At 67.6% G+C, this 57,079-nt stretch carries 47 protein-coding genes (2 of these 47 cut by a window edge); 21 read left to right on the forward strand and 26 right to left on the reverse strand.

The genetic code is table 11. The annotated features are described in order from the left end of the window. Positions 1-712, reverse strand: partial view of a multidrug efflux ABC transporter SmrA gene (smrA, locus tag AC5P60_RS02035; protein ID WP_088436638.1) — the 5' end (the start) only. It extends 1,121 nt beyond the left edge of the window; the window shows 712 of its 1,833 coding nt (coding positions 1-712); the start codon lies at positions 710-712; its stop codon lies off the left edge, out of view. Positions 713-917: 205 nt separating this feature from the next. Then, positions 918-2,477, reverse strand: a complete 1,560-nt coding sequence (locus AC5P60_RS02040) for a serine hydrolase (RefSeq protein WP_483692907.1) — start codon at positions 2,475-2,477, stop codon at positions 918-920. 110 nt (positions 2,478-2,587) lie between these two features. Between AC5P60_RS02040 and AC5P60_RS02045 the strand changes: the two genes are divergently transcribed. From AC5P60_RS02045 to AC5P60_RS02055, 3 genes are read left to right on the forward strand one after another with little or no spacing between them, the layout of a single operon-like run. Next, positions 2,588-3,031 carry a VOC family protein gene (locus AC5P60_RS02045; protein ID WP_005408713.1) on the forward strand — a complete coding sequence of 148 codons (444 nt, stop codon included), beginning with the start codon at positions 2,588-2,590 and terminating at the stop codon, positions 3,029-3,031. Continuing rightward, entirely contained in the window at positions 3,028-3,846 is an 819-nt protein-coding gene (locus AC5P60_RS02050; protein WP_049454693.1) for a DUF72 domain-containing protein, read from the forward strand. The genes AC5P60_RS02045 and AC5P60_RS02050 overlap by 4 nt, the downstream gene beginning before the upstream one ends. 34 nt (positions 3,847-3,880) lie before the next feature. Continuing rightward, positions 3,881-4,828 (forward strand): DMT family transporter, encoded by a 948-nt coding sequence (locus AC5P60_RS02055; protein ID WP_005408711.1) that lies wholly within the window; start codon positions 3,881-3,883, stop codon positions 4,826-4,828. A gap of 45 nt (positions 4,829-4,873) precedes the next feature. Here the strand turns inward: AC5P60_RS02055 and AC5P60_RS02060 are convergent, their stop codons facing one another. The 6 genes from AC5P60_RS02060 to AC5P60_RS02085 form a co-directional block, all read right to left on the reverse strand. Next, positions 4,874-6,034: an AAA family ATPase gene (locus AC5P60_RS02060; RefSeq protein WP_024956273.1), complete on the reverse strand. Its 1,161-nt coding sequence runs from the start codon at positions 6,032-6,034 to the stop codon at positions 4,874-4,876. 163 nt (positions 6,035-6,197) lie between these two features. Then, positions 6,198-7,268, reverse strand: a complete 1,071-nt coding sequence (locus AC5P60_RS02065; RefSeq protein WP_005412715.1) for a sensor domain-containing diguanylate cyclase — start codon at positions 7,266-7,268, stop codon at positions 6,198-6,200. Between the two features lie 144 nt (positions 7,269-7,412). Continuing rightward, positions 7,413-8,135, reverse strand: coding sequence for a pseudouridine synthase (locus tag AC5P60_RS02070; RefSeq protein WP_005408708.1), 723 nt, complete (start codon positions 8,133-8,135; stop codon positions 7,413-7,415). Positions 8,136-8,169: 34 nt separating this feature from the next. Further along, the gene (locus AC5P60_RS02075; RefSeq protein WP_033835113.1) at positions 8,170-9,834 is read right to left on the reverse strand and encodes a sensor domain-containing diguanylate cyclase; all 1,665 of its coding nucleotides are present in this window, start codon (positions 9,832-9,834) and stop codon (positions 8,170-8,172) included. A 109-nt stretch (positions 9,835-9,943) separates the two neighbouring features. Beyond that, positions 9,944-12,367 carry a putative bifunctional diguanylate cyclase/phosphodiesterase gene (locus AC5P60_RS02080; protein WP_049454699.1) on the reverse strand — a complete coding sequence of 808 codons (2,424 nt, stop codon included), beginning with the start codon at positions 12,365-12,367 and terminating at the stop codon, positions 9,944-9,946. Between the two features lie 218 nt (positions 12,368-12,585). Next, on the reverse strand, positions 12,586-14,532 hold the full coding sequence (locus AC5P60_RS02085; RefSeq protein ID WP_483692909.1) for a DEAD/DEAH box helicase: 1,947 nt from the start codon (positions 14,530-14,532) through the stop codon (positions 12,586-12,588). A 267-nt stretch (positions 14,533-14,799) separates the two neighbouring features. Between AC5P60_RS02085 and AC5P60_RS02090 the strand changes: the two genes are divergently transcribed. Then, entirely contained in the window at positions 14,800-15,021 is a 222-nt protein-coding gene (locus AC5P60_RS02090; protein ID WP_005408703.1) for an RNA-binding S4 domain-containing protein, read from the forward strand. A gap of 11 nt (positions 15,022-15,032) precedes the next feature. On the opposite strand, the gene ubiM is transcribed toward AC5P60_RS02090, so the two are convergent. The 4 genes from ubiM to AC5P60_RS02110 all read right to left on the reverse strand — a co-directional run bounded on the left by ubiM (position 15,033) and on the right by AC5P60_RS02110 (position 18,459). After that, a complete protein-coding gene (gene ubiM / locus AC5P60_RS02095; protein ID WP_049454701.1) occupies positions 15,033-16,211 on the reverse strand; it encodes a 5-demethoxyubiquinol-8 5-hydroxylase UbiM in 1,179 nt (392 codons plus the stop codon). Positions 16,212-16,290: 79 nt separating this feature from the next. Then, entirely contained in the window at positions 16,291-16,680 is a 390-nt protein-coding gene (locus tag AC5P60_RS02100) for an MAPEG family protein (RefSeq protein WP_049402234.1), read from the reverse strand. A gap of 11 nt (positions 16,681-16,691) precedes the next feature. Continuing rightward, positions 16,692-17,237, reverse strand: coding sequence for a DUF4019 domain-containing protein (locus AC5P60_RS02105; RefSeq protein WP_005408699.1), 546 nt, complete (start codon positions 17,235-17,237; stop codon positions 16,692-16,694). A gap of 58 nt (positions 17,238-17,295) precedes the next feature. Beyond that, the gene (locus tag AC5P60_RS02110; RefSeq protein WP_049454703.1) at positions 17,296-18,459 is read right to left on the reverse strand and encodes a COG3904 family protein; all 1,164 of its coding nucleotides are present in this window, start codon (positions 18,457-18,459) and stop codon (positions 17,296-17,298) included. A 583-nt stretch (positions 18,460-19,042) separates the two neighbouring features. On the opposite strand from AC5P60_RS02110, the gene AC5P60_RS02115 reads away from it, so the two are divergent. The 3 genes from AC5P60_RS02115 to AC5P60_RS02125 all read left to right on the forward strand — a co-directional run bounded on the left by AC5P60_RS02115 (position 19,043) and on the right by AC5P60_RS02125 (position 22,681). Next, positions 19,043-20,521 carry an AlkA N-terminal domain-containing protein gene (locus AC5P60_RS02115; protein ID WP_483692910.1) on the forward strand — a complete coding sequence of 493 codons (1,479 nt, stop codon included), beginning with the start codon at positions 19,043-19,045 and terminating at the stop codon, positions 20,519-20,521. After that, entirely contained in the window at positions 20,518-21,009 is a 492-nt protein-coding gene (locus AC5P60_RS02120; RefSeq protein WP_005408696.1) for a methylated-DNA--[protein]-cysteine S-methyltransferase, read from the forward strand. The genes AC5P60_RS02115 and AC5P60_RS02120 overlap by 4 nt, the downstream gene beginning before the upstream one ends. A 421-nt stretch (positions 21,010-21,430) precedes the next feature. Continuing rightward, on the forward strand, positions 21,431-22,681 hold the full coding sequence (locus AC5P60_RS02125; protein WP_483692911.1) for an alkaline phosphatase family protein: 1,251 nt from the start codon (positions 21,431-21,433) through the stop codon (positions 22,679-22,681). A 100-nt stretch (positions 22,682-22,781) separates the two neighbouring features. Here AC5P60_RS02125 and AC5P60_RS02130 read toward each other — a convergent pair whose 3' ends face one another. Next, the gene (locus AC5P60_RS02130; protein WP_004150462.1) at positions 22,782-22,961 is read right to left on the reverse strand and encodes a 30S ribosomal protein THX; all 180 of its coding nucleotides are present in this window, start codon (positions 22,959-22,961) and stop codon (positions 22,782-22,784) included. Between the two features lie 110 nt (positions 22,962-23,071). Continuing rightward, positions 23,072-23,485, reverse strand: a complete 414-nt coding sequence (locus AC5P60_RS02135) for a MerC domain-containing protein (RefSeq protein WP_008264835.1) — start codon at positions 23,483-23,485, stop codon at positions 23,072-23,074. A gap of 135 nt (positions 23,486-23,620) precedes the next feature. Between AC5P60_RS02135 and AC5P60_RS02140 the strand changes: the two genes are divergently transcribed. The 4 genes from AC5P60_RS02140 (at position 23,621) to AC5P60_RS02155 (ending at position 29,433) form a co-directional block, all read left to right on the forward strand. Beyond that, entirely contained in the window at positions 23,621-25,828 is a 2,208-nt protein-coding gene (locus AC5P60_RS02140; protein WP_049403566.1) for a TonB-dependent receptor, read from the forward strand. A 200-nt stretch (positions 25,829-26,028) separates the two neighbouring features. Continuing rightward, positions 26,029-26,595 carry a TetR/AcrR family transcriptional regulator gene (locus AC5P60_RS02145; RefSeq protein ID WP_049452251.1) on the forward strand — a complete coding sequence of 189 codons (567 nt, stop codon included), beginning with the start codon at positions 26,029-26,031 and terminating at the stop codon, positions 26,593-26,595. Continuing rightward, positions 26,595-28,268 (forward strand): MFS transporter, encoded by a 1,674-nt coding sequence (locus AC5P60_RS02150; RefSeq protein ID WP_483692912.1) that lies wholly within the window; start codon positions 26,595-26,597, stop codon positions 28,266-28,268. Before AC5P60_RS02145 ends, AC5P60_RS02150 begins: the two co-directional genes overlap by 1 nt. Before the next feature lie 10 nt (positions 28,269-28,278). Then, positions 28,279-29,433: an HlyD family secretion protein gene (locus AC5P60_RS02155; RefSeq protein WP_049403564.1), complete on the forward strand. Its 1,155-nt coding sequence runs from the start codon at positions 28,279-28,281 to the stop codon at positions 29,431-29,433. Positions 29,434-29,493: 60 nt separating this feature from the next. Here the strand turns inward: AC5P60_RS02155 and AC5P60_RS02160 are convergent, their stop codons facing one another. The 7 genes from AC5P60_RS02160 to creB form a co-directional block, all read right to left on the reverse strand. Further along, the gene (locus AC5P60_RS02160; protein WP_049403563.1) at positions 29,494-29,985 is read right to left on the reverse strand and encodes a Fur family transcriptional regulator; all 492 of its coding nucleotides are present in this window, start codon (positions 29,983-29,985) and stop codon (positions 29,494-29,496) included. A gap of 34 nt (positions 29,986-30,019) precedes the next feature. Beyond that, positions 30,020-31,423, reverse strand: a complete 1,404-nt coding sequence (gene gltX, locus AC5P60_RS02165) for a glutamate--tRNA ligase (RefSeq protein ID WP_049403562.1) — start codon at positions 31,421-31,423, stop codon at positions 30,020-30,022. Between the two features lie 153 nt (positions 31,424-31,576). Beyond that, positions 31,577-33,154 carry a M20/M25/M40 family metallo-hydrolase gene (locus tag AC5P60_RS02170; RefSeq protein WP_033835533.1) on the reverse strand — a complete coding sequence of 526 codons (1,578 nt, stop codon included), beginning with the start codon at positions 33,152-33,154 and terminating at the stop codon, positions 31,577-31,579. A gap of 169 nt (positions 33,155-33,323) precedes the next feature. Beyond that, complete coding sequence (locus tag AC5P60_RS02175; RefSeq protein ID WP_049452253.1) at positions 33,324-33,734, reverse strand: hypothetical protein; 411 nt, start codon at positions 33,732-33,734, stop codon at positions 33,324-33,326. A 10-nt stretch (positions 33,735-33,744) separates the two neighbouring features. After that, a complete protein-coding gene (gene creD / locus AC5P60_RS02180; RefSeq protein ID WP_049397509.1) occupies positions 33,745-35,064 on the reverse strand; it encodes a cell envelope integrity protein CreD in 1,320 nt (439 codons plus the stop codon). Between the two features lie 81 nt (positions 35,065-35,145). Beyond that, positions 35,146-36,606 (reverse strand): two-component system sensor histidine kinase CreC, encoded by a 1,461-nt coding sequence (gene creC / locus AC5P60_RS02185; protein WP_049433040.1) that lies wholly within the window; start codon positions 36,604-36,606, stop codon positions 35,146-35,148. 3 nt (positions 36,607-36,609) lie between these two features. Beyond that, a complete protein-coding gene (gene creB, locus AC5P60_RS02190) occupies positions 36,610-37,335 on the reverse strand; it encodes a two-component system response regulator CreB (RefSeq protein WP_080047689.1) in 726 nt (241 codons plus the stop codon). Positions 37,336-37,370: 35 nt separating this feature from the next. On the opposite strand from creB, the gene AC5P60_RS02195 reads away from it, so the two are divergent. The 4 genes from AC5P60_RS02195 to AC5P60_RS02210 all read left to right on the forward strand — a co-directional run bounded on the left by AC5P60_RS02195 (position 37,371) and on the right by AC5P60_RS02210 (position 43,145). Beyond that, positions 37,371-38,228 (forward strand): 23S rRNA (adenine(2030)-N(6))-methyltransferase RlmJ, encoded by an 858-nt coding sequence (locus AC5P60_RS02195; protein ID WP_005408683.1) that lies wholly within the window; start codon positions 37,371-37,373, stop codon positions 38,226-38,228. 95 nt (positions 38,229-38,323) lie between these two features. Then, positions 38,324-38,869, forward strand: a complete 546-nt coding sequence (locus AC5P60_RS02200) for a GNAT family N-acetyltransferase (RefSeq protein ID WP_004150340.1) — start codon at positions 38,324-38,326, stop codon at positions 38,867-38,869. Positions 38,870-39,018: 149 nt separating this feature from the next. Continuing rightward, positions 39,019-42,483, forward strand: coding sequence for a transcription-repair coupling factor (gene mfd, locus AC5P60_RS02205; RefSeq protein ID WP_483692913.1), 3,465 nt, complete (start codon positions 39,019-39,021; stop codon positions 42,481-42,483). Positions 42,484-42,527: 44 nt separating this feature from the next. Next, positions 42,528-43,145, forward strand: a complete 618-nt coding sequence (locus tag AC5P60_RS02210; RefSeq protein WP_033835529.1) for an HD-GYP domain-containing protein — start codon at positions 42,528-42,530, stop codon at positions 43,143-43,145. 199 nt (positions 43,146-43,344) lie between these two features. On the opposite strand, the gene AC5P60_RS02215 is transcribed toward AC5P60_RS02210, so the two are convergent. Together AC5P60_RS02215 and gpmA are read right to left on the reverse strand one after the other, a co-directional pair. After that, positions 43,345-45,438, reverse strand: a complete 2,094-nt coding sequence (locus AC5P60_RS02215; RefSeq protein ID WP_033834514.1) for a M13 family metallopeptidase — start codon at positions 45,436-45,438, stop codon at positions 43,345-43,347. 161 nt (positions 45,439-45,599) lie between these two features. Next, complete coding sequence (gene gpmA / locus AC5P60_RS02220) at positions 45,600-46,349, reverse strand: 2,3-diphosphoglycerate-dependent phosphoglycerate mutase (protein WP_033834513.1); 750 nt, start codon at positions 46,347-46,349, stop codon at positions 45,600-45,602. A 94-nt stretch (positions 46,350-46,443) separates the two neighbouring features. On the opposite strand from gpmA, the gene nfi reads away from it, so the two are divergent. Next, positions 46,444-47,118, forward strand: coding sequence for a deoxyribonuclease V (gene nfi, locus AC5P60_RS02225; RefSeq protein ID WP_483692915.1), 675 nt, complete (start codon positions 46,444-46,446; stop codon positions 47,116-47,118). 38 nt (positions 47,119-47,156) lie between these two features. Here the strand turns inward: nfi and AC5P60_RS02230 are convergent, their stop codons facing one another. Beyond that, positions 47,157-48,137 (reverse strand): cation diffusion facilitator family transporter, encoded by a 981-nt coding sequence (locus tag AC5P60_RS02230; RefSeq protein WP_049404787.1) that lies wholly within the window; start codon positions 48,135-48,137, stop codon positions 47,157-47,159. 221 nt (positions 48,138-48,358) lie between these two features. On the opposite strand from AC5P60_RS02230, the gene AC5P60_RS02235 reads away from it, so the two are divergent. Next, entirely contained in the window at positions 48,359-49,285 is a 927-nt protein-coding gene (locus tag AC5P60_RS02235) for a hypothetical protein (RefSeq protein ID WP_005408676.1), read from the forward strand. Positions 49,286-49,330: 45 nt separating this feature from the next. Here AC5P60_RS02235 and AC5P60_RS02240 read toward each other — a convergent pair whose 3' ends face one another. After that, entirely contained in the window at positions 49,331-51,580 is a 2,250-nt protein-coding gene (locus tag AC5P60_RS02240) for a TonB-dependent siderophore receptor (RefSeq protein ID WP_483692916.1), read from the reverse strand. Between the two features lie 287 nt (positions 51,581-51,867). Between AC5P60_RS02240 and AC5P60_RS02245 the strand changes: the two genes are divergently transcribed. Next, complete coding sequence (locus tag AC5P60_RS02245; protein WP_033834519.1) at positions 51,868-53,283, forward strand: GGDEF domain-containing protein; 1,416 nt, start codon at positions 51,868-51,870, stop codon at positions 53,281-53,283. A gap of 32 nt (positions 53,284-53,315) precedes the next feature. Here the strand turns inward: AC5P60_RS02245 and AC5P60_RS02250 are convergent, their stop codons facing one another. Next, positions 53,316-54,572, reverse strand: a complete 1,257-nt coding sequence (locus AC5P60_RS02250; RefSeq protein ID WP_483692917.1) for an MFS transporter — start codon at positions 54,570-54,572, stop codon at positions 53,316-53,318. A gap of 75 nt (positions 54,573-54,647) precedes the next feature. On the opposite strand from AC5P60_RS02250, the gene AC5P60_RS02255 reads away from it, so the two are divergent. The 3 genes from AC5P60_RS02255 to AC5P60_RS02265 all read left to right on the forward strand — a co-directional run. Then, the gene (locus AC5P60_RS02255) at positions 54,648-55,097 is read left to right on the forward strand and encodes a winged helix-turn-helix transcriptional regulator (protein WP_005408672.1); all 450 of its coding nucleotides are present in this window, start codon (positions 54,648-54,650) and stop codon (positions 55,095-55,097) included. Positions 55,098-55,170: 73 nt separating this feature from the next. Continuing rightward, positions 55,171-56,298 (forward strand): metallophosphoesterase, encoded by a 1,128-nt coding sequence (locus AC5P60_RS02260; RefSeq protein WP_483692918.1) that lies wholly within the window; start codon positions 55,171-55,173, stop codon positions 56,296-56,298. Between the two features lie 131 nt (positions 56,299-56,429). Beyond that, a protein-coding gene (locus AC5P60_RS02265; RefSeq protein WP_049404780.1) for a response regulator crosses the window boundary here: on the forward strand, positions 56,430-57,079 show its 5' portion. Its footprint extends 34 nt past the window's final position; 650 of the gene's 684 nt are visible here — the first part of the coding sequence; its start codon is at positions 56,430-56,432; its stop codon lies beyond the right edge, outside the window.

Genomic DNA, 57,079 nt, shown 5'->3' on the forward strand with positions numbered 1-57,079 from the left:
CGAACAGCTTCAGCGTGGGAATGTTGGTGTAGCCATCGACGATGCGGCCCATCGCCTTGGAACGCGCTTCGGACGCAATCCAGGCCCGTTCCTTCGCGCGCGGCACGAAGTAGACCATGATCAACGCATAGGCCAGCAGCCACAGGATCAGCGGCACCATCAGCCGCCAGTCGGCCTGCGCGAACAGGTACAGCGCGGTGCCGGTATAGACCACGATGTACCAGAGCGAATCGACCATCTGCACCGCCGACTCGCGCAGCGAGGTACCGGTCTGCATCACCCGGTTGGCGACGCTGCCGGCGAAGTCGTTCTGGAAGAAGCTCAGGCTCTGCCGCACCACATAGTTGTGCATCAACCAGCGCGAGCGGTTGCTCAGGCCGGGCACGATGGCCTGGTTGACCAGCAGGTTGTGCAGGCCGACCAGGATCGGACGCGCGATGACCGTGATGAACAGCATCCAGCCCAGGTCGTTGGCATGGCGCTTGAAGAAGTCGGCACCGGGCTGCTCGGCGACCATGTCGACGATGCGGCCCAGGTAATCGAACATCGCCACTTCCACCAGCGCCAGCAGCAGGCCGGCGATGAGCGTGGCCAGCAGCACCGGCCACACCGGGCGCAGGTAGTGCAGGTAGAACGGCAGCACCTTGCGCGGAGGCATCCGCCCGTCCACGGGCGGGAACACCGGAATCAGGGATTCAAACCAACGGAACATCGCATTCCCTCGCCATCTTTAGCTGGCGGAGTATCCCATGCCGCATGTGTACGCCGGCCGACGATCGCTGCGGCTGCGGCTGCGGTCGTGCCGGCCGCTGGCCGGCACCCTTGCGACGCATCCGGGGATCATGAGGTTGCCGGCCAGCGGCCGGCACTACCCATCGGATTCGTCAAACGTCAGCGCCGGGCCACGCTCCGCGGCGTCATTTCACTGGGGTGAACAGCAGGTCCTGGAAATCGAAACTGAAATCGGTCAGGTCGGAAATCGGCTGCATGCGCACCTCGCGCACCTTGCCATCCGGGTCCAGGCTGAAGTTCACGAACGCGTCGGCGTTGAGCGAACGGTCGTCCCAGCGCACGATGAAGGTGTCGTGCTGCCAGTGCTCCAGGCGTCCGCTCAGCTGCGCGGTCCTGGCAAAGCGCAGGCGCAGTCCCTTGCCCTCGGCACTGACCTGCATGTCGCCATACCAGCGGTCGCGGAACGTGCCTGTGTAGCCGGCCAGCGCCAGCGACGGCCTGCTGCCCTTGTCGCGCGCGCTCTGGTGCTTGGCCCATGCCTCGTCGGCCTTGTCCTGTCCCTTGGCCACGGCCTTGGCATAGGCGTCCACCCAGTCATGCTTTTCACCGCCCAGGTAAGCATCGAGCACACTCAGGGTGATCGCATTGAACGCCGCGCCCACTTCCTGATTGGTCAGCACCACCACGCCCAGTTTCTCGCCCGGTACCAGGGTCAGCCGCGAAACCATGCCCGGCCAGCCACCGGTGTGCCAGACCAGCTTCTGCCCGCGGTAGTCGCTCAGGCTCCAGCCTTCGCCATAGCCGGCGAAGTTGGCCCGCGCCGGTGCCAGCTCCGGCACGCTCGGCGCCGGGATCGACTGCGGCGTGATCATCCGCCACATCTGCTGCTGGCTCTTCTCGGTGAACAACGGCGTGCCATCGGCCAGTTTGCCTTCGGCCAGCTGCACCTGCATCCAGCGCGCCATGTCGTGCGCGCTGGAATAGATGCCGCCGGCGCCGGCATTGTTCGACCAGGTCAGCGGCGCGACGGTGCGCAGGTCCTTGAAATCGTACTTGGCGTGGCCGACCGCAGCCTTGTCGCCCGGCTTCAGGTGATCGGCGTTGTAGCGCGTGCCGGCCATGCCCACCTTGTCGAAGATGCGGGTCTGCAGGAACTGCTGGTAACTCATGCCGGAAACATGCTCGATCACCTGCTGGGCGACCGCGTACAGGATGTTGTCGTACGCATAGCCCTCGCGGAATCCACCCTTCAGCGGCACCTTGCCCAGCCGTTCCACCACTTCGGCGTTGCTGTAGGAGGTGGTCGGCCAGAACAACAGGTCACCGGCGCCCAGGCTCAGTCCGCTGCGGTGCGACAGCAGGTCGCGGATCGTCATCTGGCCGGTCACGAACGGATCGGACATGCGGAACGACGGCAGGTGGTCGATCACCTTGTCGTCCATCTTCAGCTTGCCGTCCTCGGCCAGCAGGTTCAGCGAGGTGGCGGTGAACGCCTTGGTGTTGGACGCAATGGCAAACAGCGTATCGGCCTGCACCGGTTCCGGCTTGCCCTGCTCGCGCACGCCCCAACCGCGTTCCAGCACCACCTCGCCATCCTTGACCACCGCCACGGCAATACCGGGCACGTCGAACTGCGCGCGCACGCGCTCGACGGTTGCATCCAGCTCCTGCAGCTGCGCCGGGGTGGCAGCGCTCGCCATGGTCGTGCACGCCAGCAGCACGGCTCCTCCAATCCAGGGTTTCATCCAGCACGATCTCCGAACAGGGGTGGCGGCCATGTGCAGGCCGTCACCGGGGTTTCGCGGGATGGTAACGTTCTGCGTTGCACCCTGCCCTGTGCCATAGGAGGGGTGTCATGGGCGAGAACGGCCAACCGAGCAGCGGCTCCACCATCATTCCGTGCCTGCGCTACCGCGATGCGCAGGCTGCCATCGACTGGCTGCAGCGCGCCTTCGGCTTCCATGCCCAGGCCGTCTACGCCGACGGCGATACGGTGTTCCATGCGCAGCTGACCTTCGGCACCGGCATGATCATGCTGGGCTCGGCCAGCAACCAGAGCGCGTGGAGCGAGCATGCGGCGATGCCTGATGAGGTCGGCGGCCGCCAGACGCAGAGTGCCTGCGTGATCGTCACCGATGCCGACGCGCACTACGCCCGGGCCAAGGCCGCCGGTGCCCGAATCGTCATCGACATCGCCGACCAGGACTACGGCGGCCGTGGCTATGCCTGCGCCGACCCGGAAGGCTACCTGTGGTGGTTCGGCAGCTACGACCCGTGGCGCGCGGACCACGGCCAGTGACCGCCGGAGCGATTCGCTGCGGCATCGGTGGCTGGGTGTTTCCCGAATGGCGCGGCGGCGTTTTCTACCCCGTAGGCCTGCCACAGCGTGAAGAACTGGCCCACGCCAGCCGTGCCCTGCGTTGCATCGAAATCAACGGCACCTTCTACCGCACGCCCACCGCCGCGCAGTGCGCGCAGTGGGCCGCACAAACGCCGGAAGGCTTCCGGTTTTCGATGAAGGCGCCACGCTACCTGGTGCAGCGCCGCGACCTGTCCAGCACGGTCGAGGCGGCCGCGCCCTTCCTGCAGGCGGCGACCGCGCTCGGTGACCGGCTGGGCCCGCTGCTGTGGCAGTTCGATCCACGGCATCCGGCCGACGCCGAAGCACTGGAACGGCTGATGGCACAGCTGCCGAAGCATCTGGACGGGGTGCCGCTGCAGCATGCGCTGGAGGTCCGCAACGCCGAGGCACATGGCCCGGCACTGGTCGACGCCGCCCGCCGCCACGGCGTGGCGCTGGTGATCGAGGATAGCGACGAGGCGCCATTGCACGGCGATGTCAGTGCCGGCTTCGTCTATGCGCGGATCAAGCGCAGCCAGGCCCGCTTGAACGAGGGCCTGCCGGCGCCCGTGCAGCAGCGCTGGGCCGAACGCGCACGCCGCTGGTCATGCGGTGAACCAGTGGATGACCTGCCCTGCCTGGCCGCGCCAGCTCCGGAAACCCCGCGCGAGGTCTACCTGCTGTGCATCGGCGCGGGCAAGGCACGCAACCCGGCGGCGGCGATGGCCCTGCAGCGGCGGGTTGGCCAGGGCAGCGATCCCGCACGCGGGTAGCGCTGCGACGTTCGCCTTGCCTCACAATAGGCGGATGAGCACACCCGACACCCGCAAAGCGCTGTGGCAGATCCACTTCTGTGTCCTGCTGTGGGGCGTCACCGCCATCCTCGGCAAGCTGATCACCCTGCCCGCATTGCCGCTGGTGTGGTGGCGCATGCTGCTGGTGACGGCGATGCTGGCCCTGCTGCCGCGGGTCTGGCGCGGGCTGCGCACCCTGCCCCTGCGGCTGGTGGCCGGTTACGCCGGTATCGGTGCGCTGGTCGCCCTGCACTGGCTGACCTTCTACGGCGCGGTGAAGCTGGCCAATGCCTCGGTGGCCGCCACCTGCATTGCACTGGCCCCGGTGTTCACCTCGATCATCGAACCCTGGGTCGCCAAGCGGCCGTTCCAGCTACGTGAACTGGCGTTCGGCCTGGCGGTGCTGCCGGGTGTTGCGCTGGTGGTCGGTGGCGTGCCCGATGGCATGCGCCTGGGTGTCTTGATCGGCGCGATATCGGCGCTGCTGGTGGCGGTGTTCGGCTCGCTCAACAAGCGCATGGTCAGCCACGCCGATCCGCTCACGGTCACCGCCCTGGAGCTGGGTGCCGGCACCCTCACCCTGACCCTGCTGGCACCGCTGATGCCCTACCTGCTGCCAGCACTGGCCAGCCCGCTGTGGGTGGTCCCGAATCTGCACGACAGCATCCTGCTGCTGGTGCTGGCCGGGTTCTGCACGCTGCTGCCGTTCGCCCTGGCCCTGGTCGCACTGCGCCACCTGAGCGCCTATACGGTGCAGTTGGTGACCAACCTGGAGCCGGTCTATGCGGTGGTGCTGGCGGTGGTGCTGCTGCGCGAGCAGCACGAGGTCACGCCGTGGTTCTACCTGGGCGTGGCCATCATTGTCGGCGCGGTGTTCCTGCATCCGCTGCTGAACCGCCGCAAGCCGGTGCAGCACCCGGAAATCCTTGGCACGGCCGAGGCACGCAACATCGCCGATTGAGTGCATCCGCGCATGGCGTGGATCTGCCGGATCCGGATCGATGTCTCAACGCTGCGGCCAATGCCAGGCCGGCGCATCCAGCAGGCCCTGCCCGCTCAGCAGCGTGCGGCCCTGTTCCTTGTGCAGATGCAGCGAGTGGCAGCCCGGCGCCTGCTCCAACGCCGCGATCAGCCGGCTGGCGTGTGACACCACCCACACCTGGCTGCGCGCACTGGCGGCGATGATCAGCCGCGCCAGCGCCGGCAGCAGGTCCGGATGCAGGCTGGTCTCCGGCTCGTTCAGCACCAGCAGCGGCGGTGGCCGCGGCGTGTGCAGTGCCGCGGCCAGCAGCAGGAATCGCAGGGTACCGTCAGACAATTCGGCCATCGACAACGGCCGCAGCAGCCCGGGCTGGTGGAATCGCAGGGCCAGTCGACCGTCCAGCTCTTCGAAGCCGACCGTGGCGCCGGGGAAGGCGTCATCGACACTGCGTGCCAACGCAACCGGATCTCCGATCTCGAGAATGGTCACCCAGGCCGCCGCCAGATCCCGGCCGTCGTGATGCAGCACCGGCGTGCGCGTTGCCATCGCCGGTTGTCGCGCCGGGGCATCGGCGTCGCTGCGGAAATGATCGTAGAAGCGCCAGCGACGGATGTACTCACGCAGGGCGATGGTTTCCGGCATGCGCTGCGGATCGCCGACCTGGGTGAACAGGCTGTCGAACAGTGACAAGCGGTCATCCACGAGATCCCAGCCGTGCGCATGGCGTTGCCGCACCATTGCCCCACGGCGATCGACCAGCAGGTTGGCGCTGCGCAGGAACGGCCCGGCCCAGATCGCCTCCGCCTTGATCTGCGGATCCAGCGCAAACGCGGAACGGCTGGGTGGCGGGTAGCCCAGGTCGATGGCATAGCCGAACTCGTCGGTGGTGAATCCCAGCTTCAGCCCCACTGACGCCTGCCGGGGCCCGCCCTGCAGCGGGATCTCGCCGGCCGCGACCCGGCGATCGATGGATTCGGGGCCGGCCCACAGCGCCGAACCAAGTCCCCCTTCGCGGGCCAGCACCGCCGCGACGCCGCCCTGGGCGGTTTCCGCCAGCAGGCGCAGCGCGCGGTACAGGCTGGATTTGCCACTGCCGTTGTCACCGGTGACCACGTTCAACGGCTGCAGCGGCAGTACCAGCCCGTGCAGCGAGCGATAGTGGGCGATGGCCAGGGTCTGCAGCATGGCTGGTGTCCGTGGAAACAGGGACGTCATGCTGGCCGGTTCTGATCGCAGGAGCTGCGACGCCAAGTAAAACGGGAAGAGCATCCACGCATGGCGTGGATCTACTGGAGCGGCATCGAATCATCCACGCGTCGCATGCGTTCAGCGCGCGAACCGCCGTGTTTCAGCCCGCCAGCTCCACCCTGTTGCGACCGTTGCCCTTGGCCCGGTACAGCGCCTTGTCGGCGCGCGCCAGCATCTCATCCACGCTTTCACCGGGCTGGTGCTGGGCCACACCAATGCTGATCGTGACCGGGAATCCCAGCGGCAGATCCGCCACGGCCAGGCGCAGGAACTCGCATTGCAGTTCGGCCGTGCGCAGATCAGCGCCCGGCATCACCGCCACGAACTCCTCGCCACCATAGCGCGCGGCCATGCCACGGCCGGCAAAATGCGAACGCAGCAGCACGCCCAGCTCGGCCAGTACCCGGTCGCCGGTGGCGTGGCCCTGGAAGTCATTGATGTGCTTGAAATGATCGATGTCCAGCAGGGCCACGCAGGCTACTCCCGGTTGCCCATCGATCTCCGCAACCGCCTCTTCCAGTGCCGCTGCCATCGCGCGGCGGTTGGGCAGGCCGGTCAGCGCATCGGTGCGGCTCTGTTCGGCCAGGTCGGCATTCTGCGCCAGCAGCACGTCCTGGTACTCCGACAGCAGGCGCTCGTAGTCATCGCGTTCCAGCATGTGCTTCTGGATGTCGAGCGCGAAACGACGCAGCTCCATCACCAGCATCACCTGCCGTGACAGCGCGGCCAGCGCCTCGGCCTTGTCGCTGGGCAGGTGCTGCGGCTGTGCATCGAACACGCACAGCGTACCCAGCGGCAGGCCATCGGAACTGATCAGCGGCGCACCGGCGTAGAAGCGGATGTGCGGGTCGCCGGTCACCACCGGGTTGTCGTGGAAGCGGATGTCCTGCAACGCATCCTCAACCACCATGATTTGGTGCGGCTGCAGGATGGCGTGGCCACACATCGATTCGCTGCGCAGGTTTTCCGCCGCGTCGATGCCCTGGATCGACTTGAACCATTGCCGTTCGACGTCAATCAGGGTCACCGCCGCCATCGAGGTACCGCAGACCGCCTTGGCGATCGCCACCAGGTCGTCGAATGACTTCTCGCGCTGCGAATCAAGGATCCGGTAGCGGTACAGCGCCTCGAGCCGAAGGGCTTCGTTGGCAGGCTTGTCGGGCTTGATCATGCAGCGTCACGTTCCGGCAGGTCACTGCAAAGTCTAGCTGATGCCGGCGCGTAATCCGCACAACGGGTAGTGCCGGCCGCTGGCCGGCATCCCGCGCGCATTCGATGCTTGGAGCAGCCGGCCAGCGGCCGGCACTACCGCGCGTTACCAGTCCAGCTGCTTCGGCAGGAGGCCCTGCAGTTCCTGCTCGGTCAGGTTGCGCCACTGGCCCGGCTTCAGCGCGCCGATCTTGATGTTGTCGATGCGCACGCGGCGCAGCTGGGTCACGCGATAGCCGAATTCGGCGGCCATCAGGCGGATCTGCCGGTTCAGGCCCTGCTGCAGGGTGATACGGAAGCCGAACTTGGCGATGCGCGAGGTCTTGCACGGCAGCGTCATCTGGTCGTGGATGCGCACGCCGCGCGCCATGCCGCGCAGGAACTCATCGGTGACCGGCTTGTTCACCGCCACCAGGTATTCCTTCTGGTGGCCATTTTCGGCGCGCAGGATCTGGTTGACGATGTCGCCGTTGCTGGTCATCAGGATCAACCCCTCGGATTCCTTGTCCAGGCGGCCGATCGGGAAGATGCGCTGTTCGTGGCCGACGAAGTCGACGATGTTGCCCTTGACCGAAGTTTCGGTCGTGCAGGTGACGCCTACCGGCTTGTTCAATGCGATGTAGACGTGGCGGCGGGCGCCGGGCTTGCGTGCCACGCGGGCGCGCAGCGGCTGGCCGTCGACCAGCACCTGGTCTTCCTCGCCCACCACCGCGCCGGTACCGGCCGGATGGCCGTTGACGGTAACGCGGCGCGCGGCGATCAGGCGATCGGCCTCGCGGCGGGAGCAGAAGCCGGTGTCGGCGATATGTTTGTTGAGTCGGGTGGTCATCGGCCCATTATCCGGCATCGCCGCCCGCTGCGCTTCACGCCAGGGCGGGCGGATCGAGCTCCTCACCGTCGAAGACCCGGTTGCGGCCCGCCCGCTTTGCCACGTACATGGCATGGTCGGCGCGCCGCAGCAGCCCGGCCAGATCGTCCTCGCCCGGTCGCCACTGCGCCAGGCCGATGCTGGCGGTCACCTCCAGCCCCGGCACCTGCAGGGCCTGGCCAGCCTCGGTGATGCGCTGGCGCAGGCGGTCCAGCCGCGCCGACGCCGCCTCGCGCGGCATGCCGGGCATCAGCAGCAGGAACTCTTCGCCGCCCATCCGCACCACTTCGTCCTGGCTGCGTACCGCCGCGCGCAGGGCACGCGCCACCGCCACCAGCACCTGGTCGCCCACTGCGTGGCCGTGGCGGTCGTTGATGTCCTTGAACAGGTCGATGTCGAGGAAGCCGATCACCAACGGGCCGCGCTCACGGTCCACCCGTTCCAGATGGCGGGCCAGCTGCTGCAGTCCGGCGCGACGGTTGGGAAGCCCGGTCAGGCCATCGGTCTCGGCCAGCTGGCGAAGTTCATCACGCTGCTGGCGCAGCCGGCCCAGCCGCTGGTTCAACGCATACGCGGCCATCATCAACAGCCAGGTCACCGCCAGCTGCAGCGCCTCCACCCGGTATTCCAGCAGCCACGCCGCACCACAGGCATCGGCGATGATCAGTACCAGCATCGGTGCCAGCGCGGCCAGACCCGCCTGTGCCCAACGGTCGCCGCGCCAGCGTGCCCAGACGCCGACCATCAGTGCCAGGCCACATCCGGACAGATAGGACACCTGCAAGCCCTTCGCGACCCAGGCCAGATGCTCCCAGCGCAGCCACGGCACCAGCACGGCCAGCGCCATCAGGGTCCACAACACCGCCAGTTGGGCCGGGCGCGATCGAGGCAGCACGCGGTCGCCTCCGTTCAGCCGCCACAGCGCCGGCAGCACCAGTGCCTGGGTCGCAGCGGTCAGCGCCAGCAGCCACCAGGCGCCGTGCTCGCCCACCGGCAGCCAGGGTTCCGGATAGCCGCTCAGCCCGCCGAGGATGGCCTGCCACAGCACCATCACGGTGGTGCCGGCGATGTAGACCAGGAAACTGCGGTCCCGGGTGGTCAGGAAGGCCATCAACGCCGACAGCGCCAGCGCAATCGCCACCGCGATGCAGGCCGCACGCACCAGCAGGCGGGCGGTGTCGTTCTGCTGCACCGGGCTGGGCGCGCCCAGCCGCAGGGTCGGTACCCAACGTGCCTTCAGCGGTGTCTGCCAGGAGACCAGGAACGGCTCATGGCTGCCGGCCGGCGGTACCGCCACCAGGCCGATGCCAGCCCGGAAACGTGAATCGCGGGTGCGCGCGTCGTGCATGTTGCCGCAGATCTCGCGGTCGCCATGCTGGACGCGCACTTCACCGGCAAAGACGTTGAACACGTCCAGCGCCTGCGGTTGGCCTGACCAGCCCTGCGGCGGAGCCGGTACCAGCACCTGCTGGCGGGCGCCGGACAGCATCTCCGGCGTGCATGCGCGGTGCGGCGTCGGCTCGTCGGTAGCGCCGCCGACCAGGAGATAATCATGGCCCGGCACGGCCTCTGCAGCCTGAAGCGGCCACGGCAACGCCAACCACACCATCAGGACGGCCAGCACCGCTCCTGTTCCATACCGCCACTGCCTGCCGCCCACGCCACGTCCTGTTCCTGCTTACGTCCGCGCCCACTGCGCGCCGCCCCTGGCGCGCATTATCGCAGCCGGGCACGCCACGCATGTGTAGACCAAAGTCGGCGCCCGCGGTTCAGCCAGCCGCCGGCGGCCCCTTCACCGCGACCAGCCGTACCGGGCGCAGATCGACCAGGGTCAGCCGCTCCAGCGGCTGCGGCCGTTCGATGGCATAGCCCTGCAGCCCCTGCACGCCAAGCCGGGTCAGCGCACCGGCAACCTCGGCGGTCTCCACCCACTCGGCCACCACTTCCATCTGCAACTCGCGCCCGAGCTCGCTGATCGCGCGCACCGTGGCGTGGCTGACCGGGTCGGTATCCATGTCGCGCACGAAGGCGCCGTCGATCTTCAGGATGTCCGCCGGCAACTGGCGCAGGTAGCCGAAGGAAGACAGGCCGGAGCCGAAGTCATCCAGCGCCATCCGGCACCCCCGTGCCTTCACCGCATCGATGAAGGCGCGGGCCTGGCTGAGGTTGCTGATCGCCGCGGTCTCGGTGATCTCGAAGCACAATTTGGAGGCCAGCGCGCGGTTGCGCTCGAGCAGGTCGCAGACGAAGGCGAGGAATCCCGGCTCGGCGATCGACTGCGCGGACACGTTGACGTTGCACAGGCCCAGCTGGCGCACGTGCGCCGGGCACACCTGCAGGTGGCGGAACAGCAGCCCGAGCACGTGCCGGTCCAGCGCCACCGCCATGCCATAGCGCTCCACCGCCGGCATGAACTGGCCGGGCAGATGCAGGCTGCCATCGGTGCCACGCATGCGCACCAGCACCTCGTAGTGCAGGTAGGACGGATCGCCAACGCGGGCGATGCGCTGTGCATACAGCAGCATGCGATTCTCGGCCATCGCCAGGCTGACGCCCTGCAGGCGCTCGGCCTCCTGCCGCCGCTCCTCCAGCGCCATGCGGTTCTCATTGAAGCAGTGCACGCGGTTGCGCCCGGCCTGCTTGGCGGCATAGCAGGCGCTGTCGGCAGCACTCATCAACCAGTTCACGTCCGGCGCATCTGCACTGACCTCGACCACGCCGATGCTGCAGCTCAGCTGCGGGCTGCCCTCGCTGATCGGGAACGTGGCCTGGCCCAGGTTGCGGATCACCCGCTGCAGCACCCGCTTGGCTTCGTCCTGCCCGGCATGGGCGAGGAACACGGCGAACTCGTCGGCGCCCAGGCGGCCGACCCAGTCACCGTCACGCACGGCCGCCACCAGATAGTCGGCGAAACTGCGCAGCATCTGGTCACCGGCGGCATGGCCGAAGCTGTCGTTGACCAGCTTGAAGTGGTCCAGGTTGATGTAGCACAGCGCATGCGTACCGCCATCACTGCGTACCTGCAGCAGCGCACGCTCCAGCAGCCGCTCGATCTCGCGGCGGTTGATCAGGCCGGTCAGCGGATCGTGGCTGGCGTGATGCTCGATCTCACGTGCCAATGCATGGTTCTGGCTGACATCCTCGATGATCGCAAACACCGACAGGCCGCCTCCCGCGCTGCGCACGCCGGTGCCACTCCAGCGCCCCCACACCAGGCTGCCATCGCGGCGGCAGAAGCGCAGTTCACTCGGCCGCAGCTGCCGGTCCCAGTCGATGCGGCCGACGCCATCGATGACCAGTTCGCCTTCCATCAACAGATCGCCGAGCGACATCTGCAGCAGCACGTCGCGTCGGTAGTCGAGGATGTCGGCCATCGCCTGGTTGGCTTCGATCACCTTGCCGTCGGTGTCGAGCTTGAGCATGCCGACATTGGCCTGGTAGAAGGCCGCACGGAAGCGGCTTTCATGCTCGGTCAGGTCCTTGCCGACGCGGCGCGCGAGGGCCACCGCCATCAGGCTGATCGCCAGCACCGACAACCCGCCGACCACAAGCGTGGCGATCCGTACCATCGTGGCCATGCGCAGCAAGGCTTGCGAAAATGCCTGCGCCTGCACCTGCAGCCGCCGGTCCAGATCACGCAGTTGTTGCAGGTAGCGATCGCGGTCCGCCGCTGGCAGCACGCCCTGGGCGTGCCCCGACTGCAGCTCGGCAACCAGCCGCTGCATGGCCAACAGATCATCGTCGGTCTGTCGCCACAGCGTGGTTGCTTCCCGGAATGCACCGATGTCGCGTGCATAGCGGAACGAGAACACCAGGCGTGGGATATCGGCGCGCGCGTTGCCACCCTGCAGGAAGCCCTGCCTGGCCTTTTCCTCGTCCGGTACCGCCTGTTCCAGCGCCAGCCGGGCCTGCAGATCGCCCAATGGAATCCGCAGCGCCTGGCGCGCGTCATCCAGGTCCTGGGCATGGCCACGCGCCAGGTAGCGGCTCAGCGCAGCGGTTGCATCCTGCTGTCCTCGTGACCAGTACCCCTGGCCGGCAATCCAGGCCGTCGAGGCTGCCTGCAGTTCCTGGATCAACGCGGACAACGCGACCAACCCGATCGCCATGCCCGTCAACAACGCAAAGCGCAATCCCAGCCCACGGGTCATCGGCACCCGCCGGCTCTGCTGGTCCGTGCCACTTCTACCCATCCCGGATCCCCCCGAATGTGCTGCGGTGACAACCTGCCTTGGAACCGGCCCAGCCTATGACCGGCAATGTGTGGGCCATGCGAAAAAGGGGACGGAGGGGATTAAGTCGTTTTCGGCATAAGCGCATGGCCTGCCATTTACGACTTAATCCCCTCCGTCCCCTTTTCCTGTACGCCAGCCCGGGGGCGGGCGTTGTCATGGACGGATGCGGGTGCGGCTTAGAAGCTGCGCGGGCCGCGCGGCTTGAAGCCGTCACGACGCGGCGGGCGGCTGTCGCGGTCACCGCCGCGGTCGCCACCATGGCCACCCGGACCACCCGGGCCACCACGACGCGGACCACCCGGGCCGCCCGGGCCACGCTTGTCGAAGCGCGGCTTGAACGGACGCGGGGCCGGGTTGGTGTCTTCACCCGGAGCCAGCGCACGCATCTGCAGCTGCTGGCCGGACACCCACACCTTCTGCAGGTGCGACAGCACGTCCGGCGGCATCTGTGCCGGCAGGTCCAGCAGCGAGAAGTCGTCGTGGATGTCGATGCGGCCGATGAAGCGGCTTTCCAGGCCCGCTTCGTTGGCGATGGCGCCGACGATGTTGGCCGGCTTCACGCCATGTTGGTGGCCCACCGAAATGCGGTAGGTCTCCATGCCCTGCTCCGGTGCACCACGCGGCGGAACCTCACGGCGCGGACGCTGCTCGAAACCACCTTCGGCGTCGTCGCGACGCGGGCCACGCTCGAAGCGTGGACCACGCTCGTTGCGGTCGAAGCGATCGCCACGCTCCGGACGGTCGCTACGGTCGAAACGCTCGCGCGGGGCGCGCTCTTCACGCGGGGCACGCACCGGCGGCTGCAGCAGGAACGGGGTGTCACCCTGCAGCATCTTGGCCAGCGCGGCGGCGATCTCGATGGCCGGCACGTTCTGCTCGTTCTCGAAGCGCTCCAGCAGCTGGCGGTAGAAGTCCAGGCCGCCGGCACCGAGGGTTTCGGTGATGCGCGTGGTGAATTTGTTGATGCGGGTGTCGTTGACCGCTTCCACGCTCGGCAGCTGCATCTCTTCGATCGGCTGGCGGGTGGCGCGCTCGATCTGGCGCAGCATGCCCTTCTCGCGCGGGGTGGCGAACAGGATCGCCTCGCCGCTGCGGCCGGCACGACCGGTACGGCCGATACGGTGCACGTAGCTTTCGGTGTCGTACGGAATGTCGTAGTTCAGCACGTGGCTGATGCGCTCCACGTCCAGGCCGCGCGCAGCCACGTCGGTGGCGACCAGGATGTCCAGCTTGCCTTCCTTCAGCATGGCGATGGTGCGCTCACGCTGGGCCTGCTGCATGTCGCCGTTGATGGCGGCAGCGGCCAGGCCACGGGCCTGCAGCTTGCTGGCCAGTTCTTCGGTGCCGGCCTTGGTGCGCGCGAAGATGATCATCGCGTCGAACGGCTCGACTTCCAGGATGCGGGTCAGCGCATCCAGCTTGTGCATGCCGCTCACCCACCAGTAACGCTGGCGGATGTTGGCCGAGGTGGTGGTCTTGGCCGCGATGGTCACTTCCACCGGGTCCTGCAGGTAGGTCTGCGCGATGCGGCGGATCTGCGGCGGCATGGTGGCCGAGAACAGGGCCACCTGGCGCTGCTCCGGCAGCTTCTTCAGCACCGCTTCGACGTCGTCGATGAAGCCCATGCGCAGCATTTCATCGGCTTCGTCCAGCACCAGGGTCTTCAGCTCGGACAGGTCCAGGGTGCTGCGGTCGAGGTGGTCGATCACGCGACCGGGGGTACCGACCACGATATGCACGCCACGGCGCAGCGCCGACAGCTGCTGCCCGTAAGGCTGGCCGCCGTACACCGGCAGCACGCGGAAGCCCGGGATCTTCGACGAGTAGGACTGGAACGCCTCGGCGACCTGGATGGCCAGTTCGCGGGTCGGCGCCAGGATCAGGGCCTGCGGCTTGATCTGCTGCAGGTCGATGTTGGACAGTACCGGCAGCGCGAACGCGGCGGTCTTGCCGGTACCGGTCTGGGCCTGGCCCAGCACGTCGCGGCCTTCCAGCATCGCCGGGATGGTGGCGGCCTGGATCGGCGACGGGGTTTCGTAGCCGATGGCGGTGACCGCCTGCATCACGGGCTCGGACAGGCCGAGCTGCGCGAACTGCAGCGGCGCTTGGGAATCTTGGGACATGGGGAACTCCGAAGGCACTGCCGTCTTCCTGGCAGTGCGATAAAAAAGGGATGGTCCGCGCTTTGGGCGCCCTTCTTATCGCGTGCCCTGGCGCTGCTCGGTCGGAGGAGATTTCACTCGCTCAGAGCGGGATGATACCGCATTGATCCTGAACGAGGCGTACAGCTTTCCGTGCGCGTGCCGTCATGCCCCGTGCTGGCGCACAATACGCGCCCTCTTCCCGGCCCGGCCGCTGGCCTGCGCCCCTCTTCCCAGGAACCCCGCTCCATGCAGATTCTCGAATTCGACCTCGACGGCGACTACGTCGAACTCAAGCAGCTGCTCAAGCTGGCCGACCTGGTCACCAGCGGCGGCGAAGCCAAGATGGTCATCAGCGAAGGCCTGGTGCGGGTCGACGGCGAAGTCGAACTGCGCAAGGCCTGCAAGATCCGCGCAGGCCAGGTGGTCGAGTTCGCCGACAGCCAGATCCGGGTGCTGGCCGCCGGCTGATGTGAGGCTGTTCAGGCTACGCGCTGGGTCAGGTGCAAGGCAATCAGCTGCCTGAACGGTGCCACGCCCTGCGCCAGGCGCAGGCCGGCCGCCCGCAGCAGCCGCGCCGGGCGGCGATCGTCGGTGTACAGGCTGGCGATCGCATTGGTCGCCTCGTACAGCGGCCGCGACGCCAGCCGGTGACCCCGTTGGTAGCTGGCCAGCATGCCGGCGGCGGCAATGTCGGCACCGCGACGCTGCTGCGCGACGATGCCCTGCGCCAGCCGCTGTGCGCTGGCCAGGCCCAGGTTGAAGCCATGCGCGGTGACCGGGTGCATGCCGACTGCGGCATCGCCGATCAGCGCCGAACGCTCGCCAACAAAACGGTGCGCGTACACACCTACCAGCGGATACGCCTGCGGCGTGGCCACCGGCTGCATCCGGCCCAGCCGATGTTCGAAGCAAGCACTGATGGCCTCGCCGAAGGCCACCTCGTCCATCGCCAGCAGCGCCTCGATCTGCCTCGGCGGCAGCGTGATCACCGCCGAGGCCTGGCCCTCGTTGAGCGGCAGCAGCGCCATCGTGCGGCCGTAGCCGAACCATTCCCAGGCAGTGTGGCGATGGTCGCGCTCGACCTGCATGCGGCACACCAGCATCGACTTGCCGAAGTCGCGCATCTGCGCACCGATGCCGAGCATGCGGCGGGTGGCGGAGAAGCGGCTGTCAGCGGCCACCAGCAGCCGCGCATGCAGTTGGCTGCCGTCATCGAGTTTGACCACATGGCCCTGTGCATCGGCTTGCACGCCCTGCACCTTGCGCCCGTCGAACAGTTCCACGCCGTCCTGGCCCTGTACCGCATCCCATGCGGCACGGCGGATCAGATGGTTGGGTACCAGCCAGCCCAGCGGCTGGCCGTCGACCTGGCTGCTGGCGAAGGTCAGCGCGAACGGCGAGCCGCCGTTCATCACCCTGGCGTCGCGCAGCTCAGCGACTTCGGCCTGCGGCAGGCGCTGCCACAGACCCAGTTGCTCCATGCTCTGCCGCGAGGCATGGGTCAACGCGATCTCCCTGCCATCGAAGGCGGCCTCGGCCAGGGCCTGGCGCGGCTGCACTTCGACCAGCCCGACCTGCAGCCCGCTGCCGGCCAGCGCGCGCGCGAAGCACAGACCTGCCGGTCCGGCGCCAACCACCACCACGTCCATCCTGCGCATGCGCGCCTCCTGCCGATGATTCAGTCCGCGCCAGCATAGCGCCGCGCACCTGAGCGGCCTTGATCTGGATCAGGCCGACTTACAGAAGTGCGAACACCAGCGCCAGGATCGACATCAGCGACACCAGCCACACCAGGCTGCGCACGTAGGGCACGCCTGCGGCGTACAGGGGAAGATAGACCACACGCGCCCAGAAGTAGGCCTGCGCCGCCAGTGCAGTGGTGTCATTGCCGCGACCGGCCACGACCACCGCGATGGCGGCGGCGGCGAAGAACGGGAACGTCTCCAGGAAATTGGCCTGCGCACGCTGCAGGCGCCCGGCCAGAGGGCTGACCGGCTTTGCGTCGCCATCGCGTGCCGAGGCATTCCACTTCATCCCGCGCTCGCGGGTGACCACGGTGGAGGTGGCGAAGATGTAAACGAAGCCGAGCAGGACCGACCAGGCCAGCATCGTCAATTCAGTTGCCATCATTCATCTCCTCAGGGTGCCGACGCACGCAGGCTGTAACCGGCCAGACGCCACACCTGGTCCTCGTCGAAACGGAACGAGACCAGCTCGCGCACCGGCTGCGCGCTGTTGGCGAAACGGGTCGGGAAACTGACGTTGATGTACAGCCCTTCCGGCACCGCGGCACCTGCGCTGTACTTGACCCGGGTGATGGTGGGCTGGCCACGCCCGGCCAGCGCACCCAGGCGCGTGCGCTCGGTGGTCAGCTGGCTGACGAATGCGGCCTTCGGCACCGCACGACGCGCGACGGCGGAGGCGCCATCCCACAGTTCACCGGCGCGGTTGGCATCGACCAGCTGTGCGGCTTTCAATGCAGCAGCGCCCATCTCGGCATCCTGTTTCTGCACCTGGGCCTGCTGTGCAGCGGTCAACGCCGGGGCGCCGGCGGTGGCTGGCTTCGCAGCCGCTGGCGAGGCCGGGGCCGGGCGTGCCGGAGCCGGTGCCGGCGTGGCCGGCGCAGGTGCCTGCGCCAATGCGGTCAGGGGCAGCAGGGACAGCAGCAGGAGCACGCGCTTCATGGACACCGCCGGTTTTCTGGAGAGAACCGCAGTCTACGCCAGCGCGGTGACTATGCCGTCAGCGTGCCGGGGCGTTGCCCTCCACCGCTGCCGCATCAGCCTGCGCGGCGGGCGCGGCGGTGTTCACTGGCGCCTGTTCGGCCACCGGCGGCGGCTCCGACGGTGCCGGTGGCAGCGTTGCCACGTCGATCTCCGACAGTGGGCTTTCTTCCGGGCACACCGCGTCCGGGAAACCGAAGCGCTGCTTCAGCGCCTGGCCGCAGCTGTTGATCGATTCCATGTCAGCGCCTTCCCGCTTGCACTGCTGGTCGAAGGCAATCAGGAACGCGTCCTTGCGTTGCACGAAGTCATCACCACAGGCCCGCATCTGCTTGATCCGTTCCAGATCGTCCTGCACCGCGTTGGTGCCGTCCAGGCCGTACTGGCGCAGCTCATCCTGCGTCAGCAGGCGCAGGCTGCGGTTGGGCACGGTCATCATCAGATCGGCCACACCCACCGCCACGCCGTTGCGCTGCAGGTAGTCCTTCACGTTGTCGTAGACCTCGTGCAGCTCGCGGTTGAGTTCCGCGCGCGAGGTGGCCTTGGAGCTGATCCGCATCATGCGGTGGATGCCGACCTTGCCCGACAGCAGGCGGTTGTCACCGGCAGCCAGCACGAACACGCAGGCACTGTGGCAGATCGAGCCTTCGCGCACCCAGATGGTCCAGCCCGATTCACCGATGCTGTCGCCGGCGACGATCGCCGATTCCACCTGGCCGCCGCTGGAATCCAGGTCGAGGATGCGCTTGTGGATCTTCTGCTCGTCAGCGACCACGGCCAACCGCCACATCATCTCGGCAAAGCCCGGATTGATCTTGCCGGCGTAACGCACGCGCATCAGGCCACGTTCGGCGCACGGCGTCAGCGCCTGGGTGATCTGCTCGCGCTGCAGGCCCTCCAGCTCGACGCCATCGCCCGCCTCACCGGCGTACTCGGTACTGCAGCTGACCCAGGCGCGGCCATTCTCCAACTGCGCCTGCGGCCACGGCCGATCCGCCCGGCTGCGCGGCGGCGCCGGCGGTGGCGGTGCATCGGCGGCATTGATCGACACCATGTTCTCACCATCGCTGGCCGGCGCCCGCGCGGCCTTGTCGGCGGCGGTCACATTGCCCGGATTCTCCAGCTGGCTGCAGCCCGCCAGGGCCAGGCACAACAGGGGCAACCAGCGGAGTTTGGCGGACATCGGGCAACCAGTCTTCACGTGAGCAAGAGCCACAGTCTACCCGTCCGGGGCACGCATTCAGCGCGTGGCACTGAACCCCTTCTGACCCTTGGGAAAAGCGTGTCGACCAGGGTCGACACCTACCAACAGCCGCGCAGAACGCCGTCCCGACAGGTCGCAGGAACCTGTCGAAGGCGGGGTGGGTCCGGTTGCAGGGGCGTGAGCGCCATGGGCCCGAGGCATGCCTCGGGCGGGTTGGGCAGGACGCCCAACCCCGGTCTTGCCGTGTGCGCAGGACAGCGCACACGAGCAAGCGGCGATCGAGCTTACATGGGTGAGGGCGCTTTGCTTGCGAAGCACTGCTTCGCAAGCGCCCGAACGCACAGCCGCCAGCGGCTGGGCCGGGCCCCGGAGGGGTACTTGCAGCGTCCCCTGCAACCGGACCCACCCCGCCCTGCTGCAGGAAACCAGCTTCTGCTGTTGCCGTTGCCGGCCAGCGGCCGGCACTACCACGGGTGCAGGGCGCGGCCCTGCCAGAACCCCCTTCAGCATCCATGTCCGAATGTGGCGAGTATCGCCGTCGCCAGAGGCCTAGACTGGCGCCATGGACACCGCCCTCGCCCTCGACACCGCCGCCTGCGACCGCGCCCGCCTGGCCCGTGACGCACGCTTCGACGGCGTTTTCTTCACCGCCGTGCGCAGCACAGGCATCTATTGCCGCCCCGTCTGCCCGGCGCCGGCGCCGAAGCCACGCAACATCACCTACTACCCGACCGCCGCTGCAGCCGCCGCCGCCGGCTACCGGCCGTGCCTGCGCTGCCGCCCCGAACTGGCACCGCAGGCCCAGCAGGCACTGGCCGGGCAAACCGTGCAGCGCGCCCTCGCCATCATCCACGGCAGCTTCCTGCAGGAGCAGCGCGTTGCAGACCTCGCGCAGAAGATCGGCCTCAGCGCGCGCCAGCTGCAGCGCCTGTTCGTCGAACATCTCGGCGCAACACCCGGGCAGATCCATGCCACCCACCGCCTGCTGCTGGCCAAGCAACTGCTGACCGAAACCACGCTGCCGGTGACCGATGTTGCGCTGGCCGCCGGCTACAACAGTCTGCGCCGCTTCAATACCGCCTTCCTGCAGGGCTGCGGCATGGCACCGACGGCGCTGCGTCGCCAGCACCAGCCGCTGGCCGCCGATGGCGGCGGCCTGGTACTGCGGCTCGTGTACCGCCCACCGTTGGACTTCCCGCGCATGCTGGCCTTCCTGCGCAAGCGCAGCCTGCCTGGCATCGAAATGATCGGCGAAGACAGCTACCAGCGCGTGCTCGGCACACCCGAGCGCCCCACCCTGCTGCGCGTCACCGCCGACCCGAAGCGCCCGGAGCTGCGTCTGCAGCTGGGTGCGGTCGACCCGCGCCTGATCCCCGACATCGTGCGCCGTGTGCGTCGTGTGTTCGATCTGGACGCCGACCTGCAGCAGGTCCATGCCGCCCTGGGCGAGGAACCGCTGCTGGCACGCGGCATCGCCGAACGTCCGGGGCTGCGCGTTCCGGGCGGCTGGGATGGCTTCGAGGTCGGCGTACGCGCCGTGCTCGGCCAGCAGGTCAGCGTCGCCGCCGCCACTACCTTTGCGCGGCGTCTGGTGGATGCGTATGGGGCGCATCTGCCGGGCATGCCGTCCGAGTTCGATCGCCAGTTCCCAGCGCCCGAGGTGCTGGCCGAGGCGCCGCTGGAATCGATCGGCCTGCCGCGCAGCCGCGCAGCCACGGTGCGTGCGCTGGCCGCTGCATGTGCCAGCGGCCAGCTCGAATTCGGACCCGGGCAGGCCCTGGAAGACTTTGTTGCGCGCTGCGTGGCATTGCCCGGCATCGGCCCGTGGACCGCGCAGTACATCGCCCTGCGCGGGCTCGGCCAGCCCGATGCCTTCCCCGCCGGCGACCTGGTGCTGCAGCAGGTGCTCGGCCGCGCACAGGGCCAGCGCCTGAGCGAACGTGCAACTGAAGCGCGCTCGCAACCGTGGCGCCCGTGGCGCGCCTACGCCGTGCTGCACCTGTGGCACCTGTCCGGCACGTTCGTTGGAGAACCGACATGACCCTGTTGTTTGATCGCTTCGACAGCCCCATCGGCGTGCTGACCATCGCCGGTGATGAGCGTGGCCTTTCACATGTGCTGTTCCCGGAAAACCGCCATCCGGCACGCGGACGCGACGACTGGCACTACGCACCGGATGCCCTGCCGGAAGCACGCGAACAGCTGCTGCAGTTCCTGCACGGCGAGCGCAACAGCTTCGACCTTGTGCTGGCGCCACGTGGCACGCCGTTCCAGCTGCGCGTATGGCAGGCGCTGGCACTGATTCCGTTCGGCCAGACCTGGAGTTACCTGCAGCTGGCGCAGCACCTCGGCCAGCCCAGTGCGACCCGCGCGGTCGGCGCGGCCAACGGGCGCAATCCGCTGCCGATCATCCTGCCCTGCCATCGCGTGATCGGCAGCAACGGCGCATTGACCGGTTTCGGCGGCGGGCTGGAAACCAAGGCCGCGCTGCTGCGGCTGGAACAACGCCAGGCCCCGCTGTTCGCCTGAGAGGGCTGGCCGGGCTGCGCCCGGCACCCGCAGAGGCTAGAGCAACAGCAACAGCGGGCTTCCTGCGAGGAGGCAGGGTGGGTCCAGTTGCAGGGGACGCTGCAAGTACGTCCCTGTAAGCTCGGTCGCGCCATCCATGGCGCTCACGCCCCTGCAACCGGACCCACCCAGCCTTCGACAGGTTCCGGCGATCTGTCCGAACGTCGTTCTGCGCAACTGTTGGTAGGTGTCGACCTTGGTCGACACGGTAGATCCACGCCATGCGTGGATGGAAGCATCAGGAATTGTGCCTGGAGAAAAGCCCCCTTCCTGTTGAAGGGGGCGCGCCGACAGGCGCGGGGATAAGGAAAAATGCGCGGACACGGCGCGCGATAGCGCGCCGTGTCTTGGGCGCGTCATTGCGCGGGCTTATCATGCGTGGATGACTTCCGTACGCCTGACCTGCGCGCTGGCGCTGCTGCTGCCATTGGCCGCCTGCACCACCGCGCCCGCCCCTTCCGCCTCCGTTCCCGGTTCCGCCGCTGCGGCTTCGCCTCCGAAGCTGCTGCTGATCTCCATCGACGGCCTGCGCGCCGATGCGCTGGACCGTGGGCTCACTCCGAACCTGCAGCGAATGATCGACGGCGGCGTGCGTGCACGCTGGATGACGCCGTCCTATCCGTCACTGACCTTCCCCAACCACTACACCATCGTCACCGGCCTGCGTCCGGACCACCACGGCATCGTCAACAACAGCATGGACGATGCAACCCTGGGCCGTTTCGAACTGAGCAACCGCGACGCGGTCACCACCAGCGGTTGGTGGGGTGGCGAACCGATCTGGGTCAGTGCCGAGAACGCTGGCGTACGTTCGGCCGCCACGGCGTGGCCGGGCAGTGAGTCTGAAATCCGCGGCGTGCGCCCCAGCAAGTGGCGCGTGTACGACGGCAAGGAACCGCTGGAGCAGCGGGCCGGCATCGTGCTCGACTGGCTGGCGCAGACCGATGCCGATGCACCGCGCCTCACCACGCTGTACATGGAACACGTGGACAAGGCTGGGCACAACTACGGCCCCGGGTCGAAGCAGTACGCCGACGCCATCGTGCGCGCCGACCAGATCGTCGGCCAAGTGCTCGACGGGCTGCAGCAGCGCGATCTGGCCAAGACCACCAACGTGATCGTCGTCTCCGACCACGGCATGGCCAGCGTCGCCGACGGCAACGTGATCGCCACCGAGTCGATGGCCGACCCGGCCATTGCACGCAATATCAGCCAGGGCCAGTCGGTGGGCTTTGCGCCGGTCGCCGGCCGCGAAGCGGAAGCCGAACGCGCCCTGCTCGGACGCCACGCGCACTACGAATGCTGGAAGAAGGAGAACCTGCCGGCACGCTGGCACTACGGCACGCATCCGCGGGTTCCGGCCATCGTCTGTGTCATGGATGAAGGCTGGGATGCCCTGCACCAGGAGAAGATCGCCAAGCGTGCTAAGCAGGATCGAGGTTCGCATGGCTACGACAACGCACTGCCTTCCATGCGCGCAGTGTTCGTGGCCGGCGGCCCGTCGTTCCGCCAGGGCCTGGTGATCGATGGCTTCGACAACGTCGATGTCTATCCGCTGCTGGCCCACCTGCTGCAGGTGCCGGCCGCGCCGAACGATGGCAATCCGGAAACGCTGAAGAAGACACTGCGCTGATGCGGTTGTAGAGCCGAACCCACGCTCGGCTCACCGGACAGGCATAAAAAAACGCGGCGCCAGGCGCCGCGTTTTTCATTGAACCGGTCGCTCGACCGGATCAGGCCTTGGCGACGGCCTTCTTCGCCACAGCCTTCTTCGCCGGAGCCTTGGCCACGGTCTTCTTGGCAACCGGAGCGGCGGCGCCTACGGCGACCTTGCTGGCGGTGTGCGAACGGGCGTTGCCATAGCTGGCGTTGTAGCGCTTGCCCTTGGCGGTCTTGCGGTCACCCTTACCCATGTCTTCAACTCCTCAAATGTGAAATCTGGTTACCCCGTACTGACACGGGTTCGGCGGGCCCGCCTTGCTGGGCGCCCCCGCGCACGATCGAAAATCCTATCACGGAGCGCCTAGTGCGCGCAGCTGGCGTCGTGCACGTGACCGTGGTTGAGGCGCAGGTTGACCAGATGGGCCACACCCACCAGCAGGCCACCGATGGTCATCACCACCGCGTGCGGCACCGCATTGTGGTGCAGCGGGTCATACAGCACGCCGGCCCACAATGCGACCAGGCCGGGAATCAGGAAGCCCAGCGCACGCAGCGCACCGTGCCGGCGGTAGCCCCAGACCAGGCTGAACAACCCCAGCAGGGTCACGAACACCACCAGCGCCTGTTCCACGCCGTCGCTCAGCCAGAACGACAGCCCCAATGAAGGCGCTGCGGCCAGCAGCACCGGGATCACCGCGCAGTGCACCGCGCACAGCATCGAACCAGTGGCGCCGAAACGGTCGAGCAGGTGGCGCAGGCGTGAGGACAGGGACATGACTTCCAGCAGGGTCGGCGAATCGTTATGGAATAATATAACATCCCTCTCCGACCCGCACGGTTTCCCTCCCCCTGTCCCATCGACGGGATTCGTGCGCCCCGCGATTGATACATTGTAACAAAGGACCCGTCCATGCCCGCCCATACCCCACGGCTCAAGCCGCATTCCCTGGCCCTGGCCCTCGCCGCCCTGCTGCCGTCCGTCGCCTTTGCAGCCGGCCAGGACACCGCCCATCGTGACCGCCACCTGACCGAGCTGTCGTCGGTGCAGGTCACCGCGTCGCCGCTGCAGGGTGACGCCGAATCCCTGGCACGCCCGGTGGAGGTTCTGGCCGGTGAACGCCTGGACGAGCAGAAGGCCGGCACCCTCGGCGATACCGTGGCCAAGCTGCCCGGCGTGCAGAGCACCTTCTTCGGCCCCGGCGTCGGCCGCCCGATCATCCGTGGCCAGGAAGGCCCGCGCGTGGCCGTGCTGTCCAACGGCATGGGCAACATGGATGCGTCCACGGTCAGCGCCGACCACGCCACCAGCATCGAACCGTTCCTGGCCGACCAGATCGAAGTACTGAAGGGCCCGGCCACGCTGCTGTTCGGTAGCGGCGCCATTGGTGGTGCGGTCAATGTGGTCGACGGGCGCATCGCGCGCGAGCTGCCTGAGCGGCCGCTCAGCGGTCGTGCCGAACTGCGCGGCAATTCGGTGAACAACGAGCGCAGCGGCATGTTCCGCCTCGATGGCGTCAGCGGAAACGTCGTGCTCCATGTGGATGGCCTGGTGCGCAATGGCGACGACTACCGCATTCCCGGTTACGCGGTGATCGACAGCCTTGAAGACCACCACGACGACCACGACCATGACCACGCGGGCGAGGAAGGCGAAGAACCGCGCCGCGGCCGCCTCGACAACAGTTCGATCCGCACACGCGCAGGTGGCGTCGGCGCAACGTGGCTGGGCGACGGTGGCTACTTCGGCGTGTCGGCCAGCACCTACCGCACCAACTATGGCATTCCCAATGGCGCGCACGTGCACGCCGATGGTGACGATCATGGCCATGACCACGGTCACGACCATGGCGACGAAGAGGAAGGCGGCGACGAGCACGACGTGCGCATCGACATGGTGCAGAACCGCTTCGAGACCAAGGCCGGCATCTACAACCCGGTCTCGTTCCTGAAGAACATCAACGCACGCGTGGCCTACACCGACTACGAACACGTGGAGCTGGAAGCCGGTACGCCGTCGACCCGCTTCACCAACCGCGGCATCGAAGCGCGCCTGGAAGCGGTGCAGCAGCAGATCGGCGGCTGGGACGGCGCCTTCGGCCTGCAGTTCGGCAACAGTGATTTCGGTGCCAAGGGCGAAGAGGCGTTCGTTCCGGATACCGGCACGAAGAACATCGGCCTGTTCGTGCTGCAGGAAAAGCAGTTCGGCCCGTTCAAGCTGGAACTGGGCGGCCGCCACGATCAGGTCAAGCTGGACCCGAGCGGTGACTACCGCCGCCGCACCTTCGGTGCCACCAACCTGTCTGCCGCAGGCATCTGGAAGCTCAACGATGCCGTTGACCTGCGCATCGGCGTGGACAGCTCCGAGCGAGCACCGACCAACGAAGAGCTGTATGCCGCCGGCGCGCACATCGCCACCCGTTCGCTGGAAATCGGCGACGCCAACCTGAAGACCGAGCGCGGCCAGCGCGTGGAACTGGGTATCCACACCCACAGCGAGCGCCTGGACTTCTCCGCGTCGGTCTACCAGACCAGGTTCAAGGACTTCATCTACCTGGCCGACACCGGCATCACCGAGGGCCTGCCGGTGCGCATCTGGACGCAGCAGGACGCGGTGTTCCGCGGTGCCGAGGCCGAAGCGCTGGTGCACCTGTTCGAGGGCGGCGCCGGTGACTGGGATCTGCGCCTGTTCGGCGACTACGTGAAGGCCAAGCTGGATGGCAGCGGCAGCCGCAACCTGGACATCGCCGTGCCGCATGGCGACCACAACCACAACTACACGGTGGAACTGGCCAACACTGGCTATCTGCCGCGTATCGCACCGGCCCGCGTCGGCGCCGACCTGCGCTGGTCGAAGGACGGCTGGCGCGCTTCGGTCGGTGCGGTGCGCTACAGCCGCCAGAAGGACGTCGCCCAGAACGAAGCCCCGAGCGACGGCTACACCCTGGTCGACGCGCACCTGGCCTACCGCTGGGATCGCAACGCCACCAACAGCTACGAGGTGTTCCTGGATGGCAGCAACCTGACCGACCGCGAAGTGCGCCCGCATACCTCGCTGCTGCGCGACTACTCGCCGCTGCCAGGCCGTGGTGTCGCATTCGGCATCCGCGCGTTCTTCTGATCGCGCACGGCGGGGTCAGAGCCCTTTTCGAAGGAAGGGGCTCTGACCCCCACGCCATTCCACGGGGGCCTTCGGGCCCCCGTTTTCATTTCGACCCACGCCATCACACATCCGTCACAAAGATGTGCGTACCACAACAAGCGGACAATCCCGTCACCCAATGTCTCGCCAATCGGACACTTTTGTCCGAAAATAATTCCATGACTGCCCAACGTGCCGATGCCGCCGCCCGCCGTGCCCTCATCCTCGACGCCGCCGATCATGTGTTCGGCCAACACGGTGTCACCGCCCCGCTGGACCTGGTGGTCGAACGCGCCCAGGTAGGCCGCGCCACCCTGTACCGCAACTTCCCGGACCGCACCGCGCTGATCCAGGCGCTGCTGCAGCGCACGGTCGACCGCATCCGGCGCCAGGTCGAGCAGCTCGGCGACCGCGACGACGCCCTGTTCGAGGTGTTCGAGGGCATGGCCCAGCGCATCATTGATTCGCCGGCATTGGCCGATTACTGGCGTGCGGTCGATTCGGACGTGCCGTCCATGCGCACCGCGCGCGAGACCGTGCGCGACCTGCTGGAGGAACCGATCGCGCGCGCCAAGGCCGCCGGGCTGTGCCGTGCCGACCTGGAAAAGACGGATATTTCACTGATCTCGGGCATGCTGGGTGCGGCCCTGCGCGGCAAGACCCGCGACGAGCGCGCTCAGTTGGCCGGGCGCGCCCTGCAGCTGCTGCGTGGGGGTCTCCAGGGAGCTGCCAGCGAGGCCCGTTGATGGTCCAGCCGTATCTGAAGCCGGTTCCGGATTGGGAGGAGCACGAAAAGCCGACCATGCCCGGTTCGGCATCGATGCCCTGGCACCCGCCGTATCGGCGCGCGGCCTATGCGCTGGTATCACTGCTGGTGGCGATCACCGGCGGCCTCGGCAATGCGCTGGTCACCGCCAACCTGCCGTTCCTGCAGGGCCAGCTGGCACTGACCCCGACCCAGGGCAGCTGGCTGGTGGCGGCCTATGCCATGGTGAATGTCACCGCCAACCTGTTGGCCTTCAAGTTCCGCCAGCAGTACGGCATCCGCCTGTTCGCCGAGATCGGGCTGGGCCTGTACGCGGCCCTGGCGGTGCTGCACCTGTTCGTCGGCAGCTTCGAGACCACGATGCTGACCCGCGCCGCCAGCGGCTTCGCGGGTGCGGCCTGTTCGACACTGGGCACGCTGTACATGCTGCAGGCGCTGCCGCGCCGCTTTACCGGCAATCTGCTGGTGGTCGGCGTCGGCCTTTCGCAGCTGGCGGTGCCGATCGCCTGGATCGTTTCACCAGGCCTGGTCGATACCGGCCAATGGCATCAGCTCTACTCATTCGAAGCCGGGCTGGCACTGTGCGCGTTCGCGGCAGTGGTGGTGCTGAAGCTGCCGCCCGGCATCCAGGTGAAAGCCTTCGAACCGCTGGACTTCCTCACCTTTGCCCTGCTCGCACCGGCCGTCGCGCTGCTGGTGATCGTGCTGGCGCAGGGCTACACCCGCTGGTGGCTCAACACGCCGTGGCTGGGCTGGGCCCTGGTCGCCTCGATCGTGCTGTCCACCACCGCCTTCATCATCGAGCACTACCGGCGCAATCCGCTGCTGCAGACACGCTGGCTGGCCAGCCTGCCCGTACTGCATTTCATCGTCGGCGCCTTCCTGATCCGCTTCCTGACCACCGAGCAGTCCTACGGCGTGGTCAACCTGATGCGCACGCTCGGCATGGGCCCTGATCAGTTGCGGCCGCTGTTCGTGGTGATTCTTGCCGGCGTGATCACCGGTATCGCCGGCACTGCACTGACTTTCGGGCCCAAACGGCTGATCCCGCAGCTGCTGATGGCGATCCTGCTGCTGGGCGCCGCCGCGTTCTTCGACCAGCACCGCACCAGCATGGATCGGCCGCACGACTTCTACGCCAGCCAGTTCCTGGCCTCGGTCGGTGCCGGCATGTTCATGGGCCCGTTGATCATGCTCGGCATTTCCGCCGCGCTGAAACAGGGCGTGGACCACATGATCACCTTCCTGGTCACGCTGTCGATCACGCAGACGCTGGGCGGCCTGGCCGGCTCGGCGGTGCTGGGGACCTTCCAGCTGCATCGCGAGCAGCTGTATTCCAGCGCGCTGACCAGCCAGCTCGACCCAGCCGACCCGGTGGTGGCACAGCGCCTGCGCATCCAACAGCAGCTGTACGTCGCCCAGATCACCGATCCGGTGCTGCGCAGCGCGCAGGGCAGCGCGCAGTTGGCGCAGACGACGCGCCGCGAAGCCAACGTACGCGGCTTCAATGATGTGTTCACGCTGAGCGGTTGGTTGGCCATCGGCTTCCTGTGCTGGTTGCTGCTGCTGTCGCTGCGCACCGCCGTGCTCAAGCAATGGCGCAAGCGCCACCCCATTCCCCCCGCTGTGGCCACGCCGGCCGCGCCCCGCTGAGTTCTCGACCATGCCTCCCGTCCCGCCCCGACCCGACGACGCCGACAACGTGACCCCACCGCCGCCGACCGACGCGGCGCCTGCCCCTACGCCGGTAGAACCCGCGGTCGCGCCGAAGTACCTCAAGCCCAGCGCGCGCAGCGTGGTGGTGATGGTGGTGGTGGCCTTGCTGGGCATTGCGCTGATCCTGCGCGCCTGGCACCTGTGGCCGTTCACCAGCAGCGTGATGGTGACCGACAACGCCTACGTGCGCGGCCAGATCACGGTGATGGCGCCGCAGGTGAACGGCTACGTGACCGAAGTGCTGGTGAAGGACTTCCAGCACGTGAAGGAAGGCGAGCCGCTGCTGCGCATCGATGACCGCATCTATGCGCAGCGGGTCGCCCAGGCGCAGGCGACGCTGGACAGCGCACGCGCGGCCCTGGCCAACTCGGACCAGTCCCAGGCGCAGAACCGTGCGCAGATTGCCTCCGCCCGCGCCACGTTGTCGGCCGGGCAGGCGGAGCTGCAACGCTCACGCAACGAGACCAAGCGCTACGAGGAACTGGCCGCGCAGCAGCTGGTGTCGATCAACGATCGCGACAAGTTCCGCACCGCGCAGGCCTCGGCGCAGGCCAGCGTCCAGCAGTCGCAGGCGCAGATCCGCATCGCCGAGGAGACCCTGGTATCGACCCAGGTAGCGCGCAAGAGCCTGGAGGCCCAGGTGGAGAGCGCGCAGGCGCAGCTGGAACTGGCGCGCATCGATCTGGCCAACACGGTGATCCACGCGCCGCGCGACGGCCAGATCAGCGAAGCCAGCGTACGCGTGGGCCAGTACGTCGCCGCCGGTTCGCAGCTGCTGTTCCTGGTACCTGACACGCTGTGGGTGGTGGCCAACTACAAGGAAGGCCAGACCTGGGGGATGGCGATCGGCCAGCCGGCCACGTTCTCGGTGGACGCGTTCCAGGGCCAGGTGCTGCGGGGCCGCGTGCAGGAGATCGCGCCCGCCACCGGGTCGGAATTCAGCGTGCTGCGCCCGGACAACGCCAGCGGCAATTTCACCAAGGTGGTGCAGCGGCTGCCGGTGCGGATATCGATCAACAGGGATCAGAAGCTGGCAAAGCAGCTGCGGCCCGGCATGTCGGTGATCGTGCGGGTGGATACCCGTTCCAAGGCGATGGACTAGGACGCAGGCCCTGTCGCACCGTTTCCAAAATGCCGGCCAGCGGCCGGCACTACCGTTGCGTTAGCCGGCGCAGCGCGCGCAGAGGCCATGCACTTCCAGGGTCTGCGCCTGCGGCTGGAAACCCAGCTCCTTGGCGCGCTTCTCCAGCTGGGTGACGATCTCGCGGTCCTCCAGCTCCACTGCGCTGTGGCAGCTGTTGCAGATCAGGAACGGCACCGAATGCGCGGCACTGCTGGGGTGATGGCAGGCCACGAAGGCATTGACCGATTCCAGCTTGTGCACGAACCCGTTGGCCATCAGGAAGTCCAGCGCGCGGTACACGGTGGGCGGGGCATCCGCGCCCACGCCCTTGCCGTTGCGCACCCATTCCAGCAGCTCGTAGGCCTTGACCGGCTTGCCGGCCTCGGCGATCAGCTTCAGCACATTGGCGCGGATCGGGGTCAGGCGCAGCCCGCGTTCGCGCGAGACGCGCTCGACCACCGCCACGAAATCCGATGCGTCGTGGACGTGGTGGTGCGGGGCGGTACAGGCAATGGCGGTCTTGGCGGGCATGCGTGTTCTCCGGTTCGGGCCTGGCAAGGATGCCTCAGGCCGTTGCTACCTTGGTGATGGCCACATCAATGCGTTTCAAGGCCTGCTCGCGGCCGGCCAGGTACACGGTATGGGAAATGTCAGGGCTGACCTGGGTGCCGGTGATGGCCACGCGCAGCGGCTGGGCGACCTTGCCCATGCCGATCTCCAGCGCTGCGGCCGCGTCATGCAGGGCCACCCCCACCGACTCGGCGGTCCATTCCGGCAGCGCGGCCAGCAGCTCGCGGGCCTTGCCCAGCGCCACCTCGGCACCGGCCTTGAAGTGCTTGGCCACCGCTGCTTCGTCGTACTCGGTCAGCGGCTGGTACCAGACCACGGCCTTCTCGGCCATTTCCTTCAGGGTCTGCACGCGTTCACGCAGGGCGATCACCACATCCTCCGGAGCCGGGCCGGCGGCCACGTCCAGCCCCAGCTTCTGCAGCTGGTAGACCAGGTGCGGCACGATCGCGGCTACGTCCTCGGTCTTCAGGAAGTGCTGGTTGACCCAGCCCAGCTTGGCCATGTCCAGGCGCGAGGCCTTGGAATTGCAGTCCTTCACGTCGAACAGGTCGATTAGTTCCTGGCGGCTGAACAGCTCCTGGTCACCATGCGACCAGCCCAGGCGGGCCAGGTAGCTCAGCAGCGCATCGGGCAGGTAGCCGGCGTCCTTGTACTGCATCACGTCAGCCGCACCGGTGCGCTTGGACAGCTTGGCGCCCTGCTCGTCCAGGATCATCGGCATGTGGCCGAACCTGGGCACCGGCGCGCCGATGCCTTCATACAGGTTGATCTGGCGCGGGGTGTTGTTGATGTGGTCGTCGCCGCGGATGACCTCGGTGATGCCCATGTCCCAGTCGTCCACCACCACCGCGAAGTTGTAGGTGGGGTAGCCGTCCGGGCGGAAGATGACCATGTCATCCAGCTCGCTGTTGGCGATCTCGATACGGCCCTTGATCAGGTCGTCGAACACCACCGTACCTTCCAGCGGGTTCTTGAAGCGGATGACGCGGTTCGGGTCATCCCTGCGCGGCAGGCCCAGCTCGCGCGCAGCACCGTTGTAGCGCGGCTTTTCCTGCCTGGCCATGGCGGCCTCGCGCATCGCGTCCAGCTCTTCGCGGGTCTCGTATGCGTAATACGCCTTGCCGTCGGCCACCAGCTGTTCGGCCACTTCCAGGTAACGGGCGACGCGGTCGGTCTGGTAGATCGGGCCTTCGTCATAGTCCAGACCCAGCCACTCCATCGCCTCCAGGATCGCGTCGATCGCGCCCTGGGTGCTGCGTTCACGGTCGGTGTCCTCGATGCGCAGCACGAACTCGCCGCCACGGTGGCGGGCCTCCAGCCAGCAGTACAGCGCAGTGCGGGCACCACCGATGTGCAGGTAGCCGGTGGGACTGGGGGCGAAGCGGGTGCGGCAGGTCATGGACGGCTCGAGGAACGGGAATCCCCCGATTTTACCAGCCCTCCGCCCCCGACGGAAAAAGCGGACGGAGGGGATTAAGTCGCGATTGCTCAGCCTGGGGCGCTGCAACCGGGAAACGGAGGGGAGAAACGACTTAATCCCCTCCGTCCCCTTTTACGGTTCCACCTTGCGCGGGAACGGCTGCTCGCGCATCGCGGCGTTGTAGGCGAACGAGGCGACGATGGCTGCGGCCTGCTTCAGGTCCTCCGGTTCGGCGTGGTCCCAGGTGTCCAGGTGGCTGTGGTGGACGTTGGTGAAGTAGTCCAGCCGGTCCTGGATGAACTGGAAGCCCGGCAGGCCGATGCGGTCGAAGCTGATGTGGTCGGTGCTGCCGGTGTTGCGGGTGGCCACGGTGGTGGCACCCACGTCATGGAACGGCGCCAGCCAGGCTTCGAAGATCGGCATCGCCGCCAGGTTTTCCTGCGCATAGATGCCGCGGAAGCGGCCCGAGCCGTTGTCCATGTTGAAGTAGACCTGGAACTTGCCGTAATCACGGGTCTTCTGCAGCGCGCCGGTGGGCTCGCGCAGCGAGGCCGGCAGCGCCTTCTGCGCCGGGTCGGTGGGTTCCGGGAAACGACCGAAGTGCTTGGCCACATAGGCCTGCGAGCCGATCAGGCCCTGTTCCTCGCCGCTCCACAGCGCCACGCGGATGGTGCGCCTGGGCTTGGCGCCGGTCGCCTTGAGGATGCGCATCGCCTCCATCATCACCGCCACGCCAGCCGCGTTGTCGGCCGCACCGGTACCGCTGTGCCAGGAATCCAGGTGCGCGCCGATCATCACCACTTCATCGGGCTTGCTGCTGCCACGGATCTCGGCCAGCGTGTTGTAACCGGGCTGGTCGGCCTCATCGGTGAAGCGTGCTGCCACATCCACGCGCAGGCGCACCGTCTGCTTGGCCTCCAGCGCGCGCACCAGCGGATTGAAGTGCTCGCTGATCATCGCCAGCTCGGGGATGCCCACCGACTCGCCGGCCTTGCGCGAACCGCCACCGGCAACGCGGATGATGCCGTTGTCCCAGCTGCTGATGCTGATCGAGGCCAGCGCGCCCTCTTCCACGAAGAACGCATTGACCTTGGTCGCCAGCTGCTGGCGTTCCTGGTACTCCTTGACCCGCTTGGCACGCTCGGCGGTGGCGTCCTTGTCCTTGGGCAGGGTGAACTCCTGCAGGCCTTCCAGCGAGGTGGCGTCGTGGCGATGCGAATCCGCCTCGGTGCCGCGCTTGTACTCGCGCGCCTCGCCCAGCAGCAGGATCTTGCCGCGCAGCTTGCCGCGGTACTTCTCGATGTCTTCGGGCTTCTTGATCTCGACCTGGACCAGCTCGCCCTCAACCGGCCCCTTGGTGCCCGGCGTCCAGGCCTTGGGTAGTGCATGCAGCGGCTGCACGCGGTCGCCCAGCATCTCCACGCTCGCCGAAGTGAACTCCCAGCCGCGCCCGAAGTCGTCGAAGGCCTCGTCGTGGACGTTGTCCAGCTTCCATTCGCTGAACTTGCCGCGGGTCCAGGCGTTGGCGCGGCCCATCGCCGGCGAGTTGGTCAGGCGCGGGCCGATGCGCTCGGTGAGATAGCTGAAGGTGTCCATCACCTGCGAACGGTGGAAGGCCTCCTGGCGGATGCGGCTGACCATGTCCAGGTCCACCGTCTCGCGCTGCTGCGCTCCTGCGTTACCACCCATCGCCAGCGCTGCGGCCAGCATGCCCCACTTCAACACATCGCACCCCTGCCCTTCGGCTCGATCATCAACTCGTCGAGTCTAGCCAGCGGGGGCGCGGGGATACCGTCCCATCGGTCATGGGCGGGAGCGTGCGAACCAAGGTTCGCACCCACAACAGTAGATCCACGCCATGTGTGGATGAACAGCCCAATCACCCGCTCCATCCCAACCACAACTGTGCCCGTTCCGGCAGCAGCAGCAACCAGTGCCGCCGGTCGATGCTGCTGCAGCCGTACACCGCCGCGTGTGCCGGCCAGTCATCCGGAAGGCGACCGATACCGATCTCGGCCAGCGCCTCCGCCCCGGCCTTCCATGGCCGATAGCGCGGCACCCGGCCAGCCACCGCGCCGCGTCCCTGCCGCGCGCCCTGCAGCCAGCGCAATCCCTGCCCCTGCAATCCTTCGCAGGTCACCGCCGCCAGCTGGAAGCGGACCAGGCCGGGGGCGATCCGCGCCCCCGGCAGGGCCGCCAGCACGCCATGTGCCTGCAGCAGTGCATCCACTTCCAGCAGGGCCGGAATGCCCTGCCGTGCCCGTTGCCGCAATCCCTGGCGCCAGCCCATGGCCTGCTCCTTACTTCAGTTCCGCGCCGAGCGCGTACCAGTCGACCCGGCGGGTCACCCACATCGCCAGCGCCAGGATCACGAACAGCAGCAGCGAACCCATCAGCAGCGCGTTGTTCTCCGACACCAGCAGGCCATACAGCGCGCCGTACAGCACGGTCAGCAGCGCAGCGAAGCCGAGACCGCGCTTCCAGTGGCCCAGCACATTGGCCAGGTACACCGCCTGCAGGCCGATACAGGCCACGGCCGATACCAGGTAGGCCTTCCAGAACGCGATGTGCTCGGACAGGCTGATCAGCAGCAGGAAGAAGATCGCCAGCGCCAGGCCCACCATCAGGTACTGCAACGGGTGGATGCGCAGCGACTTGATCAGCTCGAACAGGATGAAGCCGACGAAGGTGAGCAGCACGAACAGCACGCCGTATTTCGAGGCACGGTCGGCCTGGGTGTAGGTATCGACCGGATCGACCAGCGACACCGTCACCGCCTGCGATTCGACCGCACCATCATTGCGCAGCTGGCGCTGGGCATCGGAGGCCAGCGAGGACACCGCCCAGCGTGCATCGAAGCCCTGCGCATCGACGCGTCGCTCATTGGGCAGGAACGCACCGCTGAACGACGGATGCGGCCAGCTCGAACGTAGCGCGATGTGGGTGTCATCGCCCACCGGCACCACCGACAGCATGCGGCTGCCATCCAGGCGCAGCTCCAGTTCAACCGTGCTGGCAGCCAGCGTGCCGCCCTGATCCGCAGCGAAACCGGCCACCGGTGCGTGCAGGCCTCGCCCCACCTCGCTGGCCGCGCCAACGCCCGGCAGCAACCGCAGCTGCTTGCCATCCACGCGCAGGTTCGGCGTACCCACCAGGCCCCGCACATCGGATACACCAACCGCGACATACGGCTGGCCGTAACTGCGGCCGGCCTTCACCGGATAGTCGTCTGCGGCGAAGGTCGCCTTCATCTGGCCGTTCCAGCTGTACACCGGTACCTTGAACAGGCCGACTTCGCGCTGGCTCGGTAGCATCTCGCCGCCCACCTCCAGCGACGCCGGCATCTGCAGCCAGTGCCCCTCGGTGACCTGTATCTCGGTCTTCTTGACGCCCAGCGGGTCGACCAGTTCAACCTGCTTGCGTTCCACCCATGGCACCACCCGCACCGGGCCCACCAGCTGCTGTGCACCGGCGCGGCTGTCGGCCACCCGCGAGAACGCCTCGTCGCGGTACGCGCTGCGTTCGTTGATGACCCCGCGGATCATGGTCAGCGGCACCAGCAGCAGCAGGATCAGCCCGCCGACAATGGCGAACCTCAGCAGCATCTTCAGGGATTTCATGGTCCATCCTCGTTGGAGAGGGCTGCAGGATGGACCGCTGGGGTGAGCAGGGTTTGTGGCGAATTTGAAGCGAGTGTGAAGTCAGCGGCGCGGGCGCTGGCCCGGCGCACCCGATGGCAACCACAGGCTGGCCACGGTGCCGCCGCCCTCGCGGACGTCGACACTGGCGCGTCCATCGTGCAGGCGCGCGACTTCCTGCACGAATGGCAGGCCCAGGCCGGAACTGCGCCGCCCGCTGCCGGGCCGCGCCAGCGAATAGAAGCGCTCGAACACCCGTTCGCGCGCATAGTCCGGGATGCCGGCACCGCGATCGGCCACCTGCAGGCGCACGCCCTGCCCGTCCACCTCGGCCTGCAGCGCGATCTCCGCGCCGGACGGCGAGAAGGCAATCGCGTTGTCGATCAGGTTGTGCAGCGCCTGCCGCAGCAGGTAGCCGTCGCCCTGCACCCGCAGGTCGGGCACGTTGCCGATGTGGACCCGCACACCGGCCGCCTGTGCACGCACCTGCGCGGCCGCGGCCGCATCGGCCAGCAATGCCGGCAATGCAATCGGGTCGCGGGTCTGCAGCCAGCCGTGCTGTTCCACTTCGGCCAGCGCCAGCAGCTTGTCGATGGTCTCGGTCAGCCGCTCCTGCTGATCGACAATGCTGCGCGCGAAATGCACGCGGTCCGCTTCGGGCAACGGCTCCTGCAGCAGTTCGGCGGCACCGCGGATCGCCGCCAGCGGGCTCTTCATCTCGTGCGTCAGCGACTGCACGTACTGCTCGACGTAGGCCTTGCCTTCGAGCTTGCGGCGCATCGTTTCCAGCGCCTGGCCGAGATCGCCGATCTCGTCGCGACGGCGCCGTGGTGGTGGCACCGGTTCGCCCGCGCTGACCGCGCGTGCATAGCGGCTGAGCTGGCCGAGACCAGTGGTCAGCCACATCGTCACCAGCACGCCGACCAGCGCCGACAATCCGATGAGCCAGGCACCGCGCTCGATGATGGCGCGCTGGCTGGCAGCGATGAACGGATCAATGCTGCGGTTGGGCTGTGCCAGGCTGAGCACGCCGATCAGGGTGCGGCCATCGGCCGGGTCGTATACCGGCGCCGCCACATGCATCACCGTATCGCCTTCCTCGCCCGGAATCTCGGGGCTGGAACGGGCACCGTACTCGCCACGCAGGGTGCGGTAGACATCATTCCAGCGCGAATTGTCGCGGCCAAGGTCACGGCCCAGCGAGTCGTAGATGACGATGCCCTTGGCATCGGTGATGGTCACCCGGTAATCCAGCGAGCGCTTCGGGAAACGCCAGACCATTGCCTTCAGGTCGCGCTGCCGTGCCTTGGCCAGGTTGCGGGTGAAGCTGCCGCTGCGGATGGTGCCGTCCTTGACGTCGGCGGCGGCCATCTCGGCCAGCACGTTGGCCGCATCGACCAGGGTCGATTCCATCGCCTGGCGCACACCCGGCTTCACTTCGTTGACGAACACGCGCATCACGAAGAAGGCCGCGATGCCGGTGATCAGGAAGAAGCCCAGGAACAGCTTCAGCACCAGGCGCATCGGCTAGACCTCCAGCGCGTAGCCAAGGCCACGGTGGGTGCGGATCGGGTCGTCGCTGGCACCGGCCGCGCGCAGCTTGGCACGCAGCGTCTTTACATGGGTATCGACGGTGCGGTCGGCACTGTCGGCGCTGCTGTCCCAGCCACGGTCCATCAGCTGGGCACGGCTGAGGATGGCACCGGGTCGCTGCAGCAGCGCCTCCAGCAGCGCGTACTCGTAGCGGGTCAGATCCAGTGCCTGGCCACGGAAGCGGATGCGCCGGCCTTCGCGGTCGATGGCGAACGCGCCATGTTCCTGCCAGCCTGCATCGGCGCTGGGCGCTGCGATGACCGGCGCCGCACGGCGCAGGCGTGCACGCACCCGCGCCACCAGCTCGCGCGGCGAGAACGGCTTGGTCATGTAGTCGTCGGCGCCCAGCTCCAGGCCGAGCACGCGGTCCACTTCATCGTTGCGGGCGGTCAGGAAGATCACCGGCAGCTGCGCCACCGGCCCGGGCTGCGCGCGCAGCCGTCGGCAGACCTCGAAGCCGCCCAGGTCGGGCAGGCCCACGTCCAGCACCACCACGTCGATATCCCCGGCCTGCAGCCGCTGCAGCGCCTCCCCGCCCAACAGGCAGTGGCTGGCGGCATAGCCCTCGCTGCGCAGCGCATAGAGCACGGTTTCGGCGATGGCGGCTTCGTCCTCGACTACCAGGACATGGGCAACGGGAGCTGTCATGGCGCGCAGCATAGCCGCTGCGGCCGCCGCCCCGTACACTGCCGGCCATGAACTATCGCCACGCCTTCCATGCCGGCAACCACGCCGATGTGCTCAAGCACATCGTGCAGCTGGCCCTGATCGACAGCTTCAAGCGCAAGGACAGCCCGTTCTTCGTGCTCGACACCCACGGCGGTGCCGGCCGCTACCTGCTGGCCAGCGAAGAGAGCCGCAAGACCCTGGAGGCCGAATCCGGGATCATGCGGCTGATGGCCCAGCCCAAGCTGCCGGAGGTGGTCGAGCGCTACCTGAAGGCGGTCCAGGCCGACAACCCGGTGGGAGCGCTGACCAACTACCCGGGCTCGCCGCTGCTGAGCGCACAGGCGATGCGTGCCCAGGACCGCATGGCGGTCTGCGAGCTGCAGGAAGCCGAAACGGCCACGCTGAAGGCCCTGTTTGCCCATGACAGCCGCGTCGATGTGCGCGCTGGCGATGGCTATGCCCTGCTGCGCTCGCTGCTGCCGCCGAAGTTCAACGGCAGCAAGATCGGTCGTGGCCTGGTGCTGATCGATCCGCCGTACGAGGCGCAGGACGCCGAATACCAGAACATCCTGGCTGCCCTGGCCGAGACCCTGGCACGCTGGCCGCAGGCCACCTGTGCGGTCTGGTTCCCGATCAAGCAGCGCCGCACCATCCTGCATTTCCTGCGCAAGGCCACTGCCCTGCCGGTCAAGTCGGCGATGACGATCGAGTTCCTGGTGCGCCCGGACGACTCGCCGCTGCGCCTCAACGGCAGCGGCATGCTGCTGCTCAACCCGCCGTGGCAGTTCGACCGGGTGGTCGGCCCGGCCCTGCCGGCGCTGCGCCAGCACCTGGGCGAACCGGGGGCCAGCACCCGCCTGGATTGGCTCAAAGCCCCCGAATAACGGCCTTCACGAGGCTGTACCGCCGTGAGCCTTTCGTTCACGGAATGCAGCCCCGGTGATGCCACAATCGATGGACCACCAAGGAATCACCCGGTATGGCCACTCGCAACCGCATGCCGCCCTGGCATGAGATCTTCAAGGCTCCCAGCGGCCACGAGCTGCTGATCCGCCCCATCCGCCCGGAAGATGGCGCACCGCTGCAAGCGGCGTTCAGCCTGTTCGGGCCGGAAGAAATCCGTGATCGTTTCCTGCAGGCGGTGACCGAGCTGTCACCGGAAACCACCCAGCGCCTGACCCACCCCAATCCCAAGACCGAGATCACCCTGGTCGCAGCCGAATCCCTGCCCGCTGGCGAAGCGGTGGTCGGCGCGGTCGCCCGGGCCTCGATCATCCCCGGTACCCGTGAAGCCGAGTACGCGATCCTGATCAGCCGCTTCCTCATTGGCCAGGGCCTGGGCCGGCAGCTGATGCGCAAGCTGGTGAAGTGGGGCCGCGGCAAGTACCTCGACCGCCTGTACGGCGACGTTGCCGCCGAGAACGAGCCGATGAAGCAGCTGGCCGCCTCGCTGGGCTTCAAGCCGGTGCCGCACCCGACCGGTGCCGAAGGCCTGGTGCGGATGGTGCTGGAGCTGGACAACTGACGGATGCGCCGGGCCCTGCCCGGCCATGCCTCCCGGTAGTGCCGGCCGCTGGCCGGCATTGTGTTCCCCCAACGGCTCGTGAGGCTGCCGGCAAACGGCCGGCACGACCCACCGGGCTTCGATCGGGCTTCTGCTAAAATCCGGGGTCCATGTCGCGTACCTCATACCCCGCCCCGCCGCTGCCGCGCGCCGGCCAGCTCCGCGCCTGGTGGCGCGCCCCCGCCTCGCCGACCGCCCTGGCCTGGTACCTGGCCCAGGCCGCGCGTGCGCATGACGCCCCGCTGCTGGTGATCGCCCGTGACAACCACGGTGCCAACCAGCTCGAAGCCGACCTGCAGACCCTGCTTGGCGGTGACCCGGCCCTGCCGGTGGTCGCCTTCCCGGACTGGGAAACCCTGCCCTACGACCGCTTCAGCCCGCATCCGGACATCATCTCGCAGCGCTTGTCCGCCCTGCACCGCCTGCCGGCGCTGAAGCGCGGCCTGGTGATCGTGCCGGTGCAGACCCTGCTGCAGCAGCTGGCCCCGCGCAGCTACGTGATCGGTGGCAGCTTCGACCTGAAGGTCGGCCAGCGCTTGGACCTGGACGCCGAGAGGCGGCGCCTGGAAAGCGCCGGCTACCGCAACGTGCCGCAGGTGATGGACCCGGGTGACTTCGCCGTGCGCGGTGGCCTGCTCGACGTGTTCCCGATGGGGGCCGACGAGCCCCTGCGGATCGAGCTGCTGGACGAGGACATCGACTCGATCCGCGCCTTCGACCCGGAAAGCCAGCGCTCGCTGGACAAGGTCGACGCCGTGCACATGCTGCCCGGCCGCGAAGTGCCGATGGACGAGGCCAGCATCGCCCGCGTGCTGGCCACGCTGCGCGAGCGCTTCGACGTGGACACCCGGCGCAGTTCGCTGTACCAGGATCTGAAGTCCGGGCTGGCCCCGGCCGGCGTCGAGTACTACCTGCCGCTGTTCTTCGAACGCACCGCGACCCTGTTCGACTACCTGCCCGACGGCAGCCTGCCGGTGGTCTGTGCCGGTGCGTATGAAGCGTCCGTCGCGTTCTGGGCGCAGACCGCGGACCGCTATGAGCAGCGCCGCCATGATGTGGAGCGCCCGCTGCTGCCGCCTTCGGCGTTGTACCTGTCGCCGGAGCTGCTGCGCGAGCGCCTGAACGATGCCCCGCGCATCGAGGTGTGGTCGGCTGACCACGCGCGCATCGCCGATGCCCATGCGCTGGGTGACCAGCCGCTGCCGCCGCTGCCGGTGGCCGCGCGCGAGGCCCCCGCTGGCGACGCGCTGAAATCCTTCCTCGGCCACTATCCGGGCCGGGTACTGATCGCCGCCGATTCGCCCGGACGTCGCGAGGCCCTGCTGGAAGTGCTGCAGGCCGCCGAGCTGAAGCCGCCGGTGGTGGCCGACCTGCCCAGCTTCCTCGCCGACGATGCGCGCTTCGCGATCGCGGTGGCACCGCTGGAAGATGGCTTCGCACTGGACGATCCGCGCATCGCGGTGCTGACCGAGCGCCAGCTGTTCCCCGAGCGCGCCGGCAGCACCCGCCGCACGCGCCGTGCCGGCCGCGAGCCGGAAGCGATCATCCGCGACCTCGGCGAACTGACCGAGGGTGCACCGATCGTGCACGAGGACCATGGTGTCGGCCGCTACCGTGGCCTAATCGCGATGGACGTCGGCGGCATGCCCGGCGAGTTCCTTGAAATCGAATACGCCAAGGGCGACCGCCTGTATGTGCCGGTCGCCCAGCTGCACCTCATCAGCCGCTACTCCGGCGCTTCAGCGGAAACCGCGCCGCTGCATTCGCTCGGTGGCGAGCAGTGGAGCAAGGCCAAGCGCAAGGCCGCCGAAAAGGTGCGCGACGTCGCTGCCGAACTGCTGGAGATCCAGGCCCGTCGCCAGGCGCGTGCCGGCCTGGCACTGCAGGTGGACCGTGCGATGTACGAGCCGTTCGCAGCCGGATTCCCGTTCGAGGAAACCCCCGATCAGCTGGCCGCCATCGACGCCACCCTGCGCGACCTCGCCAGCAGCCAGCCGATGGACCGTGTGGTCTGCGGCGACGTCGGCTTCGGCAAGACCGAGGTGGCGGTGCGTGCGGCATTCGCCGCCGCCAGTGCCGGCAAGCAGGTGGCCGTGCTGGTGCCGACTACGCTGCTGGCCGAACAGCATTACCGCAACTTCCGCGACCGCTTCGCCGATTACCCGCTGAAGGTCGAGGTGCTGTCGCGCTTCAAGAGCACCAAGGAGATCAAGGCCGAGCTGGAAAAGGTCGCTGCCGGCACCATCGACGTCATCGTCGGCACTCATCGCCTGCTGCAGCCCGACGTGAAGTTCAAGGACCTGGGCATGGTCATCGTCGACGAAGAGCAGCGTTTCGGCGTGCGTCAGAAGGAAGCCCTGAAGGCGCTGCGCGCCAACGTGCACCTGCTGACCCTGACCGCCACGCCGATCCCGCGCACCTTGAACATGGCCATGGCCGGCCTGCGCGACCTGTCGATCATCGCCACGCCGCCGCCGAACCGGCTGGCGGTGCAGACCTTCATCACCCAGTGGGACAACGCGCTGCTGCGCGAAGCCTTCCAGCGCGAGCTGGCACGTGGCGGCCAGCTGTACTTCCTGCACAACGACGTGGAAAGCATCGGCCGCATGCAGCGCGAGCTGTCCGAGCTGGTGCCGGAAGCGCGCATCGGCATCGCCCACGGGCAGATGCCCGAGCGCGAGCTGGAAAAGGTGATGCTGGACTTCCAGAAGCAGCGCTTCAACGTGCTGCTGTCGACCACGATCATCGAATCGGGCATCGACATCCCCAACGCCAACACCATCATCATCAACCGCGCCGACCGCTTCGGCCTGGCCCAGCTGCACCAGCTGCGTGGCCGCGTGGGCCGTTCGCACCACCGTGCCTACGCCTACCTGATCACCCCCGACCGCCGCGCGATCACCCCCGACGCTGAGAAGCGCCTGGAAGCGATCGCCTCGATGGACGAGTTGGGCGCCGGCTTCACCCTGGCCACGCACGATCTGGAGATCCGCGGTGCCGGCGAACTGCTCGGCGAGGACCAGAGCGGGCAGATGGCCGAGGTCGGCTTCAGCCTGTACACCGAGCTGCTGGAGCGCGCGGTACGCAGCATCAAGCAGGGCAAGCTGCCCGACCTGGATGCCGGCGAGGAAGTGCGTGGTGCCGAGGTCGAGCTGCATGTGCCGGCACTGATCCCGGAAGACTACCTGCCGGACGTGCATACCCGCCTGACCCTGTACAAGCGTATTTCCAGCGCGCGCGACAGCGATGCGCTGCGCGAACTGCAGGTGGAGATGATCGATCGCTTCGGCCTGCTGCCGGATGCGGCCAAGCACCTGTTCGCCATCGCCGAGCTGAAGCTGAAGGCCAATACGCTGGGCATCCGCAAGCTGGACCTGGGCGAAAACGGTGGCCGCATCGTGTTCGAGTCCAAGCCGAACATCGATCCGATGGCGGTGATCCAGCTGATCCAGAAACAGCCAAACCTCTATGCCATGGAAGGGCCCGACAAGCTTCGCATCAAGCATCCGCTGCCGTTGCCGGAGGACCGCTTCAACGCGGCCCGCGCCCTTCTGACCACCCTCGCCCCGGGTTGATCGCCCCCGAATACCCCGCACCGGTCCCCACCCGGTGCGGGCGGATGACCATGTTTCCTGACGCCGTACCCGCCCCCGACCTGCTGCATGCACAGGCCTGCCTGATCGATGCCCTCTCGATGTCGCTGCAGATGCGCGACGCTTACACCCGCCACCATTGCGACCGCGTTGGCCTGCTCGCGCAGCGCCTGGCCACGCACTGCGATCTGGATGACGATGCCAGTGCGCAGATCGGCCTGGCAGCGCGCTTCCATGACATCGGCAAGATCGGCATTCCCGATGAGGTGCTGCTGGCCCCGCGCCGGCATACCGACGAGGAGCGCGCGATCATGCGCGAGCATCCGGTGCGCGGTGAGCATATCTTCCTGGCCACCGGCCGCAGCGATGCGGCACCGGTTGCGCGGCTGATCCGCGCCCATCACGAGGCGTTCGATGGCAGTGGCTATCCCGATGGGCTGCGCGGCGAGAGCATTCCGTTGGGCTCACGCATCGTCACCGTTGCGGATGCCTATGACGCGATGACCAGCGTGCGTCCCTACCGTGCCGCGATGGAGCACGAGACGGCTCTGCGCATCATCGACGAGCAATCCGGTGGCCTGATCGATCCTTACGTTCTGCAACGCTTCCATCGCCTGCTGGCGCAGGAACCTGAGCTGGCCTGAGATCTTCCCGCACGTGAAACGACCCGCCGGTAGAGTCGACTGTTAGTCGACTATCGCGCGCAGCGCGGGATTTTCGCCATCTGTACGAAGAGCAGTCGACTAACAGTCGACTCTACCAGTCGGCGCTGTGCTGCCGGCCTGGAAGACAAAAGGCCCGGCGTTCGCCGGGCCTTTCGCATCACGCATCACGGGTGATCGGTTACCAGATCACCACGCGCTTGTCGTCGGCACGCACCATCGCGTCGCCGGCCTTGCACTGGAACGCCGCAGCGAAGGACGGCATGTTCGACGGTGCACCGTTGGCTCGGAAGTTGGCCGGCGCATGCGGGTCGGTGTTCAGGCGTACGCGCAGCTCACCGTCGGTGAAGTTGCGGCGCCACACGGTGGCCCAGTTCATGAAGAAGCGCTGGTCCTGGCTGTGGCCATCCACTTCCACATTCGCCTTCGGGTCTTCCTTCAGCGCCATCTGCAGTGCGTCGTAGGCCACGGTCAGGCCACCCAGATCGCCGATGTTCTCGCCCAGGGTCAGCTTGCCCTTCACGAACACGCCCGGCACCGACTCGTAGCCATCGAACTGTGCAACCAGCTGGTCGGTACGCTCGGTGAAGGCCTTGCGGTCGGCGTCGGTCCACCAGTTGTCGAAATTGCCGTTGGCGGCGAACTGGCTGCCCGAGTCGTCGTAGCCGTGCATCATTTCGTGGCCGATGACCGCACCGATTCCGCCGTAGTTCAGCGCCGGATCGGCCTTGGCGTCGAAGAACGGCGCCTGCAGGATCGCCGCCGGGAACACGATCTCGTTCTTGGTGGCGTTGTAGTAGGCGTTGACCGTCTGCGGGGTCATGCCCCACTCGGTCTTGTCCACCGGCTTGCCGATCTTGTCCAGCATGTAGCGGTAGTTGAACGCACGCGCCGCCTGCATGTTGCCGAGGTAGCTGTCGCCGTTGGTCTGCAGGCCCGCCCAGTCACGCCACTTGTCCGGGTAGCCGATCTTCGGGGTGAAGCTGGCCCACTTTTCCAGTGCCTTCTTCTTCGTTTCCTCGCCCATCCACGGCAGCTGCTCCAGACGCGCCTTCAATGCCTGCGACAGGTTCTCCACCAGGTGCTGCATGGCCACCTTCGACTCGGCCGGGAACACGGCGTCGACGTACAGCTGGCCCAGCGCTTCACCCATGCCACCGTTGACGGACTCCAGCACGCGCTTCCAGCGCGGCTGCATTTCCTTCTGGCCGCGCAGGGTGGTGCCGTAGAAATCGAAGTTGGCCTTCTCGAACTGGCTGCTCAGGTACGGCGAGGCGTCGTCGATGGTGTGGAAGCGCAGGTAGGCCTGCCAGGTGCTGGCCGGCACATCGGCCAGCATCTTGTCCATTTCACCGAAGAAGCCCGGCTGGGCCAGCGAGAACTTCTGCGCGGCCGGCACTTTCAGGGTGTCGAACAGCGCGGTCCAGCTGAAGTTCGGGGTCAGCTTGTCGGCGTCTGCGGCGCTGAGCGGGTTGTAGCGCTTGGCCGGGTCACGCATTTCGATGCGCGACATCGAGGCCTTGGCCAGGCGGGTTTCAAAGGCCATCACTGCCTTGGCCTGCTCGGCCGCCTGCGCGGCTTCCACGCCGGACAGGGTCAGCACCTGCGCGATGTACGCCACGTAGGCATCGCGGATCTTGGCCTGCGCATCGTCGAAGTAGTAGCCCTTCTCAGGCAGGCCCAGGCCGCCCTGGCCGACGTAGGCGATGACGTTGGCCGAATCCTTGTAATCAGCATTGGCAAACAGCGAGAACAGCACGCCCTTGCCCTCGGCCTGGCTGTCGCGCAGGTACTGGGTGATGGCGGCGGTATCGTTCAGCGCGGTGATCTTGTCCAGCTGCGGCTGCAGCGGCGCGAGGCCGGCGGCTTCGATCTTGGCTTCGTCATTGCCGGTCTTCCAGATGTCACCGATCTTGGCTTCCACCGAGCCGGCCTTGGCCTGGCTGGCGGCGGCCTGCTGCACCAGCGCGTGCTGCACTTCCAGCGAGCGCTCGCGCAGGATCTCGAAGCTGCCCCAGGTGGTCTGGTCACCCGGCACCGGGTTGGCCTTCAGCCACTTGCTGTTGACGAAGCCATTGAGGTCGGTACAGGCCGAGATGGCCGGATCGAGGTCGGCGCTGTTGAGTGAGATCAGCGGCGTCTTGATCTGCGACAGGTCGAAGGCCTGCTTGGCGTCGGCACCGGCCGCCGGTGCGGTTTCGTTCTTGCCACAGGCCGCCAGCGAGGCAGCGATGGCGATGGTCAGGCCCAGCGGGACCAGGTTGCGGACGTTCATGAGGCTCTCCTGCGGGTAATTTCACAGGGTAGCCGGGGAGGCCCTCCACAGGGACCGGCCAAAGGTCACAGGGGGAACGCCCGTGGTCGCAAGCGGGTGTGTGCGGACCGTTGGTCCGCACACACCCAGCAGAAGAATACCCACCAACGGTGGGTATCTACTTATTTCGCCTTGCCCTGGTTGGCCACGGCCTCAGCAGCCTTGCGTGCCGCTTCCGGGTCGCCCAGGTAGCGGAACGACTGCACGGTCAGGTCATCGTTCAGTTCGAACAGCAGCGGGATGCCGGTCGGGATGTTCAGCTCGAGGATTTCCTCGCGCGAGACGTTGTTGAGGTACTTGTACAACGCACGCAGCGAGTTGCCGTGGGCGGTGACCAGCACGGTCTTGCCGTCCTTCAGCTGCGGCGCGATCGCGTCGTGCCAGTACGGCAGCACGCGGTCCAGGGTGGTGGCCAGCGATTCGGTGCCCGGCAGCGCGTTGCGGTCCAGACCGGCGTAACGGCGGTCATGGATCGGGTGGCCCGGATCTTCCAGTTCCATCGGCGGTGGCGGGATGTCGTACGAACGACGCCAGACCTTGACCTGCTCTTCGCCGTGCTTGGCCGCGGTCTCGGCCTTGTCCAGCCCCTGCAGGCCGCCATAGTGCCGCTCGTTGAGGCGCCAGGACTTGTTCACCGGCAGCCAGTCCTGCTGAAGCTCGGCCAGCGCACCCTGCAGGGTGTGGATGGCACGCTTGAGCACCGAGGTGTGGGCGACGTCGAACTGCAGGCCTTCCTCGCGCATCAGGCGACCGGCGGCGGCCGCTTCCCGGCGTCCCTGCTCGGTCAGGTCGACATCGACCCAGCCGGTGAAGCGGTTGTCCAGGTTCCACTGGCTCTGGCCATGGCGCAACAGTACGAGTTTACGGGTCACTGCAGGGTCTCCAACGCGAGGAAGGGCAGGCCGCCATTGTAGCCCCGGCCGCCACTCACCGGGCCGTGGCGCCACCCATGCGATGCTGTGGCCAATGAATACGGTGATCGACCCCGGACGCTGGGAAGGCAGCGTCGCCGCGGCCCGCGCGCAGCAGCTCCAGCTGGCCGGCCGCGTGGAGCGCCAGGACCGCCTGCCCAACGACGTGCGCTGGCTGGCCGGGCTGGATGTGGGCTTTGAGGACAACGGTGCCACCACCCGCGCCGCAGCGGTCCTGCTGGATGCGAAGACATTGCAGCCCGTGGCGCAGGAAATAGCGCGCATTCCCACGGTGATGCCGTACGTTCCCGGCCTGCTCAGCTTCCGCGAGCTGCCAGCGTTGTTGGCCGCGCTGGCACTGCTGCCGCGGGCGCCGGATCTGGTGTTCGTCGATGGCCACGGCATCAGCCATCCGCGCCGGCTGGGCGTGGCCGCGCACTTGGGCGTGGTCACCGACCTGCCGAGCATCGGTGTGGCCAAGTCGAAACTGGTCGGCCGCTTCGTCGAACCGGGCGCCGAAGCAGGCGCGCATACGCCATTGATGGACGGTGACGAGCAGCTCGGCTGGGTGCTGCGCAGCAAGGTGCGCAGCAAGCCGCTGTTCGTGGCCGGCGGCCATCGGGTCAGTGCCGATACCGCGCTGGACTGGGTGCAGCGCACCCTGCGCGGTTACCGGCTGCCGGAGCCGACCTGGCTGGCGGATCGGCTGGCTTCACGTCGGGACGAATAGCTGCGCCGGGCATCTCCCGGCACGCGCGTCATCTTCGATCAGCGATGCACGTGACCGCGATGGCCCTGCGCGTCCTCGCCGTGGTCATGACCTTCATGGCCCTCGTGCTCGCCGCCCTTCACCGGCGCCGGTTCACCACAGGCCTCACCGCAGTGGTCCGCTTCAAGCTGCAGCGTCACGTGCTCGATGCCGAAGTCATCGTGCAGGCGCCCGCTCAGCTCACGGCGCAGCGCATCGGCTTCGGTGCCGTCGCGCATCACGACATGCGCGGTCAGCGCCGGCGTGCTGGAGGCCAGCGCCCACACGTGCAGGTCATGCACGTCCATTACCGCGGCGTGGCTGGACAGGCTGTCGCGCACCTTGGCCACGTCCATGCCCTTGGGCACGCCTTCCAGCAGCACGTTGATCGCCTCGCGCATCAGCACCCAGGTGCGCGGCAACACCCACAGGCCGATCAGCACCGCCAGGATCGGATCGATCGGCTTCCAGCCGGTGAACTGGATCAGCACCGCACCCGCAATCACCGCCACCGAGCCGAGCATGTCCGCCCACACTTCCAGGTAGGCGCCCTTCACGTTGAGACTCTCGCCGCTGCCGGCCTGCAGCAGGCGCATCGAGATCAGGTTGATGACCAGGCCGGCCGAGGCGATCACCAGCATGCCGGTGGAGGCGATCTCCTGCGGCTTGCTGAAGCGCCCGACGGCTTCCCACAGGATGTAGCCGGCAACCACGAACAGCATCGCGCCGTTGATCATTGCGCCCAGCGCTTCCAGGCGCGCATAGCCGTAGGTGCGACGCGCATCCGGCGGGCGCCGGCTCAGCCGCACCGCGACCAGCGCGATCATCAGGGCCAGCGCGTCGGTGGCCATGTGTGCCGCGTCGGACAACAGCGCCAGGCTGTTGGTCCAGAACGCGCCCACCACTTCGACGACGAGGAAGGTGGAGGTCAGGCCGAGCGCCCACCACAAGGGTTTCTCGTGGCGGATCTCGGATGGCAGGTGATCGTGGTCGTGGCCCATGGCAACAGCTCCTTTGCGATGGAGGCAGGCTACGCCGGCGGCCGTGGGGAAACTATCACGGTGTTTATAACATTGCAGACTGCACGTCGCGGCTCGCCGCAGCTTGCGCCCGTGCCGGGCCACACTATGATGACCGCATCCCCTCTGGATGGGGAACGGGCAGCCGGATCGCTTCGGCGTTGCGGCCCGCAATGGACACCCAAGCACAAGGAATCCGGAACATGTGGACTACCAAGACCCCCTGGGTCGCCGTCGCCGTGGCCTGCGCGCTGGGCACGGCCGCAAGCGCCTCGGCCAAGACCTGCCAGCAGAACTTCCAGGCGGTAGGCGATCCCCGCAATGGCCAGTTCTTCACCTCCGAAGTCACCCTCCCCGGCCTGAAGCCCCGCAGCGCCCTGGGCCAGCTGCGCAAGGCAGCGCTTGATGAGGGCAACAACTTCGTCAGCGGAGATGTCATCACCGAGACCGAAGGCCAGATGTACGTGCTGCAGACCGACACCAAGATGCCGCTGGTCAGCATCATCACCGCCTCCAATGGCGGCAACGTGGTGGTCGGTACCAAGCTGTCACGCGGGCAGACCGCCAAGGAAGAGGACGCACGCAGCGCGCTGTGTGGCTGGCTGGACAAGCTCAAGACCGGCCCCGAAGGCGAGGCGATCGCGGAAGCCGTGCGTGTCTCCAGCGGTTTCGACAAGCCGATCCAGGCCACTGCGGTCGGCATGTCCACCGAAATGGGCAAGGACGCCAAGCGGCTGCAGCGGGAAATCAACACCGCACCGCTCAGGGCGCTGTTCTCCGGCACCAGCACCCCGCCGGATACCGATGCGATGTACCAGCCGTTGCTCGTCAAGTATTTCGGCCGTCGTTTCATCATCGATGGCCAGGTGTACACCGCCCAGCCCAACCGCTTTGCCAAGACCTTCGAGGTGGGCTATCTGGTCACCAAGATGAAGGGCATCGGTGGCATCGGCGGACGCCAGTCGAACGACGACAACAATGCCAACTTCACCGTGCACTGTGCGCTTGCGCCGGATCAGATGGCGCTGGGCGCCACCCTGCGCGAGAACGACTGGGTGAAACTGGAAGGCGTGGTCGACAAGATGGACACCGGTGGCGTCCACCTGCGCGATTGCCGGCAGGTGAAGTAGCCTTCAGGCTGCGCCGGGGAACGCCCCGGCGCAGGCCTCATCGGGTCAGAACCCGAAGCGCAGGCTGGCCCAGTACGCGCGGCCCGGCTCGTTGTAGGTCGCCGCGCCGGCATCGCTGCTGTTGGCCTCGCGGAACAGGCGCTTGTCGGCCAGGTTGTTCACGCCGAAGCCGAAGCTGACCGTCTCGGTCACCTTGTAGCGCGCGCTCACGCCCCAGATGTTGTACGCACCGCGATCCTGCAGTGCGATCGATGGGTCGCAGGTGCCGGTGCAGCGCGGATCATTGTTGATGTTGGTGGTGGCCGGCTTCTGCTTGCCGTAGAACGTGCCGGTCAGCAGCAGCGACAGCTTGTCGGTGGCCTGCCAGTCCAGCATCGTGTTGACGGTGTACTTCGGAATCACCGACAGCGGCTGGCCGGTGCGCTTGTTCTCGTTCTCCACCATGTAGGTGAAGTTGTTGCTCCACTTCAGGCGGTTGCCCTGCTCGCCCAGCAGCGGGATCACCAGGTTGCCTTCCAGCCCCTGCACGATCGCCTTCGGCGCGTTCTCCCAGCGGAAGATGCGGCCCCTGGTGTCGGCAGTCAGGCCGATCTGGGTGTAGCCGGCCTGGATCTTGTCCTTGTAGTCGTTATGGAAGTACGTCAACGAGGCCTGCCAGCCGCTCTGCGGTGCCCACTCGATGCCGAGTTCCTTGTTCAGGCTGGTTTCCGCCTTCAGGTCCGCATTGCCGCGCATGTAGCAGCCGGCGCCAAGGCTCGGCAGTGCATTCGGGCAGCCATTGCCACGGGTGTAATACAGATAGTCCGGATTCGACTGGTACAGGTTCGGCGCCTTGAACGCCCGGGCGATGCCGCCCTTCACCACCCAGTCGCCGTTGATGCGGAACTGCGCGTTGAGGCTGGGGCTGGTGTTGTTGCCGAACTGGCTGTGGTGGTCGAAGCGCAGGCCCGGGGTAACGATCCAGCGCTCACCCAGGTAGATGTTGTCTTCGACGAACACGGCGGTGGTCTGCGCATCGGCCTTGCCCCGCGCACGATCGGCCGACAGCCCCGGGATGCCGCCGCCGCTGCTGCTGGACTGGCTCATCGAGTACGGGTCGGTCAGGCGGCTGTCCAGGTATTCAAAGCCAAGCGTCCAGATGTTCTCGGCACCACCCAGCGTGGTCGGGAAGCTCACTTCGCCGTCCAGCTGGTAGTTGCGCAGTCGCGAGGTCGACCAGTCGGTGCCGTTGAAGCTGCCTTCCGGGCCACCGGCCAGGCCTTCGTTGATGCGTGAGTTGTTCACCGCCTCCACCGCAGCTGTCACCCGCGAGGTCACGTCGCCCCAGCGGCCACGATGGGTGATCGCGCCGGTGTTGCGGTACATGCGGTTGGTCTCCGCTTCGCCCTCGGCCAGTGCCGCCAGGTCAACGCCGGTCGAGGTACCGGTGGTGCTGACCGCGCGATCACCAGCGTAGACGTTGCCCTGGCGGCTGGTGCCGGCTTCGAACTCCACCACCTGGTTGGCGGTCACGTCCCAGCGCAGCAGCGCGTTGACATCGCGGTTCTTGACACCCTCGCGGCCGGCCGGCGGCACCGCGTTGGGGTTGGTAGCGTACTGGCGGTTGAGCTCCAGCGAGTCCGCGTCGGTCTTGTTGAGATTGCCGTACAGGCGGAACGACAGGGTGTCGGTCATCGGCCCACTCAGCTGCAGGCCGACGCGTTCGCTGCCACCTTCGGCGCTGTGTTCGGGCACCAGCCCATACAGGTCCACCGCACCGGTCAGGTCGCCGGTCGGGCGCTTGGTGATGATGTTGACCACGCCGCCGGAGGCACCGGAGCCATAGCGTGCCGCCGCCGGGCCGCGCAGCACTTCGATGCGCTCGATCATTTCCGCCGGCACCCAGTTGGTGTCACCGCGGGTATTGCGCTCGCCGCTGCGCCCCATGCGCACGGCATCGCGTGCGCCGATGCGCTTGCCATCGACCAGGATCAGGGTGTTTTCCGGGCCCATGCCACGCAGGTCGATCTGGCGGTTGTTGCCGTACTGGCCCGAGGCGCTGTTGCCGGTCAGGTTGACGCCCGGCATGGTCCGCAACAGCTCGGCGATGTCGTTGGCTGGCGGGCGCCGGGCGATATCCTCGGCGGTGATGGTCGAGGTACCCAGTGCCTGGCGCGCGATCTGCGAGGCGGTGACGTGCACCGTGTCGATATCGGTGGCGTCGGTTTCGGCCTGGGCGGTCAGGGCGCTGCCGGCCAGCAGAGCGGCAACGGCAAGCGCCAGCGGGCGCGGCGAATGGACAACGGCAGGAGACATGATCAGGACCTTCTGGCAGGGCTGCGGGGCCTCTGGCAAAGGGCTTGAGGCAACGACGAGGGGGGAGGCGGAGCCGTCCTGCAGGCACCTGCAGCCCGCTCCGTGCGCGCATTCTCCCATCAATGCGAGTGATTCTCAAATGCGTTCACTCATTGCCGCAGCGGCGTCGATGTGCTTTGCGCACCGTGCAAGCCTGCACCGCGCGTAAACTGGCCGGCTACCCCGCCATCAACCGTATGCCGCCGCGGCCGATACCCGTGGTTTGCCGTACGCAGTCAGAGATCGACGTGGAACCACCCCAACTGGACGATGCCAGCCAGCCGCTGGCCGAGGCCTGGCAGCAATGCCTGCTACAGGCCGGCCCTGCCGCCACCGCGCTGCTCAAGGCCGCTGCCTCCGATGCCCCACCCGCGCTGGCCCAGCGCTTTTACGAAGTGCTGCTGCAGGACGGGCGCGCACGCCGCTTCCTGTCCCACGACCAGGTCAAGCAGCGCCTGCAGCCGGCCATGCAGCGCTGGCTGGTACAGCTGCTGACCACCGACGCCGCTGGCATCGCCACCACGGTCGCCTCGCAGCGGGTGATCGGCGACGTACACGCACGGGTCGGCATCCCGGTCGACCTGGTCACCCGCGGTGCGCGCGTGCTCAAGCACGAGCTGTTCGTGCGCCTGCGCGACGACGCGCCCGACAGCGCGACCGCGTTCGCCGCCATCGCCTGCCTCAGCGCGATCATGGACATCGCCATGGAAGGCATGACCCTGGCCTACACCCATGCGCGCGAGCGCTCCACCCGTGCCGACGCCGCCTACCGGCTGTTCTCGCTGGTACAGAACGTCGGTACCGAACGCGAGCGCCAGCGCGCATTGCTGCTGGACTGGGAGAACGCCCTGCTCTACGCCCTCGCCGGCCACGTGCAGGCCAGCGACAACGCCAGCCTGGCCACCTCGGAGTTCGGCCTGTGGTTCACCCACAAGGGCATCCCCAGCTTCGGCGAAAGCAGCGAAACGCAGCAGGTGGGCCAGTTGATGGCCCGCATTGACGGCCACCTGCAGCGCGCCAGTGGCGATGCTCCGGCGCAGCGACTGGCGGTGCTGCCGGCCATCCGCGAGGACCTGGCCGCCATCCGCACCCTGATGACGCTGCTGTTCGAGCGCATCGGCGAACTGGATGCCGGCAGCGACGCGCTGACCAACCTGCTCAACCGTCGCTTCCTGCCCACCGTGCTGCGCCGGGAAATCGAGCTGGCCACGCGCAACCGCACACCGTTCTCGCTGCTGCTGCTCGACCTGGATCATTTCAAGGCAATCAACGACGGCCATGGCCACGATGCCGGCGACCGTGCGTTGCAGCACGTGGCCGGCCTGCTCGGCCAGCTCACGCGTGGCAGCGACTACCTGTTCCGCTATGGCGGCGAAGAATTCGTGGTGGTGCTGGTGGCGGCCAGCGAATCACAGGCGACCGTGATCGCCGAGAGCCTGCGCCGGCAGATCGCGCAGTCGCCGGTGGCATTGGCCAACGGCCAGGTGCTGGAGCTGACCGCCAGCATCGGCGTGGCCGGCCATGACGGCCACCCGGACTACGAACGGCTGATGGCACGTGCCGACGCGGCGATGTACGAGGCCAAGCGCAGCGGCCGCAACCGCGTGGTGGTCGCCAGAGCGGACCTGCAGGAAGCCCCGGGGCGGCGTGCACTGCAGCGATGACGGCAGGACAGGTAGAGTCGACCGCTGGTCGACTATCGCGCGCAGCGCGGGATTTTTCGCCGTCGGAACGAAGAGCAGTCGACTCTACCGGTTCGCGCGCCAGCCGATGCATTGAACGCCCCCACCCGCCACGCTGCCCACCACAGCAGCGCCAGCAACGCGATGCCAGCCCCCAGCAGGCACACAGTGGGCCAGCCATGCCGCACCTGCGTCCAGGGCCCCGCCGCCGCTCCCGCACCGCTGCCCACCGCATAGAACAGCATGTACAACGCCACCAGGCGCCCATGCTGTTCTGCCGGTGCACGCAGCAACGATGCCTGGTTCGAGACATGCAGTGCCTGGCCGCCCAGGTCGAGCACGACCACACCCAGCAACAGCAAGGACAGCGAATGCGGCAGGCCCAGCAGCGGCCACCACGCGACCAGCATCAACAACAGCGCGCCGAGGCTGACCCGATGCGCGAAACCACGGTCCATCCAGTGTCCGACCCGCGCCGCCATCAGCGCACCGACCACGCCGGCCAGGCCGAGCGCGCCGATGGTTGCGGTCGACCAGTGCAGCGGCGGTGCCGACAGCGGCAAGGGTGCCGCCGCCCAGAACACATTGAGGCCGGCAAACAGCAGCAATGCCAGCGGCCCGCGCTCGCGCAGCGTTCGATCGCGGCGCAGCATGCCCAGCATCGAGCCCAGCAGCTCGCGCCAGCGTGGAGGGACCGACGGCACCGGTACTGCGGGCAGGCGCCGCCACAGCAGCGCCGCCAACGCTGCCATCACCACCGCTGACAGCAGGTAGACCCTCTGCCAGCCAAAGGCCGCCGCCACCGTACCGGACACCACGCGCGCCAGCAGCAGGCCGATGAACACGCCGCCCTGCACCACACCGACCACGCGACCGCGCTGCTCGGGCCGTGCCAGCATGGCGGTATAGGCAATCAGGCCCTGGGTCAGCGCGGTGCCCAGCAGGCCTGCCAGCAGCATGCCCGACAACAGCCAGCTCGCCGTGCGTGACGCCGCCAGCCACAACAGGGCCAGCACCAGCGCGATCAACTGCAGCCGCAGCAGGCGTCGCCGGTCGCCGCGGTCCGCCAGCGGCAGCAGGCCAAGCAACGCCAGCACGCTGCCGGCCTGGGTGGCAGCCAGCACTGCGGCGGCCACGGCCCGGTCCATCGCAAAGGCGCGTGCAAGCTGATCCAGCAGCGGCTGCGCGTAGTAGACGTTGGCGACGCTGGCGCCGGCGGCAGCCGCAAGCAGGACCAGCAGCGGGCGGGGAAGCGATGTGGCACTCATCATATGGTTGCAATTTGAAACCAGATGCAGGCTATCGCCATTGGTTTTAAACTGCAACCACATTCGGAGATACCCAGCATGCACGCCGACAGCCCCTGCCCTGTAGCCCGCAGTGCCGACCTGCTCGGTGACCGCTGGGCATTGCTGGTGATCCGCGACGCCTTCGACGGCATCACCCGCTTCGGTGATTTCCAGCGCAGCCTCGGCGCGGCGCGCAACATCCTCAGCGACCGCCTGCGCCGGCTGGTCGAGGCCGGCATCCTGCAGCTGCAGCCAGCCTCCGATGGATCGGCCTACCAAGAGTACGTGCTCACCGCCGCAGGCCTGGAACTGTTCCCGCTGCTGGTCGCACTGCGCCAGTGGGGGGAGCGCCATCGCTTCGGTGCAGGCGAAGCCCATTCGCAGCTGATCGAATTGGCGACGCGGCGGCCGCTGCCCTACATGCAGCCGCGCGGGCGCGATGGCCAGCCGCTTCAGCCCACTGCCACCCGCGTGCGCAAGCTCAAGGACGACGGGCGCGACACCTGATCCGCCCATTCGCGCACACCGACGGACGCCCGCGCCGGTTAGCATCGGATCTTTCCGCCGCTGGATGCCGCCGATGTCGCGCTGTCGCCCTTCCCTGCTGACCGCCCTGCTGTTGCCGCTGCTGGCCTGCGCCACAGCAACCACGCAGGCCCGTGAGGTTGCCGCGCCCGCCGACCACGTGCAGGCCGATGGCCCCTATGTGTTCCGCCAGGGCAACCAGCTGCAGGCCAGTTGGATCTGCGACGACAAGGTCGAGTCGCACACACTTGCCACGCAGGCCGCAGGCGCCGACATCGCCCCGCGTTGTGGCTACGAACACAGCGTGCACGTGGCCGCCCCGAATGCGCCTTCGGTCTCCGTGCTGCCGGCCGTGCCGCGCATCGTGGCGCTGTCCGACATCCACGGCCAGTACGGGCTGCTGGTGCGCCTGCTGCGTGCCCACCAGGTCATCGACGCACAGGACCGCTGGGCGCTGGGCAAGGACACCCTGGTCATCGCCGGCGATGTGTTCGACCGCGGCCCGCAGGTAACCGAAGCCTTCTGGCTGCTGTATGGCCTGCAGCAGCAGGCGGCCGCCGCCGGCGGCGCGGTGCACTTCGTGCTCGGCAACCACGAGACCATGGTGCTGTACGACGACCTGCGCTACGTCAACCCGAAATACCTGCGCAGCGCCCAGCTGCTCGGTCGCAGCTACCCGCACTTGTATGGCGCCGACTCGGTAATCGGCCAGTGGCTGCGCACCCGCCCGGTGCTGCTGAAGATCGGCGATAGCCTGTTCCTGCACGGCGGCATCTCGCCCGAGGCGGTGCAGCTGGCGCTGGACCCGGCACGCACCAACGCGGCCTATCAGGCCTCGCTGGGCCTGCCCAAGGCCGAAGTGAAGGCCGACCCGGCCACCGCACCGCTGTACGACGGCAAGACCAGCCCGATCTGGTACCGCGGCTATTTCGATGGCCGCCTCGACACCGCGGGTGTGCAGGCTGTGCTCGACCGCCTGCAGCTCAAGCGCATCGTGGTTGGCCATACCTCGATGCCGCACGTCAGCAGCTTCCACGGCGACCGCGTGATCGCCATCGACAGCAGCATCAAGAACGGCGAGAACGGCGAACTGCTGTTCATCGAGGGTGGCAAGCTCAGCCGTGGCCTGCTGGATGGTTCGCGGGTGCCGCTGGCGCTCGGTGAGCCGGGCCTGCAGGACTGAATGGAGGGACAGCGCGACGGTGCCGGGAGGTGCCGACGCGCTCCACCTGCAGCCGGTTTGCGGCTACCCTCGGCAGCCGAGAGGCCCACCCCGTCCATCCGGTGGGCCTGACCGTTACAGGAGCCCCGCGCATGCGCGTTCTGATTGCTGAAGACGACCCGGATATCGCCTCCGGCCTGTGCGCCTCGCTGCGCCGGCAGGGGCACGTGGTCGACCACGTCGACAACGGTGCGCACGCCGATGCTGCATTGGGCTCGACGCAGTACGCGCTGCTGGTGCTGGACCTGGGGCTGCCGCAGCTGGATGGCCGCGACGTGCTGCAGCGCCTGCGCCAGCGCGGTGATGGCCTCGCAGTGCTGGTGGTGACCGCCCGTGACGGCCTGGCCGAGCGCGTGCGTGTGCTCGACCTGGGTGCCGATGACTACCTGGTCAAGCCGTTCGCGCTGGACGAGTTCGAAGCGCGCGTGCGCGCCCAGCTGCGCCGGGTCACCAGCAATGGCAACCCGGACCTGCGCATCGGCCGCCTTCGCATCGACCTGGCCGGGCATCGGGTGTGGATCGACGACCAGTCGCTGGAACTGACCGCACGCGAGTTCGGCCTGCTGTCGGCACTGGCAGTGCGCGCCGAGCGCATCGTGTCACGCGCGCAGTTGGTGGAAGCGCTGTGCGACTGGGGCCAGGACCTGACCGACAACGGCCTGGACATCGCCCTGCACCGCCTGCGCCGCAAGCTGCAGCCCGGCGGCATGGGCATCCGCACCGTGCGCGGGCTGGGCTACAT

The organism is Stenotrophomonas sp. YJH_SMC_120 (genome assembly GCF_059368675.1).

What these genes read in the sequence shown, in the direction of transcription:
- gltX (WP_049403562.1), bottom strand. Translation starts at nt 31,423, where the DNA reads ATGACCTGCCGCACCCGCTTCGCCCCCAGTCCCACCGGCTACCTGCAC.
- AC5P60_RS02150 (WP_483692912.1), top strand. Translation starts at nt 26,595, where the DNA reads ATGGTCCAGCCGTATCTGAAGCCGGTTCCGGATTGGGAGGAGCACGAA.
- AC5P60_RS02085 (WP_483692909.1), bottom strand. Translation starts at nt 14,532, where the DNA reads ATGTCCCAAGATTCCCAAGCGCCGCTGCAGTTCGCGCAGCTCGGCCTG.
- AC5P60_RS02060 (WP_024956273.1), bottom strand. Translation starts at nt 6,034, where the DNA reads ATGCTGCAGACCCTGGCCATCGCCCACTATCGCTCGCTGCACGGGCTG.
- creD (WP_049397509.1), bottom strand. Translation starts at nt 35,064, where the DNA reads ATGAAATCCCTGAAGATGCTGCTGAGGTTCGCCATTGTCGGCGGGCTG.
- AC5P60_RS02170 (WP_033835533.1), bottom strand. Translation starts at nt 33,154, where the DNA reads ATGCTGGCCGCAGCGCTGGCGATGGGTGGTAACGCAGGAGCGCAGCAG.
- AC5P60_RS02110 (WP_049454703.1), bottom strand. Translation starts at nt 18,459, where the DNA reads ATGTCCGCCAAACTCCGCTGGTTGCCCCTGTTGTGCCTGGCCCTGGCG.
- AC5P60_RS02140 (WP_049403566.1), top strand. Translation starts at nt 23,621, where the DNA reads ATGCCCGCCCATACCCCACGGCTCAAGCCGCATTCCCTGGCCCTGGCC.
- AC5P60_RS02065 (WP_005412715.1), bottom strand. Translation starts at nt 7,268, where the DNA reads ATGATCAAGCCCGACAAGCCTGCCAACGAAGCCCTTCGGCTCGAGGCG.
- creC (WP_049433040.1), bottom strand. Translation starts at nt 36,606, where the DNA reads ATGCGCCTGGTGCTGAAGCTGTTCCTGGGCTTCTTCCTGATCACCGGC.
- AC5P60_RS02130 (WP_004150462.1), bottom strand. Translation starts at nt 22,961, where the DNA reads ATGGGTAAGGGTGACCGCAAGACCGCCAAGGGCAAGCGCTACAACGCC.
- AC5P60_RS02135 (WP_008264835.1), bottom strand. Translation starts at nt 23,485, where the DNA reads ATGTCCCTGTCCTCACGCCTGCGCCACCTGCTCGACCGTTTCGGCGCC.
- AC5P60_RS02250 (WP_483692917.1), bottom strand. Translation starts at nt 54,572, where the DNA reads ATGATGAGTGCCACATCGCTTCCCCGCCCGCTGCTGGTCCTGCTTGCG.
- AC5P60_RS02215 (WP_033834514.1), bottom strand. Translation starts at nt 45,438, where the DNA reads ATGAACGTCCGCAACCTGGTCCCGCTGGGCCTGACCATCGCCATCGCT.
- AC5P60_RS02230 (WP_049404787.1), bottom strand. Translation starts at nt 48,137, where the DNA reads ATGGGCCACGACCACGATCACCTGCCATCCGAGATCCGCCACGAGAAA.
- nfi (WP_483692915.1), top strand. Translation starts at nt 46,444, where the DNA reads ATGAATACGGTGATCGACCCCGGACGCTGGGAAGGCAGCGTCGCCGCG.
- AC5P60_RS02055 (WP_005408711.1), top strand. Translation starts at nt 3,881, where the DNA reads ATGAGCACACCCGACACCCGCAAAGCGCTGTGGCAGATCCACTTCTGT.
- AC5P60_RS02040 (WP_483692907.1), bottom strand. Translation starts at nt 2,477, where the DNA reads ATGAAACCCTGGATTGGAGGAGCCGTGCTGCTGGCGTGCACGACCATG.
- AC5P60_RS02145 (WP_049452251.1), top strand. Translation starts at nt 26,029, where the DNA reads ATGACTGCCCAACGTGCCGATGCCGCCGCCCGCCGTGCCCTCATCCTC.
- AC5P60_RS02070 (WP_005408708.1), bottom strand. Translation starts at nt 8,135, where the DNA reads ATGACCACCCGACTCAACAAACATATCGCCGACACCGGCTTCTGCTCC.
- AC5P60_RS02115 (WP_483692910.1), top strand. Translation starts at nt 19,043, where the DNA reads ATGGACACCGCCCTCGCCCTCGACACCGCCGCCTGCGACCGCGCCCGC.
- AC5P60_RS02175 (WP_049452253.1), bottom strand. Translation starts at nt 33,734, where the DNA reads ATGGGCTGGCGCCAGGGATTGCGGCAACGGGCACGGCAGGGCATTCCG.
- AC5P60_RS02125 (WP_483692911.1), top strand. Translation starts at nt 21,431, where the DNA reads ATGACTTCCGTACGCCTGACCTGCGCGCTGGCGCTGCTGCTGCCATTG.
- AC5P60_RS02260 (WP_483692918.1), top strand. Translation starts at nt 55,171, where the DNA reads ATGTCGCGCTGTCGCCCTTCCCTGCTGACCGCCCTGCTGTTGCCGCTG.
- AC5P60_RS02100 (WP_049402234.1), bottom strand. Translation starts at nt 16,680, where the DNA reads ATGGCAACTGAATTGACGATGCTGGCCTGGTCGGTCCTGCTCGGCTTC.
- AC5P60_RS02195 (WP_005408683.1), top strand. Translation starts at nt 37,371, where the DNA reads ATGAACTATCGCCACGCCTTCCATGCCGGCAACCACGCCGATGTGCTC.
- AC5P60_RS02105 (WP_005408699.1), bottom strand. Translation starts at nt 17,237, where the DNA reads ATGAAGCGCGTGCTCCTGCTGCTGTCCCTGCTGCCCCTGACCGCATTG.
- AC5P60_RS02240 (WP_483692916.1), bottom strand. Translation starts at nt 51,580, where the DNA reads ATGTCTCCTGCCGTTGTCCATTCGCCGCGCCCGCTGGCGCTTGCCGTT.
- AC5P60_RS02045 (WP_005408713.1), top strand. Translation starts at nt 2,588, where the DNA reads ATGGGCGAGAACGGCCAACCGAGCAGCGGCTCCACCATCATTCCGTGC.
- AC5P60_RS02120 (WP_005408696.1), top strand. Translation starts at nt 20,518, where the DNA reads ATGACCCTGTTGTTTGATCGCTTCGACAGCCCCATCGGCGTGCTGACC.
- AC5P60_RS02155 (WP_049403564.1), top strand. Translation starts at nt 28,279, where the DNA reads ATGCCTCCCGTCCCGCCCCGACCCGACGACGCCGACAACGTGACCCCA.
- creB (WP_080047689.1), bottom strand. Translation starts at nt 37,335, where the DNA reads ATGCTGCGCGCCATGACAGCTCCCGTTGCCCATGTCCTGGTAGTCGAG.
- AC5P60_RS02160 (WP_049403563.1), bottom strand. Translation starts at nt 29,985, where the DNA reads ATGCCCGCCAAGACCGCCATTGCCTGTACCGCCCCGCACCACCACGTC.
- AC5P60_RS02235 (WP_005408676.1), top strand. Translation starts at nt 48,359, where the DNA reads ATGTGGACTACCAAGACCCCCTGGGTCGCCGTCGCCGTGGCCTGCGCG.
- AC5P60_RS02090 (WP_005408703.1), top strand. Translation starts at nt 14,800, where the DNA reads ATGCAGATTCTCGAATTCGACCTCGACGGCGACTACGTCGAACTCAAG.
- AC5P60_RS02255 (WP_005408672.1), top strand. Translation starts at nt 54,648, where the DNA reads ATGCACGCCGACAGCCCCTGCCCTGTAGCCCGCAGTGCCGACCTGCTC.
- AC5P60_RS02210 (WP_033835529.1), top strand. Translation starts at nt 42,528, where the DNA reads ATGACCATGTTTCCTGACGCCGTACCCGCCCCCGACCTGCTGCATGCA.
- AC5P60_RS02200 (WP_004150340.1), top strand. Translation starts at nt 38,324, where the DNA reads ATGGCCACTCGCAACCGCATGCCGCCCTGGCATGAGATCTTCAAGGCT.
- mfd (WP_483692913.1), top strand. Translation starts at nt 39,019, where the DNA reads ATGTCGCGTACCTCATACCCCGCCCCGCCGCTGCCGCGCGCCGGCCAG.
- AC5P60_RS02080 (WP_049454699.1), bottom strand. Translation starts at nt 12,367, where the DNA reads ATGGGTAGAAGTGGCACGGACCAGCAGAGCCGGCGGGTGCCGATGACC.
- ubiM (WP_049454701.1), bottom strand. Translation starts at nt 16,211, where the DNA reads ATGCGCAGGATGGACGTGGTGGTGGTTGGCGCCGGACCGGCAGGTCTG.